The following is a 55,182-nucleotide window of genomic DNA, read 5'->3' on the forward strand; positions in this document are numbered from 1 at the left end:
CCGGACCCCTCGGCGAACGCGCCGACTGGTGGTGGTACGACCCCTTCCAACCCCAACCACCACCATCGACCAACTAGATTCGCGAACGGCACCACATCGAAGCCCAAACAGATTGCAGCACAACCAAACTCGCTCGCACTATCCGGTGCGATCGGATCTCGATGCTCGCGACCCGCCGCCAGGCCCGGCTCGATGCCCCGGGCTCTCCATCATGAGCCCCGCTGTCATGCCGTTGATTTGAGCGAAGTCGGGTCACTACAGAGTTGACCGAGCTGGTGCATCGGCGGAAAGCACCGCGCCGAACGCGGGACGCTAGCCGATTCCCAACACGTCCGGCGCTAGGTTGAGGCGGTGTAGATCTCCCCACCACGGTTAGGGGCATACGTATCAGGGAGCGTCGTACGGATCTGCCGCGGTGGGTATACGTGCCCGCCGCCGTGGGAGCCGCGTTCGTGGTGCTCCCACTGCTGGCGATCGCGATCAAGGTTGACTGGCCGAACTTCTGGTCGCTGATCACCAGCGCCTCGTCCAGGACGGCGCTGGCGCTGAGCCTGAAGACGGCCGCCGCCAGCACCGCCCTGTGTGTGCTGCTGGGAGTGCCGATGGCGCTGGTGCTGGCCCGCAGCACCGCGCGCCCGGTGCGGATGCTGCGACCGCTGATCCTGCTACCGCTGGTGCTACCGCCGGTGGTGGGCGGCATCGCGTTGCTTTACGCGTTCGGCCGGGTCGGCTTGATCGGGCGCTACCTGGAGGCGGCCGGCGTCAGCATCGCCTTCAGCACCACCGCGGTGGTGCTGGCGCAGACGTTCGTCTCGCTGCCGTTCCTGGTGATCTCCCTCGAGGGCGCCGCCCGCACCGCCGGAGCCGACTACGAGGTGGTGGCCGCGACGCTGGGCGCGCGGCCCAGCGTGGTGTGGTGGCGGGTGACAATGCCGCTGCTGCTGCCGGGGCTGACGTCGGGAGCGGTGCTGGCGTTCGCCCGCTCGCTGGGGGAGTTCGGTGCGACGTTGACGTTCGCCGGCTCCCGGCAGGGCGTCACCCGGACGCTGCCGCTGGAGATCTACCTGCAGCGGGTGACCGACGCGAACGCCGCCGTGGCGCTGTCGATTCTGTTGGTGGTCGTGGCCGCACTGGTGGTGCTGGGCCTGGGCGCACGCCGGCTGACCGAGACCGACGTCAGCCGATGAGCGAGCTGCAGCTGCGCGCCGTCGTCGCCGACCGCCGTCTGGATGTTGAGTTCTCGGTGTCGGCTGGCGAGGTGCTGGCCGTCCTGGGTCCCAACGGCGCCGGCAAGTCCACCGCGCTGCATGTCATCGCCGGCCTGGTTCGTCCCGACGAGGGGGTGGTGCGGTTCGGGGATCGGGTGCTGACCGACACCGCGGCCGGGGTGAACGTGGCAACGCACGATCGACGGGTGGGGCTGCTACTGCAGGATCCGCTGCTGTTCCCGCACCTGAGCGTGGTCGGCAACGTCGCGTTCGGGCCGCACAGCCGTCGCGGGTTGTTTCGCCCATCCGGGGCCAACGGGAGGGCGACGGCGCTGCGCTGGCTGCGCGAGGTGGACGCCGAACGCCTCGCCGACCGCAAACCGCGGCAGCTCTCCGGGGGCCAGGCGCAGCGGGTGGCGATCGCCCGCGCGCTGGCGGCCGAACCCGATGTGTTGCTGCTCGACGAGCCACTGACCGGACTCGACGTAGCCGCGGCCGCCGGCATACGTGCGGTGCTGCGCGACGTGGTCAGCCGGACCGGTTGCGCGGTCGTCCTGGTCACCCATGAACTGCTCGACGTATTCACGCTGGCCGATCGGGTGCTGGTCCTCGAATCCGGGAGGATCGCCGAAATCGGCCCGGCGTCAAGCGTTCTCACCGCCCCGCGCAGTCATTTCGGCGCCCGCATCGCGGGCATCAACATCGTCGACGGCACCGTCGGGGACGACGGGTCGTTGCGCGACCACTCCGGCGCGCACTGGCAGGCAGCCCCAGGCCAGCGGCTGGACGCCCACGTCGTCCACGCGGTCGCGGTGTTCCCACCCACGGCCGTCGCGGTGTACCGGGACCGGCCGCACGGCAGCCCACGCAATGCGGTCGAGGTGACGGTCGCCGAACTCGACGCCCGCGGGTCCGCGGTTCTGGTGCGGAGCCGGGAACAGCCGGACGGCGCACCCGGGCTGGCCGCAGAGATCACCGCGGACGCGGCCACGGAACTGCGGCTGACGCCGGGGGAGCGGGTGTGGTTCTCCGTCAAGGCCCACGAGGTGACGCTGTATCCGGCACCCCGGTGACCTGCGGGGACCGCCCAAGGTTGCACATCGGCAACATCGGCAGAACTGCCGCACGGCACCCTTGCGTCACAGCGGTAACGCGGTAGGTTCGTCGCCATGGAGCAGGTGGACGCGAACTCGACACGTCGCAAAGGATTCTGGGCGACGCTGGCGATCGCCACGGTGACCAGCGCGGGCGCGGTCGCCATCGCATTACCGGCGACGTCCAGCGCCGATCCGGAGACCCCGACCCCGGTCCCGCCGAGCACGACGGCCGCGCCCGCGCCCGCGCCGGCGACCACCACGACGCCGCCCCCGCCGGGCGCTCCCGGGGCGCCGCAGGCGCAACCGGGCGATCAGAACCCGGCGCCGCCCCCGCCACCGGTTGACCCGAACGCGCCACCGCCACCGGCCGTCGACCCCAACGCCGGCCGGATCGGCAACGCCGTCGGCGGCTTCAGCTTCGTGCTGCCCCCTGCGTGGGTCGAATCCGACGCGTCCCACCTGGACTACGGTTCGGAGTTGCTCAGCAAGACCACCGGACAGCCCCCGGCGCCCGGGCAGGCGCCGCCGGTCGCCAACGACACGCGCATCGTGATGGGCCGGCTGGACCAGAAGCTCTATGCCAGCGCCGAAGCCACCAACGCCAAAGCCGCGGTGCGGCTCGGCTCGGACATGGGTGAGTTCTTCATGCCCTATCCCGGCACCCGGATCAACCAGACGAGCGAACCGCTGACCGCCGCCAACGGGATCACCGGAAGCGCGTCGTACTACGAGGTGAAGTTCAGCGATCCGTCCAAGCCCAACGGCCAGATCTGGACGGGCGTCGTCGGCTCGCCCTCGGCCGGGAACGGGCCCCCGCAGCGCTGGTTCGTGGTGTGGCTGGGGACCTCGAACGACCCGGTGGACCAGGGCGCGGCGAAGGCTCTCGCCGAGTCCATCCAGCCGTGGACGCCGCCGGCCGCCCCGGCGCCGGCTCCCGGAGCCCCCGCGCCGGCCCCCGGTGCTCCCGCTCCCGCCCCGGCTCCGGGCCAGGCGCCCGCGGGCGAAGTCACTCCCGGTACCGCGCCGACGCCGCAGCGGAACGTGGCGAGCTGACGGGCCGCCGGACCCCCTTTCGCTGACCCTCCCCGCCGGCCCGAATCCGGCAATTTGGCGCATGTTTCATAGGGAGAAATGGGGTATTCCCTGGGCACGGCCCAGCGGTCCCGCTGGGCTTTGCCACGGATTGCAAGGAGACCCGTATGGACGTCATCGCAGCAACCGAATTTCTTGCCCGATCATCCACCCTGACCAGCGTCGGCTGGATCGGCTACATCATCATCGGCGGTCTGGCGGGCGCGCTCGCCAGCCGGATCATGAGGGGCAGCGGAGCCGGCATCCTGATGGACATCGTGATCGGCATCGTCGGCGCGTTGATCGGTGGCTTCATCCTGAGTTTCTTCCTCAACACCGCCGGCGGCGGCTACATCTTCACCTTCTTCACCGCGCTGCTCGGATCGCTGATCCTGCTCTGGGTCGTGGGCATGGTGCGGCACCGGACCTGACCGCGGCTAACCCGGCATGATGTAGGCATGGCCCGGGCGGCGACGACCACGACGATGCGCGCATGGCGGGTGCGCCGCCCGGGACCCATGGAGACCGGCCCGCTCGAGCGGGTCACCGCCGAGGTGCCGAGGCCCCAACCATCGGAGTTGCTGGTCGCGGTGCGGGCATGCGGCGTGTGCCGCACCGACCTGCACGTCGCCGAGGGCGACCTCCCGGTACACCGCGAGGGGGTGACGCCGGGCCACGAGGTGGTGGGCGAGGTCGTCGAAGTCGGCGCCGAGGCCGGTGATGAGTTCAAACCGGGGGACCGGGTGGGCATCGCCTGGCTGCGGCACACCTGTGGCGTGTGCAAGTACTGCCGGCGGGGCAACGAGAACCTCTGCCCGGACTCCCGCTACACCGGCTGGGACGCCGATGGTGGATACGCCGAATTCGCCACTGTCCCAGCAGCTTTCGCGCATCACCTGCCGAGCGGTTACAGCGACACCGAACTGGCGCCGCTGCTGTGTGCGGGCATCATCGGGTACCGCTCCCTGCTGCGCGCCGAGCTGCCGCCGGGGGGACGGCTGGGTCTGTACGGCTTCGGCGGCAGCGCCCATATCACCGCGCAGGTGGCGTTGGCTCAGGGTGCCGAAGTGCACGTGATGACCCGCGGGGCCGACGCCCGCCGGCTGGCGCTGGAGCTCGGGGCGGCGTCGGCGCAGGGCGCCGCCGACCCGCCACCCGTGCCGCTGGACGCCGCGATCCTCTTTGCGCCGGTGGGGGAGCTGGTGCTGCCGGCGCTGGAGGCGCTGGACCGCGGCGGCACGCTGGCGATCGCGGGCATTCACCTCTCCGATATCCCGCCCCTGAACTACCAGCGCCACCTGTTTCAGGAACGCCAGGTACGGTCGGTCACCTCGAACACCCGCGCCGACGCGCGGGCCTTCCTGGACTTCGCCGGACAGCACCACATCGAGGTGACCACGCCGGAGTACCCGCTCGACCGGGCCGACGAGGCCCTGGCCGATCTCAGCGCCGGGCGCATCGCGGGCGCGGCGGTGCTGCTGGTCTGATTCGACCTCAGGTCGACAGGTGCCAGACCAGCGCCGCGGCCAGGGCACCGAGGCCGTTCAGCGACCAGTGCAGCGCGATCGGCGCGATCAGGCTGCCGCTGCGCCGGCGCAGCCAGCTGAAGACGAACCCGGCCGCCCCCGTCGCCAGCACCGCAAGCGTCACCCCGGCCAGCATCCCAGCGAAGCCGCCGCCGAACAGCCGGGTGAAGCCGACGTTGTTGCTGGTGAGCCCCAGCGAGGTGGCGACGTGCCACAGGCCGAACAGCAGCGACCCGCCCAGCGCCACCCCCCGGAAACCCCAGGCCCGGTTCAGCGCGCCGTGCAGCACACCCCGGAAGGCCAGCTCCTCGGGGATCACGGTCTGCAGCGGGATGATCACCATGGAGGCGACCAGCGCGCCGGAGATCGTGGCGTAGTGGTTGTTCAGGAACATCGGCCGGGTCATGGGCAACAGGATCCCCAGCGTGATAACCGCCGCGACGACGCCGACGGCGGCCAGCGCATACCCCAACCCGGACCGCCAGTGCTGCCGGCCCAGGCCGAGGTCGGCCCAGTCCAGACCCCGGGCGCGCATCAGGATCGCCAGGCCGACGGCGGCGGCCGGGACGGTGGCGATGCTGGCCCACGGCGTCGTGAAGTGCGCGATCAGGTTGGTCAGCACCAGCACCGCGACGACCACGGCGATGTCGAGGTGGACGTGGAACCGGTGCAGCGCCGAGGGCTGTGCGGCAGCGATGGCGTCGGGCATCCGCCAAGTTTACCTGTGAGCCCCGTTTACCCGGCTCAGTCGGAGGAGGGCGCCCCGGCGGCGGCATGCTGACGGGCGCGGAACGCCTGGACCTTGGCCCGGTTGCCGCACGTGCCCATCCCACACCAATGCCGGTTGCGGGCCCGCGACGCGTCGATGTAGAGGCGGGTGCAGCGAGGAGCGGCGCATTCCTTGACGCGCTCGATGTCGGGCCCGCCGTAGAGGTCGAGCAGATCGGCGGCCAGCACCGCGAGGAGCTGCGGCGCGGTGCCGTCGCGGCGCACGGATCCGTCCGGGTGCAACACGGGGGTGAGCTGGCGCTGGGCGGCCTGCTCATTGAGCAGGTCGACGTCGGCGACCTCGGGCGCGTCGCCGCTGAGCCTTGCCGAGACGACGCGATAGATGGCTTCGCGCAGCGCGATCGCCGTGGCCAGCTCGTCGTCGGTGATCTCGATCCCCGCATCCAGCAGCCCGGCCCCGACCGCCCAGTCCGACAGCCGTTGCGGGTCAGTCAGCAGTTCCTCGCGGGCCGACGTTCGATACCTCAGCGTGCCCACGAAGTCGAGGCATCGCCGACCGCCCACGTACTGGAACTTCACGTAACCACCTTGACAGGTTTCACCGTCGGGCGCAAGATGTAACTATCCAAGATGGTTACAACGTGAAGGATCAGCTCGCACGAGAGGAGCAACCGATGGCGACAACGATTTGGACGTTGCTCTCGATATTTGTCATCGCTCCCACGGGTGCTCTTGTCTTCGACAGGCCCCTCAACGGTAATTGGATCTGGCACATCGACGCCGAGAAGCCGAGGGACTATCGCTGAGCTCGGGAGAGCCCGGCGCGCAAGATCACCCGCCCGTCACTCGCGACGTTCCTCCCAGGTCCAGGCCGAGATCGCCGGGTCGTCCTCGCCGTGCTCCCGGGTGTAGCCGCGGGCCGCCAGCCGGGCGTCGACCATACGCTGACGCAGCACCGCGGCCTGGCTGGCCAGCCCGTCGACCCGGTCGATGACGTCCATGACGAGGTGGAACCGGTCGAGGTCGTTGAGCATCACCATGTCGAACGGCGTCGTGGTGGTGCCACGCTCCTTGAACCCGCGCACATGGATGTGCGGATGGTTGGTGCGCCGATAGGTCAGCCGATGGATCAGCCACGGGTAGCCGTGGTAGGCGAAGATGACCGGCTTGTCGCGGGTGAACAGCGCGTCAAATTCCCTGTCCGGCAAGCCATGTGGGTGCTCGGATTCCGGCTGTAGGCGCATCAGGTCGACGACGTTGACCACCCGGACCGCCAGCCCGGGCAGTTCGCGGCGCAGGATGTCGGCCGCTGCCAGGGTCTCGAGCGTCGGGATGTCCCCGGCGCAGGCCAGCACCACGTCGGGTTCGGCGCTGGCGGTGCTCGCCCACGGCCAGATGCCCAGGCCGCGCGCGCAGTGGGCGATCGCCTCGTCCATGTCCAGGTAGGCCAGCGCGGGCTGCTTGCCGGCGACGATGACATTGACGTAGTTGCGGCTGCGCAGGCAGTGGTCGGCCACCGACAACAGCGTGTTGCCGTCCGGCGGCAGATACACCCGCGTCAGCTCGGCCCGCTTGTTGGCGACCAGGTCGATGAACCCGGGATCCTGGTGCGACGCACCGTTGTGGTCCTGGCGCCACACGTGCGAGGTCAGCAGGTAGTTCAGCGACGCGATCGGCCGCCGCCAAGGCAGTTCACGGCTGGTGGCAAGCCATTTCGCGTGCTGGTTGAGCATCGAGTCGACGATGTGCACGAACGCCTCGTAGCAGTTGAACAGGCCGTGCCGGCCGGTCAGCAGGTAGCCCTCCAGCCAGCCCTGGCACAGGTGCTCGGAGAGCACCTCCATCACCCGGCCGTCCGGCGCGAGGTGCTCGTCGTCGGGTGATATCTCCGACATCCACACCTTGGCCGTCGACCCGTACACGGCGTCGAGCCGATTCGAGGCGGTCTCATCGGGACCCATCAGGCGGAACCGGTCGGAGTTGCGGGCGATCACGTCGCGCAGGAAGGTGCCCAGGACCCGGGTGGCCTCGTGCGTCTGGGTGGCCGGACGCGACACCGGCACGGCGTAGTCGCGGAAGTCGGGCAGGTCGAGGTCGTGCAGCAGCAGGCCGCCGTTGGCGTGCGGGTTGGCGCTCATCCGGCGGTCGCCGCGCGGCGCCAGCGCCCGCAGCTCGGGGCGCAGCGCGCCGCCGGCGTCGAACAATTCCTCGGGCCGGTAGCTGCGCAGCCATTCCTCCAGCTGCGCGCGGTGCGTCGGGTTGTCGTGCGTCTCGGCCAGCGGCACCTGGTGCGCCCTCCAGGTGCCCTCGACCTTCTTGCCATCCACCATTTTCGGCCCGGTCCAGCCCTTGGGCGTGCGCAGCACGATCATCGGCCAGACGGGCCGCGCGACGCTGTTGCCGCCGCGCGCCGCGCTCTGGATGGCCGCGATGTCGTCGAAGGCGTCGTCCAGCGCGGCGGCCAATTGCCGGTGCACGTCGGTGGGGTCGTCACCGGCGACCGTGATCGGCCGGTAGCCGTAACCGCGCAGCAGCGCTTCCAGCTCGGGGTGGGGGATGCGCGCCAGCACGGTCGGGTTGACGATCTTGTAGCCGTTGAGCGCCAGGATGGGCAGCACCGCGCCGTCGGTGACCGGGTTGAGGAACTTGTTGGAATGCCAGCTGGCGGCCAGCGGGCCGGTCTCCGCCTCGCCGTCGCCGACCACGCAGGCCACCACCAGGTCCGGGTTGTCGAAAGCCGCGCCGTAGGCGTGCACCAGCGCGTAGCCCAGTTCGCCGCCCTCGTGGATCGACCCCGGGGTCTGGGCCGCCACGTGACTGGGGATGCCGCCGGGAAAAGAGAACTGCCGGAACAGCTTTCGCAGCCCTTCGGCGTCCTCCTCGATGCCGGTGTAGACCTCGCTGTAGGTGCCCTCGAGGTAGGCGTTCGCTACCAGCCCGGGGCCGCCGTGCCCGGGCCCCGTGACGTAGATGACGTTGGCGTCGCGGTTGCGGATGACGCGGTTCAGGTGGGCGTAGACGAGGTTGAGCCCGGGCGTGGTGCCCCAGTGCCCCAGCAGCCGGGGCTTGACGTGTTCGGGCGCCAGCGGCTCGGTCAGCAGCGGGTTGTCGAGCAGATAAATCTGCCCGACCGACAGGTAATTGGCGGCGCGCCAATACGCATTGATCAGGTTGACTTCGTCGTCGGCGAGGGAAACGGTCGTCGCGGATGCTGCGGTTTCTGCGGTCACCCGCCCGATTGTCCGCGCCCCAGTTGAACACCGCTCGTCGCGCTCGCTACTCCTGATGGCGGCGACCCGCATCGCCCGGCTCCGCCGCGCTCGCGATCGCCGACGACTCCTCGCCGCGGGCGCGCGCCTCGTAGGCCCGGCGCTTTTCCACGTCGACGTCGTCGGTGAAGACGTGGTCGCCGCCGAGCATCCGGTTGAGCCCCTCGGCGAGGCGGCGTGGCCAGAATTTCTGGGACACCACCATGGCCCCGGCGGCCTTGGTGATCCGCACCCGAGGCTTCGGGCGGGCGATCAGCCCGACGATCGCGTCGGCGATCTCGGCCGGTTCGGCGTTACGGAACCCCTTCATCCCGGGGGTCCCGGCGACGAGCTCGGTGTTGACGAACGTCGGCAACACCATGGAGAACTTCACGCCGGTCGAGTGATACTCCAGCCGGGCCGAATCGGTGAACCCGACGACCGCGTGCTTGCTGGCGCAGTAGGTGGCCAGGCCGACGACGTTGAGCTCACCGGCCAGCGAGGCGACGTTGATGACGTGGCCGGAGCCGCGCGGGACCATGCGCTGTGCGGCCAGCTTGCTGCCCAGGATCACGCCGTAGACGTTGATGTCCAGGATGCGGCGGGTGACCGCGTCCGGCTCGTCGACGATGCGGCCGACCGGCATGATGCCGGCGTTGTTGATCAGCACGTCGATCGGGCCCAGTTGGCGCTCGACCTCGTCCAGGAAGTCGGCGAACGAATGCGTGTCGGTGACGTCGAGCTTGCCGTAGACGTCCAGGCCGAGCGCGGCGCCCGACTCCTTCACCCGTACCTCGTCGACGTCGCCGATGGCGACCTTGGCGCCGAGGTTGTGCAGCGCGGTCGCGGTGGCCAGCCCGATGCCGCGCGCCCCGCCGGTGATCACGATGACCTTGCCGCGGACCTTCAGGCCGATCGATGCCGTGTCTGCCATGGCGGTCCTCCAGCGAAGTTGACGGGTGTCAGGTTTGACGATGGGCTAAGCACAGCACTCGGCGCCGCGACGCGCAAATAGCGCCGTCGCGGCCGATACTGCAACGGTGACCGAGGTGCGGGCGGCCGTCCTGGCGGACGCCGACGATGTGGCCCGGGTGCAGCTGCGGTCGTGGCGGTCGGCCTACCAGGGCCTGATCGCGCGGGACTTTCTCGACGAGCTCGAGCCTGCCTTCTTCGCCGACCGGTACACCTTCGGCCGGGTGGGGCTGCGGATGCCGTCCACGTTGGTCGCGGTCGACGGTTCGGCGATCCGCGGCCTGGTCACCACCGGCCTGTGCCGTGACGGCGACCTGCCGAATTTCGGTGAGCTGATGGCGATTTACGTCGATCCCGCGCATGTGCGCCGCGGGGTGGGTCGGTTGCTGATGGCCGCCGCCCGGGAGCGGCTCCGCCTCGTGGGCGTGGCGGGCGCCGTGTTGTGGGTGCTCGAGGGCAACGCCTCGGCCCGGAGGTTCTACGAACGCGACGGCTGGAACTTCGACGGCGGTTGCCGCACAACGCCTTTCGGCGACACGCCGGCGCGTCAGCTGCGCTACCGGTGCCAGCCGGTCTAGGAAGCATCCACGCCGATGGGCATCGCCCGTTGCCCGCGCCGCAACAACCTGGTATGTTTACGGCGATAACATGGTAAAGGAAGGCGCGCGGTTGTGAAGGTGATGTTCGACGGCGAGAAGCGGCTGCCGACCGCGCAAGGGTGCGCGGACGGCTACCCCTCCGTGTGGTTGCAACTCCAGGTGCGACGGCTGCAACACCTGCCCGCCTTCGCCGCGGCGATACCGTCGGTGATAGCGCACGCCAAAGCCTTTCCCGGCATGATCCGCTTCGGATTCGACATCGACTGGGAGCGGGGCAGATTCCGGACCTTCGGCGCGTTCGACAGCGAAACCTCGCTGCGCGACTACATCACCGACGGCGCACACGGGGTCATCTACCGGCGCCTGCGCGGCCGGCTCGGCGAGGTCTCCGTCAACTACGGCACGCTCGCCGTGACGGCATTGCCGACCACCTGGGGGGAAGTGCCGCCATCGTGCTTCACCGAAGAGCGGGCGACGCACCCCAATTGAAGTGGCAAACCTTTCCGCGTGCCGCGGTGAGTCCCGCCGGAAACCGCCGAGCGGCGATGTCACCATAGCGCTATGCCACGACCGCCAGGAGCGCATCAAACCCGGTCATCCACTGACACGTACCACCACGGGGACCTGCGCAGGGCCCTGCTGGACCACGCGGTGGAACTGGCCCGCGCCGGCGGACCCGACGCGGTGGTCATGCGTGACGTACAGCGCCGGGCGGGCGTGAGCAACGCGGCCGCCTACCGCCACTATGCGGACCGTGATGAATTGCTCGCGGGTGTCATCGCCTACGCCCTGGAACAGCTGGCCACCACGATGCAGGAGGCCCTGAACGCGGTGCCGGCACGCGGCGATCGAAAGCGCCGGGCGCTGGCACGATTCCGCGCCACCGGTCACGCGTACGTCGACTTCGCGCTCACCGAACCCGGACTGTTCCGCACCGCTTTCGCGTCTCACCCGGCCAGCCGCGAGACCGTCGAGGCCGCAGAAACGGTTGCGGGGGAACAACATCCGTTCCAGCTCCTGCGGCGCTGCGTCGACGACCTGGTAAAGACCGGAGTGGTCGCGCCCCGCCGTCGGGCCGGACTCGACGAAGCGGCGTGGGCCGCCGTCCACGGGTTGGCCACGCTGTATTTGGACGGGGCGTTGAGCGGCCTGCCGGAGGCCGACAAGCGGCGGATCACCGGCCGCCTGCTCGACGCGTTCGAGCGCGGCATCGGCTAGCGACCGTCTTATGTTGACGCCGATAACATCCATCGCTATGCTTGCGCCATGAGCGCCAATCGGTTTCGCAGCCGTTACGGACCGTGGGCCTTGGTCACCGGGGCCAGCGACGGCATCGGCCGGGCGATCGCCCACGAGCTGGCACGCCGCGGTCTCAACCTGGTGCTGGTGGCCCGAGGCAGGGCGCGGCTGGACGCGATCGCCCGGGAGGTGAACGCCGCCACGGGCGTCGAAACCCTGGTCGTCGCAGCGGATCTCGCCGACGCGAACGGCCCGGCGACGGTCGCCGAAGCGACGAGCCACCTCGACGTCGGCCTCGTGGTGCTGGCCGCGGGCTTCGGCACCGTGGGTCAGTTCCCCGACTTGGCGCTCGGGCCGGAGCTGGAGATGATCGCGGTCAACGTCACCGCGGTGACCGCGCTCGCGCACGCGTTCACACCCCGATTGGTCCGCCGCGGAAGCGGCGGCATCGTGTTGTTCGGGTCGATCGTCGGGTGGCAGGGCGTTCCGGGGCAGGCGACCTACTCGGCGACCAAGGCCTACGTCCAGGGCTTCGCCGAGGCGCTGCACGGCGAGCTGAAGCCGCGGGGCGTCGACGTCTTGTCGGTGGCACCGGGTCCCGTCCGTACCGGCTTCGGCGCGCGGGCCGGGATGACCATGAGTTCAGCGACCACGCCGGAGGTGGTCGCCGAAGCCACCCTTTCGGCGCTGGGACGCCGGACCACCGTCGTGCCCGGTCTGCAGGCGAAGTTCCTGACCGCTTCGCTCATGGCGCTGCCCCGGCGCCTTCGCAGCGCGATCCTCGGGAGCGTGATCGGCCGGATGCGGACCGCACCGGCAACGGCCTCGTGAGTGGTCACCAACCCGCGGAGCCGGGGACGCCTTTGAACGGTCCGGTGATCCAGCTCGTGATCCAACCCCCGTAGAAGCCGCCCGGTTGTGGGACCACGACCTCGCCGTTGACGGTGCAGCGGTCGACCTTCGCCGCCAGCACCGCGACCGCGCCGCGTAGCGACGCAAACCCGGGCGACGGGTGCAGGTAGCTCCACGCGGCCTTGGGGGCGACCGCGGTGGCGCTCACCAGGTCGTAGTAGGTGGCCTGCCCTTTCCACTCACACCACGAGCTTCCGGACGCCTGACGCAATGTTGCGCCGGCAAAGGCTTCCCGCGGGAGGTAATAGGTCGGCGGATGACTGGTCTCGAGCACCCTCCAGGCCTGCTCGGTCGACGCGATCACTTCGCCGCCCAGCTCCACGGTGATCCGCCCGGTGAAGGGCTCCAGGCGGGGCGGTCGTGGATAATCCCACACCGATTCCCGTTCCGGCGCGGCCCCTCGCGCTTCGGCATGGCTCATGCGCAGTCTCCGAACTCGTCGATCGACCTTCGGTCGACGATGCGACGGAAGGTGATCCCAGGTTAGGCGAAGCCGGTGCGCGCTTCAGCGCAGGCTGAGCACCACCAGGCTGATCCCGCCCGCCAGCGCGCAGTAGACGGCGAACGGCGTCAGGGTGCGGGTCTGGAAGTACCGGGTGAGGTAGCGGACGGCCAGGTAGGCGGCGACGAAGGAGGCGACGCTGCCGGCCAGCACCTGGCCGTGGATGCCCGCCCCGACCGGCCCGAAAAGATCGGGGATCTTGTAGACCCCGGCGGCCAGGATGATCGGCGTGGCCAGCAGGAAGGAGAAGCGGGCGGCGTCTTCGTGCGACAGGCCGCGCCACAGGCCGGCCACCATGGCGATGCCGGAGCGGCTGATGCCGGGGAGCAACGCCAGGATCTGGGAGGCGCCGATCACCAACCCGCGGCGCATCGACAGCTGGGCCAGCCGGTTGTCAATGGCCTCACCGCTGTGCGGCTCGTTGCGCTCGTCCACGGCACCCGCCGGCGACACGCGGCGGCGCAACACCTCACCCGCATACAGGACGATGCCGTTGAGCACCAGGAACGCCGCCGCCGGGATCGGCTTGCCCAGTGTGGTCCGGAACAGGTGCTCGAGGGCCACCCCGGCCAGCCCCACCGGTATGGTGCCGACGACGATCAGCCAGGCGAGCCGCTCGTCGGGCGTCTCGATGCGGCGATGCCGCACCGACGACACGAAGCCGGCCACGATGCGCAGCCAGTCCCGCCAGAAGAACACCAGCAGCGCGGCGGCGGTGGCGACGTGCAGGCCGACGATGAACGCCAGGTAGGGCGACTCGGGGGCCGAGACGCTGAGGTCCCGGGCCCATTGCCCACCGACCAGTGCCGGCACCACGACCGAGTGCCCCAGGCTGGAGACCGGGAACAGCTCGGTGACGCCCTGGAACGCGCCGACGATCACGGCCTCGACGTAGCTCAGGTGGGCGGTCATGCGCGGTGGGCCTCCATCCGGGGGATCGTCGACAGAACTACCGAGCGTAGCGGGTCCGGATTTCCGTTCGAACCGGCTTGGGCGGCCGGGCATTTGGGCGCCGCGCCAACGCCCGGGGTTAGCTGCGGAGGCTCGGGTACGGTGGGCGGATGGGCGACGGGTTGCTGGATGGCGTTCGCGTCCTCGACCTGTCGAACGGCGATGCCGACGCGGTGACCCGGCTGTTCGCCGATCTGGGCGCCGACGTGCTCAAGGTCGAGCCGCCCGGGGGCGACCTGGAGCGCGAGCAATTGCCGACGCTGGCCGGCACGAGCATCCCGTTCGCTGTGCACAACGCCAACAAGCGCAGTGCCGTGCTGGACCCGCTCGACGAGGACGCCTGCTACCGGTTGCTCGATCTCGCCGCCGAGGCCGACATCGTGGTGGACAGCGGCCTGGACGGGCTGGCCGCCGCATTCGGCGCGCCGGGCCCCGATTTGGCCGCCCGATACCCGCACCTGGTGGTGCTCTCGATCACCGACTTCGGCGCGACGGGCCCGCGGTCGTCGTGGCGCGCCACCGACCCGGTGTTGTACGCGATGTCCGGCTCGTTGTCGCGATCCGGGCCCACCACCGGCACCCCGGTGTTGCCGCCGGACGGCATCGCGTCGTCCACCGCAGCCGTGCAGGCGGCCTGGGCCGCGCTTGTCGCCTACTACAACCGACTACGTTGCGGCACGGGCGATTACATTGACTTCGCCCGGTTCGACGCCGTCGTGATGGCGCTCGACCCGGCGTTCGGCGCCCCCGGCCAGGCCGCCGCCGGCGCGCGTCGCAGCGGAGGGTGGCGCGGACGGCCGAAAAACCAGGACGCGTACCCGATCCTGCCGTGCAGCGACGGCTACGTCCGGTTGTGCGTGATGGCACCGCGGCAGTGGCGCGGCCTGCGGCGCTGGCTGGGGGAGCCGGAGGCCTTCCAAGACCCCGCATACGACGCCATCGGTGCCCGCTTTGCGGCCTGGCCGGAGATCAGCGTGCTGGTGCGGGCGCTGTTCGCCGAGCAGACGATGAAGGATCTGGTGGCCGCCGGGCAGGCGCACGGCGTGCCGATCGCGGCGGTGCTGCCGCCGTCCTGGGTCCTGGGCTCCGAACACTTCCAGGCGGTGGGCGCGATCACGCAGGCCGAGCTCGTCCCGGGCGTGCGCACCGCCGTGCCCACCGGTTATTTCGTCGTCGACGGGCAGCGGTCGGGTTTTCGCTCCCCGGCGCCCACCGCGGGGGCGGACGAACCGTACTGGCGCGCCAATCCCGCGGTGGTATCGGCCCCCTCGGGCAGGGTCGGCGAACAGCCGTTGGCGGGGCTGCGGATTCTCGACCTGGGCATCATCGTCGCCGGCGGAGAGCTGAGCCGGTTGTTCGGCGACCTGGGCGCCGAGATCATCAAGGTCGAAAGCGCCGACTACCCGGACGGGCTGCGGCAGGCCCGCGCCGGCGCCGCCATGAGCGAGTCGTTCGCGTGGACCCACCGCAACCAGCTCGGGCTCGGTCTGGACCTGCGCAGCCCGCGGGGCAAGGACCTCTTCGGGCGACTGGTCGCGGAGGCCGATGCGGTGTTCGCCAACTTCAAACCGGGAACCCTTGCCGCCCTTGGGTTTTCCTATGACAACCTGCGCCGGCTCAACCCGCGGATCGTGCTCGCCGGCAGCAGCGCGTTCGGCGACACCGGGCCGTGGAGCACCCGGATGGGCTACGGCCCGCTGGTGCGCGCCGCCACCGGCGTCACCCGGCTCTGGACGTCCGACGATCCGGACGGCGCCGCCGACGGCGCGCGGCATTCCTTCTACGACGCGACGACGATATTTCCCGACCACGTGGTCGGGCGGGTCACCGCGATCGCGGCGCTGGCCGCGCTGATCCGCCGCAACCGGACCGGCCACGGCGCCCACGTGCACATTTCGCAGGCCGAGGTCGTGGTCAATCAGCTCGACACGCTGTACGTCCTGGAGGCCGCGCGGGCCGCCGGCCTCGGCCCGATCCGCGACGACACCAGCCTGCACGCGGTGTATCCGTGCGCCGGCGACGACGAATGGTGCGTCATCTCGATCGGTTCGGACGACGAATGGCGCCGTATGGCAAGGCTTTTCGATCATCCGCAATGGGCCGATGACCCGCGCTTTGCTACCGGCGAGGCGCGCCTGGCCAACCGGCGCGAGCTGGTGGAGCTGGTGTCCACCCTGACCCGCACCCGCACCCCGGTGCGCGTCGCTGAACTGCTGCAGTCGGCGGGCGTTCCCGCCGGACCGATGAACCGCCCGCCCGACATCCTGGAGGACCCGCAGCTGATCGAGCGAAAGCTGTTCAGCGACATGGTTCACCCGCTGATCGAGCGACCGCTGCCGGCCGAGACCGGCCCGGCGCCGTTTCGGCACATTCCGCCCGCCCCGCACCGCCCGGCCCCACTGCCCGGCCAGGACACGCGGGAGATCTGCCGCCGTCTGCTCGGCATGAGCGCCGACGAGACCGAGCGGCTGATCGACGAGGGCGTGCTGTTCGCGAACGGCTAGTCCCCGGCCCCGGCCCGATTCATAGCCCCGCTAAATTCGTCGTATGACCGTCGATCCCAGGACACCGGTGTTGATCGGCTACGGCCAGGTCAATTGCCGCGACGACATCGACCCGGCGACGCGGTCGATCGAGCCGGTCGACCTGATGGCCGCCGCGGCCCGCCGGGCGGCCGATTCCCGGGTGCTCGAGGCCGTCGATTCCATCCGCGTGGTGAACATCCTGTCGGCGCAGTACCGCGATCCCGGGCTGCTGTTGGGCGGGCGGATCGGCGCCCGCGACTTCAACACCCTGTACAGCCCCGTCGGCGGCAACGTGCCGCAGTCGCTGGTCAACCAGGCCTGCCTGGACATCCAGCGGGGGCGGGCCGGCGTCGTGCTGCTGGCCGGCGCCGAGACCTGGCGCACCCGCAGGGGGCTCAAGGCCAGGGGCGGCAGACTCGAGTGGACCGTGCAGGACGGTTCCGTGCCGATGGCGCCGGTCGCCGGCGACGACGTCCCGATGGCCGGCGAGGCCGAGATCCGGATCGGGCTGGACCGGCCGGCCTACGTGTACCCGCTGTTCGAGCAGGCGCTTCGCATCGCCGACGGCGAGTCGATCGAGCACCACATCGAGCGCGTCGCCGACCTGTGGGCGCGGTTCAACGCCGTCGCGGTCGACAACCCGCACGCCTGGATCCGCAAACCGGTGACCGCCGAGGAAATCCGGCGACCCGCCCCACAGAACCGGATGATCAGCTGGCCGTACACCAAGTTGATGAACTCCAACAACATGGTCGACCAGGGCGCAGCGCTGGTCCTGACCTCCGTCCAGCAGGCCGAACGCCTGGGCGTGCCCACCGAGCGGTGGGTTTACCCGCACGCGGGCACCGACGCCCACGACACCCCGGCCATCGCCGAGCGCGACGAGCTGCACCGCTCGGCGGCCATCCGCATCGGCGGCGCCCGGGCGCTGGAGCTGGCGGGGCTGGGCATCGACGACGTCGACTACGTCGACCTGTACTCCTGCTTTCCCTCCGCCGTTCAGGTAGCTGCGGCCGAACTCGGGCTGGCCGTCGACGACCCCGCCCGCCCGCTCACCGTCACCGGCGGGCTGACCTTCGCCGGCGGCCCGTGGAGCAACTACGTGATGCATTCCATCGCCACGATGGCCGAGCTACTGGCGGCCAACCCCGGGCGCCGCGCCCTCATCACGGCCAACGGCGGATACCTGACCAAGCACAGCTTCGGCGTCTACGGCACCGAGCCACCGGCCGAATTCCGTTGGCAGAACGCCCAACCGGCGGTCGACCGCGAACCCACCCGCGAGGGCCTGGTCTCCTGGGAGGGCGTCGGGACCGTCGAAGCCTGGACCACCCCGTTCGACCGCGACGGCAAACCCGAGAAGGCCTTCGTCTCGGTGCGCACGCCCGACGGGGCGCGCACCCTGGCCGTCGTCGCCGACCCCGCCGCGGCCGCGGCGACCGTGCGCGAAGATATCGGTGGCGCCAAGGTTGCCGTCACCGCGGACGGCGCCGCGACGCTGCGGTAGCCGGCCAGGGCCATTAGGCCCTGGACAGAGGCCTGTTGCGTGGGTAACGGTCGCCTAAGTGCTAGCGACTTGCCTATTGTCGAGACTGGACGTTGGGAGAGGTGGACCCGGATGCACATCCTGGTTACCGACGCTACCGGCGCGGTCGGGAGGCAGGTCGCACGCCAGCTGCTGGCTGCTGGGCACACGGTCACCGGGATCGCTGAGCGTCCCCATCCCTACCTCGACCCCGGCGTCGAGTTTGTTTGCGCCCCCCTGCGCCACCCAGTCCTGCAGGAGTTGGCCGACGAAGCCGGCGCGGTGATCCACCTGGCCCCGGTCGACACCAGCGCACCCGGCAGCGCGGACGTCGACGGGGTCGCCCGAGTCACCCACGCCGCCGCCCGCGCGGGGGCGCGGATGCTGTTCGTGTCCCAGGCGGCGGGGCGGCCCGAGCTGTATCGACCGGCCGAGGAGCTGGTGTCCACCGGCTGGGCGCCCAGCCTGGTCATCCGGATCGCGCCGCCGGTCGGCCGCCAGCTCGACTGGATGGTGTGTCGCACGGTGGCCACGCTGCTGCGAACCAAGGTTTCCACGCGACCGGTGCGCGTCCTGCACCTCGACGACCTGGTGCGCTTCCTGGTGTCGTCGGTGAACACCGACCGCACCGGCACGGTGGATCTGGCCACCCCGGACACCACCAACGTGGTCACCGCGTGGCGGCTGCTGCGATCCGTTGATCCCCGCGCCCGGCTGCACGGTGTCCGCAGCTGGTCGCGGCTGACCCCGGGGATGGATATCGCTGCCGCGCAAGAGGATTGGGGCTTCGAATTCGGCTGGCAGGCGGTCGATGCCGTTGCCGACACCGCCCGCGGGCTCGTCGGCCGCCGGCTGCACGCCGCGGGCGCCGTCAGCCACGACCGCCAGCTGGCCCTCCCGGTGGAGATTCCCCCGCGTCCCGGACCGTCCGGCGAGGCGCACAGCGCGGCCCCCGACGGCATGGAGGGGGAGTTCGACGACCGGATCGATCCCCGGTTCCCGGTCTTCAGCGCGGCCAGGCTCGCCGAGGCGCTGCCGGGCCCGCTGACCCCGATGACGCTCGACGTCCAGCTCGGTGGCCTGCGCACGGCCGGCCGGGTGCTGGGTCACGTGCTCGCGCTCGGTGGCGTGGTGGACGACGAGTGGGGCAGCAGGGCCATCGCGGTCTTCGGGCACCGCGCCTACGTCGGGGTGTCGGCCAACGTCGTGGCCGCCGCCCAGCTGCCCGGCTGGGACGAGGACGCCGTCACCCGCCACGCCCTCGTCGACCAGCCGCAGATCGGAGACGTCCTGCCGTTCGGTGAGCCCAGGCTGGCCGAGGGGGCGCTCGGGTCGATGGCCAAGGCGGTCGTCGCGGCGCGTTCGCTGGCGCTGATGCGCCGTCTCAAGCCCGACACGCGGGCCTACAGCGCGGCCGCCGAGGCCGAACGCCTGGACGCCGCCCAGCTGGCCGCGCTGCCGGACGCGGCGCTCGAGGTGCGGGTCCGGCTGTTGCGCGATCGGATCAACCAGGGCTGGATCCTCACGGCGCTGTGGTTGATCGACTCCGGCGTCACCGCGGCGGCGCTGGAGCACGCTCGGACGGCGTCGAGGGTGTCGGGGCTCGACATGATCGTGGAGAGCTCCAGGGTCGCGGCCGAAACCGCCGAATTGGCGGCGGCGTTGCGCGCCGACCCGCCGCTGCGCGCGCTGGCCGCCGAGGGCAACGTCGGCAGCATCCGTGCGTTGTCTCCCGACACCGCCGGCGCGCTCGACGCCGCCGTGGCCCGGATCGGTCACCGTGGCCCCGGCGAGGCCGAGTTGGCGAGCCAGGTGTTCGGCGACAATCCGGCCGCGTTGCTCGCGGCGGCCGCCCAGGTCGCCGAAGCCGGGGAATCCACGGTGGCCGCGGCCGCGCCCGCCGCGCCGAGGACACTGGCGCGGCGGATGGCGGCCAACGCCCGCGAGTCGCGCGAGCTGGCCCACGACACCACCATCCGGTTCACCCACGAGCTCCGGATGACGCTGCGGGAGTTGGGGAGTCGACGGGTCGCGGCCGATCTGTTCGACGCCGTCGACGACGTCTACTACCTGACCTGCGACGAACTCGTCGTCATGCCCGCCGACGCGCGGTTGCGGATCAAGCGCCGACGCGCCGAACGGGACCGCTTGGCCGCGCAGCGCCCACCCGACGTCATCGACGGGGCCTGGACGCCCGTCGGGCCGATCGGCGACGCCTGACCCGGATCAGCCCAAAAGCCCCCGCAGATACAGCGCGTTGCGCACCGCGTGCCCGCCGAGGTCGTTGTTGAAGTACATCCACACGTCCTTGCCGTCGCCGTCCCACTCGGTGATCCGGTCGGCCCAGCGCCGCAGCTCGTCGTGCGAGTAGCAGCCGGCGTAGATGGCGTCCTGCTCCGGACCGTGCATCCGGACGTACACCAGGTCGGCGGTGGCCCGCGGAACGCACGCGAGTCCGGCGCCGCTCATCACCACGTAGGCGGCGCGCCACCGCTCGAGCAGCTCATACACCGCGGGGTCGTTCCACGATGGATGCCGCAGCTCGACGGCCACCCGGATCGAGTCGGGCACGAGGGCGAGGAAGGCGTCCAGCCGTGCGTCGTCGCGCTGTTGCTCGGGGTGCAGCTGAACCAGCAGCACCCCATGACGGTCCCCCAGCAGCTTCCAGCAGCGCTCGAACCGCTCGATCCATGGCTCGGGGGAGGACAGCCGACGATAGTGGGTCAGCCCCCGATGGGCCTTCACCGACATCCTGAACCCGTCGGGCAGCCGGTCGCGCCAGCCGGCGAACGTCGAATCCTTCGGCCAGCGATAGAAACTCGCGTTCAACTCGACGGTGTCGAAGACCTCGACGTAGCGCGCCAACCGGCGTGCCGAGGGGAGTCCGGGCGGGTACAACACGTCGGCCCAATGGTTGTAGGACCATCCGGAGGTGCCGATCCGGACGGTCAACCGGCCACCCGCCGGCGCACATCCTCGTCGAGTGCGGCCCGCACGAGCGCGGCCGAGAGACGCGAGTTGTCTTGTGGTGCAAGCTCTCCCAGCTTCGTAGGTTGGGTGGGCAGGCCCAGCTGCTTCGCGACCGCCGTGGCGCGGTCGTCGAAGTGGGGACGCACCCAGGGCCAGACGTCCTGCACCTCGCGCAGGAAGATGTCCGCGCCGGTGTCACCAATTCCTTTGAATTCCTTCAGCATACGTTTCGCCGCGGCCACGTCGTGCCCGCTGCGCCCGGCGATGCCGCGCAGATCGCCGGCGTAGTCGTCGCGGACGCGCCGGGCCATATCGGTCAGCCGGGTGGCAGAGCTTTCGTCGTAGCGCACGTAGTGGGCGCGGCCGAACGCGTCGATCATCGTCTGCCTGTCGGCCGTCAGCACGGACTTCGGTGTCCGCAGGCCGGCCTTGAAGAGTTCGTGCGCGGCGCGCGTCGCGATGGCCGCATCAATGGGCTTGCTGGCCAGCATGCACAGCGCAAGCAACTGGAACAGTGGCATCGGCTTGTCGTCGATCTTGATGCCGGCCTCGGCCGCATAGGTCGTCCCGGCGACCTCGAGCAGCCGTCGCACCAGTTGGCGCTGGTCCATACCGCACCGCTTACCCGGACCACGCTGGGGTCAACCGCGGCGTCACTTTGGCGGCAGGCTGCGGGCGTACCCGATCCCGCGGGTGACCCAGCCCTGCAGCAGGCGTTTGGTTCGCAGGCCGTCGGCGTGGACACGTAACCAGCCGCGGGTCTCCCGGCCGGCCATCACCATCGGGCTGACGTGATCCCGCGCCAGCAGCTTGTCGGTGTCGCCCGGTGGCACGCGCACCAGCAGGCCGCCCTGGCCGCTGGCGGCCACGGACATGTTGCCGTTGATCAAAAATGCCAGGCCGCCGAACATGCGCTTCTCCTCGACGCCGCGCTCGGAGCCGAGCAGTTCGCGGATGCGGTTGACCAAGTCCTCGTCGTAGGCCACGTCAGTCGAGGTCGACCCGGATGGTCAGCAGATCGCTGCCCATCAGACGCACCACCGCGCTGTTGAGCCGCGGCAGGTCGCCGAGCCGCCGCAGCGGGTCGTCGTCGGGCAGCAAGTGGGCCGTTCCGCTGCGCCACCGGCCGCCGATGCGCAGCCGAACCGCGGGATCAGCCTTGATGTTGCGGACATAGTCCGAATGCTCGCCGTGCTCGGAGACCATCCAGAATTGGTTGCCGACCACGCGCCCGCCGACGGCGGTGCGCCGCGCCTGGCCGCTCTTGCGGCCGGTGGTTTCCAGGATGACGCCGGGCATCTTCCGGCCAACCGGGTTGACGAGCAGCCGTTGAACACGATGAACCACTTGCCGTTTCACGCTCACGGCTCTATTCAACGCCGAACCTGCGACGGATGTCACGCGCAACGGCAACAGCCGCCCCCAATGCTGGGGGCGGCTGCCGCATTCCCGCTTTCAGGTACCGGTTTTAACGGGGGGCGCCGGTCGCTCCGACGTTGCCGCCGCCATTGACCTGGCCTCCGGCCCCGCCCGCGGGCGTGTACGCCTGGAAACCAGCAGACGTGTTGACGCCCCATTGGCCCAGGTCCGGGTCGTACACGACCGGAAGTTGAGTCCCGTCGGGGTCACCAACGGGCGGTATCCAGGTGGCCGGGAGCCCGTAGCGGCCCGGGTCGTTGTAGTGCCCCGGCGGCGGGGCGGGGATCCCGTTCCGATCCTGGCCCGGGGGAAGCGGGCTGCCCGGCCCGTTGCAGTTGACGCCCGGGCCGCCGTTACAAATAGGCTGCCCCGGAACGTACGGGCCCGGGCCCGGCTGGTCCCGGTCGCCGCCCGGCACGTTCGGCCCGGGGACGTTGGGGCCGGGACCCGGCATGTTCGGACCAGGATCGGCCTGGGCCAAACCGGCACCCATCCCGAAGGCCGCGGCCCCCAGGCCACCGGCCATCGCGGCAGTTGCTGCGATCTTGCTGAGGTTCATGTGAACTCCTTGTCGAGCTTGGCTGCGACGCACGCAGCGCAACAGCATTGACGGTGTTGTTCAGTTGTCGCCCCAGGCTCCTGGTTCGGGCCGAGGGTCAGGGGAGCTACCCCCTGGTTCCTTCGGCTACCCGGGTCGCAGGAACCGAAAACGCCTTCGCCCGGACTAATTGGCAGCAAACTTTCAGGCAGACTGCACGCGATTTGCAGGCTTCAGGCAGCCGCCTCATCCGTGTGAGCTGCAGCCTCCGCGGGCGCCAGCGCCTGCGCCACGATCTCGGCGACGTCGGTCATCGGTTTCACATCCAGCACCTCGAGCACCTCGGCGGGGACGTCGTCGAGGTCGGGTTCGTTGCGGGACGGGATGAAAACCGTGGTGAGCCCGGCACGTTGGGCCGCCAGCAGCTTCTGCTTGACGCCGCCGATCGGCAACACCCGGCCGTTCAGCGTGACCTCGCCGGTCATGCCGACGTCGGAGCGCACCTGACGCCCGGTGGCCATCGACACCAGCGCGGTGACCATGGTCACACCGGCCGACGGGCCGTCCTTGGGCACCGCACCGGCGGGCACGTGCACGTGAATGCGCCGGTCCAGCGCCTTGGGGTCTTTCACCAAATCAATGCCCAGCTCAGAGGCGTGCGAGCGCACGTAGGACAGCGCGATCTGCGCCGACTCCTTCATCACGTCGCCCAGCTGACCCGTCAGCTGCAAACCAGGCTCGCCGTCGGTGGCGCCGGCCTCGATGTAGAGCACGTCGCCGCCCAGGCCGGTCACGGCCAGGCCGGTGGCCACGCCGGGCACCGCCGTACGTTCCGCCGATTCCGGAGTGAACCGTGGACGGCCAAGGTACTCAACGAGATCCGGCTCGTCGACCGTGACCGGCTCCGGGTTCTCCGCCAGCTTGGTGGTCACCTTGCGCAGCGCCTTGGCCAGCAGCCGCTCGAACTGCCGCACGCCCGGCTCGCGGGTGTAATCGGCGGCGATCTTGCGCAGCGCGGCGTCGGTGACGGCCACTTCGTCGTCGTTCAGCGCCGCCCGCTCGCGCTGCCGTGGCAGCAGGTAGTCACGGGCGATGGCCACCTTGTCGTCTTCGGTATAGCCGTCGATCTGCACCAGCTCCATGCGGTCCAGCAGCGCCGACGGGATGTTCTCGATCACGTTGGCGGTGGCCAGGAACACCACGTCGGACAGGTCCAGGTCCAGATCCAGGTAGTGGTCGCGGAACGTGTGGTTCTGCGCCGGGTCGAGCACCTCGAGCAGCGCCGCGCTCGGGTCGCCGCGGTAATCGGAACCGACCTTGTCGATTTCGTCCAGCAGCACAACGGGATTCATCGATCCCGCCTCGCCGATCGCGCGCACGATCCGGCCCGGCAGCGCGCCCACGTAGGTGCGCCGGTGCCCGCGGATCTCGGCCTCGTCGCGCACACCGCCCAGGGCGACGCGCACGAACTTGCGGCCCAGCGCCCGGGCGACGCTCTCGCCCAGCGACGTCTTGCCGACGCCCGGGGGACCGGCCAGCACCATCACGGCGCCGGAGCCGCGGCCGCCGACGACCTGCAGCCCGCGTTGGGCCCGGCGGCTTCGCACGGCCAGGTATTCGACGATGCGGTCCTTGACGTCGTCCAACCCGTGATGGTCGGCGTCCAGGATCTCCCGCGCGGCCTTCAGGTCCGCGGAATCCTCGGTCCGTACGTTCCAGGGCAGGTCCAGCACGGTGTCCAGCCAGGTGCGAATCCAGCCGCTCTCCGGGCTCTGGTCGCTGGCGCGTTCCAGCTTGCCGACCTCGCGCAGCGCGGCCTCGCGCACCTTCTCGGGCAGGTCGGCCTCTTCGACGCGGGCCCGGTAATCATCGGATCCGTCGGGTTCGCCCTCGCCCAGCTCCTTGCGGATGGCGGCCAGTTGCTGGCGCAGCAGGAACTCCTTCTGCGTCTTCTCCATGCCCTCGCGCACGTCTTCGGCGATCTTGTCGTTGACCTCGACCTCGGCCAAATGCGAGCTGGTCCAGTCGATCAGCACGCGCAGCCGCTCGGCGACGTCAACCGTCTCGAGCAACTGCCGCTTCTGCACATCGGTCAGGTACGACGCGTACCCGGACGTGTCGGCCAGCGCCGACGGGTCGGTCAGGCTGTTGACGTAGTCGACGATCTGCCAGGCCTCGCGCCGCTGCAGCATGGCCAGCAGCAGCTTCTTGTACTCGGCGGCCAGGGCCTTGACCTCGTCGGTCGGCGCGGTCGCGGGCACCTCGGTGACCTCGACCCACAACGCGGCGCCCGGCCCGGAAGCCCCCGCGCCGATGTGGGCCCTGCGCTCACCGCGCACGACGGCGGCAGTGCCACCGCCGGCGATCCTCCCGACCTGCAGAATCTTGGCGATCACCCCGTGCGTCGCGTACCGATCGTCCAGCCGGGGCGCGATCAGCAGCTCCCCGGATTCGCTGGCCTGCGCGGCGTCGATCGCCGCCCGTGCGGCGTCGTCCAGCTCGATCGGCACCACCATTCCGGGCAACACGATCGTGCCGGTGAACAACACAGGCACTGACTTGGCTTCAGCCATCAATCCTCCAAAAGTTGAGTCTGATGCGCTTAACCCAGCTAAGTGCCGGTTTGTTCCCGGCCCTAGCCGGCTTGCGCCCACCACTCGGTGACGAGCACGGCGTATTCGCTGGGTTTCTCCTCCCAGCAGAAGTGGCCGGCGCCCGGAATCAAGTCCACGCGGCTGTGCGGGAGACGCTCGTCCAGGAATTCCGCGTTGACCGGCGGCACCACCTGGTCTTCGGCTCCGGCGACGATGCGGACCGGGGTCTGGATCTGGGGGAGCAGGTCGGCCAGCTGAGGCAGATATTCGCGGTAGCTCTGGGCGTACGGGATTGTCCTGGCGAAGCGGTCGCCCTCGTAGCCGGACATGTAGTCTTCGCGGATTTCGGCAGAGGGCTGGTATCCCGCAATGGTGCCCAGCGCGATCTCGACGATGTTGCGCCCGCCGAACTGTCGGTAGGGCTCCAGATCCGTGGCCTCGACCCAGTCTTTCAAGACGCCGGTGACTTGGATCGGCACCGCCGCGCCACCACTGCCGACGACAACGGTGCGGAACCGGCCGGGTTGCGCGGCCGCGGCAAACAGCGACGACGAGGTGCCGATGTCCGGCCCGACGAGATGGGGATTGTCCAATCCGAAGGCGTCGGCAATGCGAATAATGAAGTCGCCCATAGCCTTCGGATTCATCAGTGATTCGCGGTAGTCCGACTTGCCGAAACCGGGAGGGTCGACGGCCACCAGGTGCGTGTGCGCCGCCAACTGCTCCCAGGCGGGCTCGAAGGCGTAGACGCTCTCCGGCCATGGGCTCAGCAGAATCGCGTCGTGGTCGCCCTGGCCACCCTCGGCGTAGCGGACCGAGAGTCCGTCGATCGTGGTGAATTGGGGACGAACGGATGTACTCATCGCCACTCCTTGTGCCCGGATGCAGCCAATGATGTGCCTGCTCCGCTGATGCAACTAGCCCGGAATCGGACCGATTCCCACACAATCCGCCAGGGCTTCAGCCGGTGGCGAACATCGCGAAAAGGATGCGGCTAACCGGAAACCGGGCCGAGTCGCCTCAGCTGGGTGACATGCTTCGGCGAGAGTTCCTCGAGGCAGGTGACACCCAGCAGTCCCATCGTCCGGATCACCCCGCCCTGCAGGATTTCGATCGCGCGCGTCACGCCCGCCCGACCGCCGGCCATCAGGCCGTAGAGGTAGGCCCGGCCGATCAGCGTGCACCGGGCGCCCAGCGCGATCGCCGCCACGATGTCGGCGCCCGACATGATCCCGGTGTCCACCAGGATCTCGGTGTCCTTACCCAGCTCACGCGCGACCGTGGGCAGCAGGTGAAAGGGGACCGGCGCCCGATCCAGTTGGCGCCCACCGTGATTGGACAACACGATGCCGTCGACGCCGCGGTCGACGACGGCGCGGGCGTCCTCGAGCGTCTGGATGCCCTTGACGACCAGCTTGCCGGGCCACCGGGCCTTGATCCACTCCAGGTCGTCGAAGGTGAGGCTCGGGTCGAACATCGTGCTGAGGTACTCGCCCACGGTTCCCGGCCAGCGATCCAGCGACGCGAACGCCAGCGGCTCGGTGGTCAGCAGGTCGAACCACCACTTCGGATGGGGCACCGCGTCCAGGACGGTGCGCAGCGTCAGCGTCGGCGGGATCGTCATCCCGTTGCGGTTGTCCCGCAGCCGCGCGCCGGCGACCGGGACGTCGACGGTGGCCAGCAGCGTGTCGAAGCCGGCGGCGGCCGCGCGCTGCACCAGCGCCATCGACCGCTCGCGGTCGCGCCACATGTACAGCTGAAACCACTTGCGGCCCTGGGGGACGGCGGTGACCAGGTCCTCGATCGCGGTGGTGCCCAGCGTGGAGAGCGAGAACGGGATGCCGGCCCTGGCCGCCGCCGCCGCGCCGGCGATCTCGCCCTCGGTGTGCATCAGCCGGGTGAATCCCGTCGGCGCGATGGCGAACGGCAGGACGACTGGCTGGCCCAAGACATTCCAGCCGGCGGTGACATTGCTGACGTCACGCAGGATGGTCGGGTGAAACTCGATGTCGCGGAACGCTTGTCGGGCCCGCGCGATCGACAGCTCGTCCTCGGCCGCCCCGTCGGTGTAGTCGAACGCCGCCCTCGGCATGCGACGTTTGGCGATGCGGCGCAGGTCTTCGATGGTGAACGCGGCGTCGAGGCGGCGCTGGGTAGCGTTCCACTGCGGTCGCTTGAACTGGATCAGCGGTGCGAGGTCGCGCGCCTTGGGCACCCGCCGTTTGACGGCCTCCCGTCTTTTGGATTCCATGGTGTGCCACCGTAGTCGCATGGCGCACGACCCGTTCGACCTGAACCGCTTCGTCGAGGCGCAGGCCGCCGTTTACGACAACGTTCTCGAGGAGCTGCGCGGCGGCCGAAAGCGCAGCCACTGGATGTGGTTCGTCTTCCCGCAACTTCGCGGACTGGGCAGCAGCCCGACCGCGGTCCACTACGGCATCTCCTCGCTCGAGGAGGCTCGCGCCTACCTGCGGCACGACTTGCTCGGGCCGCGGCTGCGCGAGTGCGTTCGGCTGGTCAACGAGGTGCGGGGCCGTTCGGCCGCGGAGATCTTCGGTTCGCCCGACGACCTCAAGCTGCGTTCGTCGATGACGCTGTTCTCGCGCGCCACCGAGGACAACGGGGACTTCCTGGCGCTGCTCGACAAGTACTACGACGGCCGCCAGGACAAGCTGACGGTGGAGCGCCTAGACCGGGCTTAGGATCCGCCAGCCGTGCGGTTCGACAACGAGTGTTTCCACGACCTCCGGCGGCGGGGCCGCCGAACCGCCGAGAACCCGGCCGCGCGCCGCGCCGCACTCCGTCAGCGCCAGCCGCAGCGGCTGGTCGTCGATGTTGAGTGCGACCAGCAGCGCGTTGTCGCCGCTGCGGGTCTCGTAGAGGTAGTGGCGATTCTGCAGCAGCAATGCGGTGCTCGTCGCTCCGTGCAGCCACGGATTGCGGCGGCGCAGCCCGATGAGGAACTGGTGCAGCGCCCACATCTCGTTGCCGAACGCATCCAGTTCGACAGGGGGAGAGCCGAACTCGGGGCGCACCGCGTCGTCGCCGCCGTACCGCTCCTCCTTGACGCCGCGGAAGCCGAGCTCGTCGCCGGCATACACGCTGGGCACCCCCCCGACCGTCAACAGGATCACCAGCGCGTGGGCCACGTGCTCCGGCCGCTCCAGCCGGCTGGCGATTCGGGTGACGTCGTGATTGCCGATGAACGTCATGGGGGCGAAGCGGGCCAGAAACGCGTTGTGCCGCTGTAGCGCCCAGTCCAGTTCGAAGAAGTTGCCGTCGTTGAGGCCGCTCCAGATCGCCTTCCACAGCTCGTATTGGGTGGCCGAGTCGAACGTCGCCGCCTCCACCACCGCGGCATAGTCGCCGTGGATGAGTTCGCCGACGAACCAGGCATCGGGGAACCGGTCCCGCACCCGCGGTAACGTCGACGCCCAGAATTGTTGCGGCACAATGTAGGCCGCGTCCAGTCGCCAGCCGTCCGCACCCCGCCCCAACCAGTGCGCCATCACGTCGACGGTGTAGTCGACGACCTCGGGGTTGTCGTGATTCAGCGTGATGAGCTCGGAGTGGCCCTCGAACGTGCCTCCGCTGAACCAGCCGGGCGCCGCCTCGCGATAGCGGGCGAAGTCCACCCCGACGTGGTTGAAGACGCCGTCGAGCAGGACACGCAGGCCGCGGCGGCGCGCCTCGGACACCAGGTAATCGAAGTCGGCGTCGTCGCCGAGCCGGGGATCGATGCGGTAGTGGTCGGTGGTGTCGTAGCCGTGGGTGCGCGACGCGAAGATCGGACCGAGCGCGATCCCCGAGGCCCCCAGCGCGATGGCGTGGTCGAACCAGTCGACGAGCCGCCGCAGCCGGTGTTCATCCGGCCGCGGCGGCTCCGACGGATACGCGCCCACGAATCCGAGGGGATAGACCTGCCACCAAATGGCGTGTTCGATCCATGCTGGTGCGGTCACGTCGCCGCGATCAGCCGACGCCGGCCGGCGTCTGAGTGGTGATCATCGCTTGCGCCACACCGGAAATGATCGCGGCGGCCTTCAGCGCCTCGTGGATGGCTTCCCGGCTCACGCCCGCCTCGCGCAGCGTGTGCTCGTGAGCGGCGACGCAATCCGGGCATCCGTTGATCGATGACACCGCGAAGCACCACAGCTCGAAGTTCTCCTTCGCCACGCCCGGATTGGCGATGATGTTCATCCGCAGCCCGGCCCGCAGGTCGTCGTACGCGCCGTTGAGGAAGCCACGGCCACGGTAGAACACGTTGTTCATGGCCATGACGGACGCGGCCCCGAGCGCCGCCTGGTACGCCTCGGCGGACAGGTAGTCACCCGCCTCGGCCCCGATCTCGGCCAGCACCTGGGTGTTTCGCGTGGCCGCGGCGCTGGCCAGCAAGGTGCCCCACAGCTGCTCCTCGTCGAGCTCGGTGGTGCGGGTGATCGAACCCAGGTTGAGCTTGAGGTCCTTGGCGTACTCGGGCAGCGCGGCCTTGAGGTTTTCTACGCTCATGTCCCCTCCTACGCGGAAGCCTTGAGCAACTCGCCGGCGTCGATCGTCGGGTCGCCCTTGCGCCAGTTGCAGGCGCACAGCTCGTCGGATTGCAGCGCGTCGAGGACGCGCAGCACTTCGTCGACATTACGCCCCACGGATCCGGCCGTCGCCGAGACGAATTGGATTTCGTTATTCGGATCGACGATGAAGGTCACCCGGTCCGCAACGCCCTCGTCGTTGAGCACGCCGGTGGCCAGCGCGAGCTCACGCTTGATGTCCGACAGCATCGGGAACGGCAGCTTCTTCAGGTCCTCGTGCTGCGCGCGCCACTGGAAGTGCACGAACTCGCTGTCGATCGAGACCCCGAGGATCTGCGCGTCGCGGTCGGAGAACTCGTCGTTGAGCTTGCCGAACGCCGCGATCTCCGTCGGGCACACGAAGGTGAAGTCCTTGGGCCAGAAGAAAACCACGCGCCACTTGCCGGGGTGGTCCTCGTTGGTGATCGTGGTGAAGTAGTCGCCGGGCTGCTTGGCGTCAACCTTCGACAGGTCGCCGCCGATGAGCGCGGTGAGCTGGTAGGCGGGGAATTGGTCGCCGATGGTCAGCAGGGACATATCGCTCCTTAATTGGAATCACTCAAAATTAGCCGTCTGCCAACCATGATGCCGTCCAGGCGATTTGTAGTAAAGGTGATATATCACACTATACTTATAGCCATGACCGATAAGAGCTATCAGCCGACCGTCGCCGGTCTTCGCGCGTTCGTGGCGGTGGCAGAGAAGCAGCATTTCAGCACCGCCGCAACAACTCTCGGCGTCAGCCAGTCCACGCTGTCGCAGGCACTGGCGGCGCTGGAGGCGGGCCTTGGCACCCAGCTGATCGAGAGGTCGACACGGCGTGTCTTCTTGACGGCGGAGGGCACGCAACTGCTGCCGCGGGCGCAGGCCGTCGTCGAGGCCGTCGACGCGTTCACCGCGGCCGCCGCGGGCGCATCCGACCCGCTGCGGGCCGGCGTGCGGCTGGGGCTGATCCCCACGGTTGCGCCCTACGTGCTGCCCACGCTGCTGGCGGGGCTGGCCGAGCGACTGCCCTCGCTGACGTTGCGGGTGATCGAGGACCAAACCGAACGACTGCTGCGGCTGCTGCGCGAGGGCGCGCTGGATGCCGCACTGATCGCGCTGCCCGCCGCCGAGGCGCCGGCCGCCGGAATGACGGCGATTCCGATCTACGACGAGGATTTCGTGCTCGCGCTGCCACCCGGTCACCCGCTGTCGGGCAAACGCCGCGTGCCGGCGACGGCGTTGGCCGAGCTGCCGCTGCTGTTGCTGGACGAGGGCCACTGCCTGCGCGACCAGGCGCTCGACGTCTGCCACAAGGCGGGCGTGCGCGCCGAACTCGCCAACACCCGCGCGGCGTCGCTGGCCACCGCGGTGCAGTGCGTGACCGGTGGATTGGGGGTGACGTTGATCCCGCAGAGCGCGGTGCCGGTCGAGGCGGCCCGCAGCCGGCTCGGACTCGCGCAGTTCGCCTCCCCGCGCCCCGGGCGGCGGATCGGCCTGGTGTTTCGCAGCTCGAGCGGTCGCGACGAGTCCTACCGCCAACTGGCCGCGACGATCGGCACCTTGATCGGCCAGGAACACCGGGTGCGGCCCGTCAAATAGCCGCGCTCCGGCGGTAAGTTCGGCGCATGGAAAAGGTGATCGCGGTGCTGAGGCGCTCGGAGCCCGACGACGACTGGTGTGCCCGGCAACGGGGTCACGTCGCCGACGCGCTGTTGGAACTGGGCCTGTTCGGGCTTCAGGTGAACGTTCGTGACTCCGCGGTGCGGCACTCGCTGATGACGCTGACGACGCTGGACCCGCCGGCGGCCGCGGTGGTGAGCATGTGGACCCAGCAATGCTATGGCGACCAGATGACGGCGGCGCTCAAGTTCCTCGCCCAGGAATGCGAGCGGCTCGCCGCCTACCTGGTGACGGAGTCGGTTCCCCTCGCCGCCCCGCCGACCGAACCCGGTTGTCGGACAACGGGTCTGGCCAACATCGCATTGCTGCGCCGTCCCGCTCATCTGGACCAGGCGACCTGGCTGGCCCGATGGCAGGGTGACCACACGTCGGTGGCCATCGAGACGCAGTCGACGTTCGGCTACACCCAGAACTGGGTGGTGCGCACCCTCACCCCGGACGCGCAGGGAATCGCGGGCATCGTCGAGGAGTTGTTCCCCCGGGAGGCGATCACCGACCTGAAGGCATTCTTCGGTGCCGCCGACGACGACGACCTGCAGCACCGGCTCGGCCGGATGGTCGCCAGCACAACCGCATTCGGTGCCAACGAAAACATCGACACGGTGCCGACCAGCCGCTACGTCTTCAGGACGCCGTTCAAGGATTGAGGGACAGCCATGACCACACTGCGCGACGCCGTGGCGCTGGCCGCCGCGGACCACGGCCTGGCCGTGGTGTCCACCGTCCGCGCCGACGCGACCGTGCAGGCCTCACTGGTCAACGTCGGCCTGCTGCCGCACCCGTCGACCGGCGAGCCGGCCCTGGGGTTCACCACCTACGGCAAGGTCAAGCTGGCCAACCTGCGGGCGAGGCCGCAGCTGGCCGTCACCTTCCGCAACGGATGGCAATGGGCGACCGTCGAGGGCCGTGCCGAGCTGGCCGGACCGGACGACGCGCAGCCCTGGCTGAAGGATGCCGACCAGTTGCGGCTCCTGCTCCGCGAGGTGTTCACCGCCGCGGGCGGCAGCCACGACGACTGGGACGAATACGACCGCGTCATGGCCAAGGAGCGGCGCGCGGTGGTGCTGATCGCCCCGACCCGCGTCTACAGCAACGGCTGACCTGGACACCCCACCCATCCGCGAGCAGCCGCAAAAGCCCCCGAATTCACCCATTCTGGGGGGCTTTTGCGTCTGCTCGCCGGTAGGTTGGCAGCCGTGACTCTGCAGATCGACGACCACAACCGGGTGCGCACCCTGACGCTGAACCGGCCGGAGGCGCTCAACGCGTTCAACGAAGCCCTCTACGACGCGACGGCCGACGCGCTGCTGGCGGCGGCCGACGACCCGGACGTCGCCGTCGTCCTGCTGACCGGCGCCGGCCGCGGCTTCAGCGCCGGCACCGATCTCGCCGAGATGCAGGCCCGCATCAGCGACCCGAACTTCACGCCGGGAAAACACGGCTTCACCGGCCTGATCCACGCGCTCGGCGCCTTTCCCAAGCCGCTGATCTGCGCCGTCAACGGCGTCGGCGTGGGGATCGGCGCCACCATCCTCGGTTACGCGGATCTGGCGTTCATGTCGTCGACGGCCCGGCTGAAATGCCCCTTCACCAGCCTCGGGGTGGCGCCCGAGGCGGCCTCGTCCTACCTGCTGCCGCAGCTGGTGGGCCGGCAGAACGCCGCGTGGCTGTTGATGTCCTCGGAATGGGTCGACGCCGGCGAGGCGTTGCGGATGGGTCTGGTGTGGCGGGTCTGCGACCCGGACGATCTGCTTCCCGAGGCCCGTCGGCACGCGGAACTCCTTGCCGCCCGGCCGATTTCGAGTCTGATGGCGGTCAAACACACCATGATGGAGCCGATCCGCCCCGAGATCGCCGCGGCGAGCGCGCGGGAGAACGCCCATTTCGCCGAACTGATGGGCGCCCAGGCCAACGCCGCGGCCCTGGCGGACTTCAACCGGCGCTAACCGGCTACTGGGCGGGTTCGAATTGGCGCGAGGCCGCAATGATCGCGCGCAGCGTGCGCCTGCACCGCCCGCAGTCCCCGCCGGCGCCGCACGCCTCGGCCACCTCTTTGGACGTCGACGCGCCCCGCGCGACGGCATCGCACACGGTTTGATTCGTCGCCCCGACGCAGAGGCAGACGTACATCAGCGCACCTCCCGGGGGCGGACGTAAGCCGAGCGAACCAGTCGCATGTTAGTGAAGTCTAGCCTAAGTAGGTTAGCGACGCCTAACACCAGATGCGTGACTCGCGCGACACGCTGAGCACAGCCATACCTTGCTGGCAGATTCGAAATCGGCGTGGCAAAGTGCCAGGGAGCCCAGCAGCCTTCACATCGTAGGGAGCGAGCATGCAAGGTGACCCGGACGTTCTGCGCCTGCTCAACGAGCAGCTGACCAGCGAGCTCACCGCGATCAACCAGTACTTCCTGCATTCCAAGATGCAGGAGAACTGGGGCTTCACCGAGCTGGCCCAGAAGACCCGCGAAGAGTCCTTCGACGAGATGCGGCACGCCGAGGAGATCACCGACCGCATCTTGCTGCTCGACGGGTTGCCCAACTATCAGCGCCTGTTCTCGTTGCGCATCGGCCAGACCCTCCGCGAGCAGTTCGAGGCCGACCTGGCGATCGAATACGAGGTGCTGGACCGGCTCAAGCCGGGCATCATCATGTGCCGGGAGAAGCAGGACAGCACCAGCGCGATCATCCTGGAGAAGATCGTCGCCGACGAGGAAAAGCACGTCGACTACCTGGAGACCCAGCTGGAGCTGATGGAAAAACTGGGCGAGGAGCTGTACTCGGCGCAATGCGTGTCGCGGCCACCGAGCTGACCCCACCGGGGTAACGCTTGGTTGCCATCGGTTAACCCTGGGCATCCATAGGCATCGATTGCCCAGGGAAGGCAGGCATGACCAGCACGACACCAGCGGCGGTTCCGACGCGCCAGGCTGCCGAGTCCGCGCCCGGCGGCGTCGCGGTCAACCCGCAGCGGCGCAATTTCATTTTCGTGGCCGTGTTGCTCGGCATGCTCATGGCCGCTCTGGACCAGACGATCGTGGCGACCGCGCTGCCGACCATCGTCGCCAATCTCGGTGGCGCGGGCCATCAATCGTGGGTGGTCACCAGCTACCTCCTGGCGTCGACGGTCATCACCGCCCTGGTCGGCAAGTTCGGCGACCTGTTCGGCCGCAAAAGGGTGTTCCAGGCGGCTGTGTTGTTCTTCGTGGCCGGCTCCGTCCTCTGCGGGCTGTCGACCTCGATGGGCATGTTGGTGGCGTCGCGCGCGCTGCAGGGCATCGGTGGCGGCGGGCTCATGGTGACCGCCATGGCGTTGATCGGTGAGGTGATCCCGCTGCGCGACCGCGGACGCTACCAGGGGGCGATGGGCGCGGTGTTCGGCGTGACCACGGTGATCGGGCCGTTGCTCGGCGGCTATTTCACCGATCACTTCACGTGGCGCTGGGCGTTCTGGATCAACGTCCCGATTTCGGTCGTGGTCTTCTTCGTGGCGGCCGCGGCCATACCGGCGCTCAGCGAGCGCAGTAAACCGGTCATCGACTACACCGGGATCCTGTTCGTCGGCCTGGGTGCCGCCGGCCTGACGCTGGCCACCAGCTGGGGCGGGACGACGTATCCCTGGGGTTCGCCGACGATCATCGGGCTCTTCGTCGCCTCCGTGGTCGCGCTGGCCCTCTTCGCCTGGGTGGAAAGCCGCGCCGCGGCGCCGATCCTGCCGACCCGGCTGTTCGCCAGCCCGGTCTTCACCGTGTGCTGCGTGCTGTCCTTCGTCGTGGGATTCGCAATGCTGGGCGCGCTGACGTTCCTGCCCACCTACATGCAGTTCGTCGACGGCGTCTCGGCGACGACGTCGGGCCTGCGCACCCTGCCGATGGTGCTGGGGATGCTGACGACGTCGATGGGCAGCGGCGTCCTGGTCGGCCGCACGGGCAGGTACAAGGCCTTTCCCGTCGCCGGCACCGCGGTGATGGCGGTGGCGTTTTTCCTGATGTCGCGAATGGACCCGTCGACGTCGGCGCTGCTGCAGTCGCTGTTCCTGGTCATCCTCGGCGCGGGGATCGGGATGTGCATGCAGACGTTGGTCCTCATCGTCCAGAACACCTCGAGCTTCGACGACCTCGGCGTCGCCACCTCGGGGGTCACCTTCTTCCGCACGATCGGCAGCTCGTTCGGCGCGGCGATATTCGGCTCGCTGTTCACCAACTTCCTGCACAGCCGGATCGGTCCGGCGATGGTCGCCGGCCGCGCTCCGGCGGCGGCCGCCGCATCCCCGGAGGCCCTGCACCGGCTGCCGCATCCGATGGCCGCCCCGATCGTGGCGGCCTACGCCGACTCGCTGACTCAGGTCTTCCTCTGGGCCGTCCCGGTCGCGCTGGTCGGATTTCTCGTGTCGCTCTTTCTGCGCGAGGTGCCGCTGCGCGACATTCACGACAGCACGGTCGATCTCGGCGACGCGTTCGGGATGCCGAACAGCGAGACACCCGACCAGATGCTGGAGGCGGCCATCGCCCGCATGCTGCGCAGCGAGCCCGGCATGCGCCTGCGCAGCATCGCCATGCGACCCGACTGCCGCCTCGACGTCGCCGGGTTGTGGGGTGTGTTGCGCATCAACCGCTACCGCCAGATGTACGGGGCTGCCCGGCTCACCGACATGGGCGAGTACTTGCGCATCCCCTTCGAGGTGCTGGAGCCCACCTTCTCCCGGCTGGTCGCCGCCGGGTACGCCCAGCGCGACGGTGACGAATTGTGGCTGACCCCCGCCGGAATGCAGCAGGTCGACTACGTGCATTCGCTGCTGCTGGCCTGGCTCGCCGACAAGCTGGCCCGGTCGCCCTCCTTCGAGGGCCGGCCCGACCTGCGCCAGGTGCAGGCCGCCCTGGAACGCGTCGCGCATCGGGTGCTGGCCCAACGCGATTGGCACGACGAACATCCGACCGTGGCCATCAAGACGGCGGTCCCGACGGCGGGGCGTACCATCACGCCATGAGCCGAATCGGAACATTCGCTGACGACGACATCTACAGCTGGGCCGCGAAGTCGCCCGACCTCGGCGGCGCGATCGCCAACTTCAGCCAGGCCGTCTACACCAAGAACCGGCTGCCGATGCGCACCCGCGAGCTGGCCCGGACGGTCATCGCCCATGACAACGAATGCACCGTGTGCATGAACACCCGCGACGCCGACGGACCCGCCGCCGGCGTCGACGAAGAGCTCTACCAACACGCGCTGGAGTGGCGCACCTGGCCCGGGTACAGCGAACAAGAGCGCCTGGCCGCCGAATTCGCGCACCGCTTCGGCACCGAGCACACCAAGCTGCGCGACGACGAAGACTTCTGGAGCCGGTGCAACGAGCACTTCTCCGAAGAGCTGCTCGCCGACCTCGCCATGTCCTGCGCCCTGTGGGTCGGGATGGGCCGCATGCTCCGGACCCTCGACATCGGCCAGGCCTGCAAGCTGACGCTGCCCAGCCGCGCCTGATCGCCGGCACGCCAGACCACATCGCCACTGCGCCGCGACACAAAAACGTCTGCGACGACACGCCGAAAGATGTCGCAGCCCTTTATATTTCGCGGGCACGGAGGACATTGTGAAGATTCGCTTCGGCATCGGGCTGGGCGCCGACACTGCCCCGGATCAACTGGCCGGCATCGTCGATCACCTGGAGAGCAGCGGGGTCGACTCGCTGTGGTTCTCCGAGCTGGTCTACTCCCCGGCGGTCGACCCGGTCGTCGGCATGGCCTACGCGCTGGCGCGGACGACCCGGCTGAAGGCGGGCACGTCGGTGGCCGTGCTGCCGGGCCGGCATCCGGTGCTGGTGGCCAAACAACTGGCGTCGCTGGCCGCCGTCGCACCGAAGCGGGTGCTTCCCGTGTTCGGTTTGCGCTCGGCGATCCCGGCCGAGCGCGAGGTGTTCGTGGTCCCCGAGGGGGAGCGGGCCGCGGTGTTCGACGAGTCGCTGCGGGTGCTGCGCACGGCGTTGGTCGACGACGCGGCCACCTACCGCGGGCGGTATTTCACCGTCAACGGGGCGGCGGTCGCGCCGCGGCCGGTGCCCCCGCTGGACATCTGGCTGGGCGGCTCGGCGCCCGCGGCGTTTCGGCGCATCGGCGCGCTGGCCGACGGCTGGCTGGGCAGCTTCCTCACGCCGCCCGAGGCGAAGGCCGGGCGCGAGGCGATCGAGCGGGCCGCCGAGCAGGCCGGCCGCCGGATCGAGCCGGATCACTTCGGCATCTCGCTCGCGGTCGGGGACGGCGAGTTGTCCCCCGAACTCGTCGCGGCGGCCCGGCGCCGCCGTCCCGAAGTCGATCCCGGTGAGCTCATCGCCGCCGGCTGGGATCGGCTGCACCGGCAGCTCGACGCCTACCTCGCCGCGGGACTGACGAAGTTCGTCATCCGCCCGGCGGGCAAAGCGCCGCTGGACGACTTCATCGACCGGTTCGTCACCGAGCTGACGGTGCGCCAGAACTGATCGAGTTGCCACAATGGCAGCCATGACAGCCACGCCCCTCGCCGCCGCCGCGATCGCCCAGCTGGAGGGGGAAGGCGTCGACACGGTCATCGGCACCGTCGTGAACCCCGCCGGTCTTACGCACGCCAAGACGGTCCCCATCCGGCGCACCAACACCTTCGCCGACCCCGGCCTCGGCGCCAGCCCGTCATGGCATGCCTTCGCCATCGACCAGAGCGGCATCGCCTTCACCGACGACGTCGGCGTGGTCGGCGACCAGCGCCTGCGCATCGACCTGTCGGCCATGCGAATCGTCGGCGACGGACTGGCCTGGGCGCCGGCCTCGTTCTTCGAGCAGGACGGCACACCCGTCCCGGCGTGCGCCCGCGGAACACTGGGCCGCGTCGAGGCCGCGCTCGCAGAAGCCGGCCTCGAGGCGGCGATCGGCCACGAGATCGAGTTCCTCCTGGTCGAAGCCGACGGCGGCCGGCTGCCCGCCGCGCTGTGGGCGCAATACGGCCTCGCCGGCGTGCTCGAACACGAGGCGTTCATTCGCGACGTCAACGCCGCGGCCACGACGGCGGGTGTGGCTGTCGAGCAGTTCCATCCCGAGTACGGGGCCAACCAGTTCGAGATCTCGTTGTCGCCGTTGCCGCCGGTCGCCGCCGCCGATCAGCTGGCCGTGACCCGGCTCATCATCGGCCGGGCCGCCCGCCGGCAGGGGTTGCGCGTCAGCCTGTCGCCGGCGCCGTTCGCCGGCAGCGTCGGATCCGGTGCGCACCAGCATTTTTCGCTGACGGGTGCCGACGGTCCGCTGTTCTCCGACGGACCCGGCCCGGCGGGCATGACGGCGGCGGGGGAGAGCGCCGTCGCGGGAGTGATCGGCGGGCTGCCCGAAGCCCAGGGCGTCCTGTGCGGATCGATCGTGTCCGGTCTGCGGATGCGGCCCGGCAACTGGGCCGGCGCCTACGCGTGCTGGGGCACCGAGAACCGGGAGGCGGCGGTGCGTTTCGTCAAGGGCGGGCCCGCGAATCCACGCGGCGCCAATGTCGAAGTCAAGATCGTCGACCCGTCGGCCAACCCCTACCTGGCGACGGCGGCGATCCTCGGCCTCGCGCTGGACGGGATCAAGCGCCAGGCGACGCTGCCGCCCGAGATCACGATGGACCCGGCGAAGCTCTCCGATTCGGAGCGCGGCGACGCGGGCATCGTGTGCCTGCCCGAGTCGCAATCGGAAGCCATTGCCGCCCTTGATGGTTCGTCCCTACTGCGCGGTATCCTGGGCGACTCGGCGGTCGACATGGTGGTCGCGGTCCGCCGCCTCGAGCAGGAGCGCTACGGCGACCTCGATCCGGAGCAACTGGCGGACAAATTCCGCATGGCGTGGAGCCTGTGAGCTTCCCGACTCTGGAGGAGCACATCGATCAGGTGCGGCTGATCGATCAGCACGCGCACGGCTGCTGGTTGGCGTCGGGGGACCGGCAGCGGTTCGAGAACGCCCTCAACGAGGCCGACACCGAACCGCTGCTGCACTCGGGTTTCGACTCCCAGCTCGGTTTCGCCGTGCGCGCCCACTGCGCACCCATACTGGGACTCCCCGAACACGTTGAACCGCAAGCATACTGGGAACGGCGTCGGCAACTCGACGAGACCGAGCTGGCGCGGCTGTTCCTGCCGGCCGCCAAGGTGAGCGACTGGCTGGTCGACACCGGAATCGGCGAACAGATTGCGGGCACCGACGAGATGGCCGAGCTGTCCGGCAACCGCGCCCGCGAGATCGTCCGGCTCGAACAGGTGGCCGAGCAGGCCGCGCAGGCGCCGGGCGATTACGCCTCGGCATTCGAGGAGATCCTGCACCGGCGCGCGGCCACCGCGGTCGGCACCAAGTCCATCCTGGCCTACCGCGGCGGGTTCGACGGAGACCTGAGCGAGCCGTCGGCGCCGCAGGTCGCCGAGGCCGCGGCGCGGTGGCGCGACCGCGGTGGCACCCGGCTGCAGGACCGGGTCCTACTGCGCTTCGGGCTGCATCAGGCGCTGCGGCTCGGCAAGCCACTGCAATTCCACGTCGGCTTCGGCGACCGCGACTGCGACCTGCACAAGGCCAACCCGCTGTTGCTGCTCGACTTCCTGCGGCGGTCCGGCGCCACGCCCGTCGTGCTGCTGCACTGCTATCCCTACGAGCGCGAGGCCGGATACCTGGCGCAGGCCTTCAACAACGTCTACCTCGACGGCGGGCTGAGCGTGAACCATCTGGGCGCGCGCGCCCCGGCGTTCATCGCCCGACTCCTCGAGATGGCGCCCTTCCCCAAGATCCTGTATTCGTCGGACGGGTACGGCCCGCCGGAGTTGCACTATCTTGGAGCGGCCCTGTGGCGCAACGGTATTCGCCGCGTGCTGCGCGGCTTCGTCGCCGACGGGGAGTGGAGCGAGAACGACGCCATCCGGGTGGTCGACCTGATCGCCCACCGGAATGCCGCCCGCATCTACGGCGTTTGACGACGGGCGACACCGGGGTATACCCGCGGTTATGGCGACCATGGGGGACGTCTTGGCGTGGGCCCGCAACCAGGTGGTGTCGCGGGTTCCCAAGGCCGACCTCGATCAGCGCGATCCCGACTACATCCGCGACCAGCTCCCGGGAACGTGGCTGTTGGCGTCTCTGTACTTCCGGGCCGACGTCCGCGGCCTCGACCGCATTCCGGCGGAGGGCCCGGTGCTGCTGGTCGGCAACCACAGCGGCGGCAACGTGCCGCCGGACACGTTCGTCTTCACGCTCGCGTTCTGCTCCTACTTCGGCGTCGAGCGGCCCTTCTACCAGCTGGCTCACAACCTCGTCGTCTCCGCGCCCCCGCTGGGCTGGTTGCGCAAGTTCGGCACCGTCGCCGCCAACCCCGAAAACGCCCGGCTCGCATTGGATTCCGGGGCGGCGCTGCTGGTCTATCCGGGCGGCGACTACGAGGTCTTCCGCCCGTCATGGGAACGCCACAAGGTCGACTTCGGCGGGCGGATGGGTTACGTGCGGTTGGCCCGGGAGGCCGGTGTGCCCATCGTGCCCGTCGCCAGTGTCGGCGGCCAGGAAAGCGCGCTGTTCCTCAACCGCGGTCAGTGGCTGGCCAAGCTGTTGATGGCGGACAAGTTGCTGCGGCTCAAAAGCATTCCGATCTCGCTGGCGCTGCCGTGGGGCCTCAACATCAGCGACCTGGCGGGGCACATCCCGCTGCCGACGAAGATCGTCATCGAGGTGCAGGAGCCGATCGAGGTCGACGGGGACGACCAGGCCGTGCACGACAAGGTGATGGCCAGCCTGCAGGGCGGCGTCGATGCGCTGGCCGCCGAAAGAAGATTCCCGGTGATCGGCTGATGCGCGTCGAACGCCGCTGCGTGATCGACGCCGACCGCGACGCCGTCTGGAAGATCGTCAGCGACCCCGACTGCTACCCGTCGTTCATGACGAGCCTCGAGCGATGGGAGCCGTCGAACGACAAACCGCCCGGCGTGGGCGCGCGCTACACCGTGCACTGGAAGATCGGCTCGGTGCCGGTCGGCGGCCTGATCGAGGTGGTCGAATTCGATGACCGCCGCGACCTGGCGTGGGTGGGCATCACCGGCGTGACCCTGCGTGGGCGGATCCGGTTGCGCGATGCCACGGAAGGCAAGACGAAAGTGACGTTCCGGCTGTCCTATCAGGCGCCCGGCGGGCTGATCGGCTACATCGCCGACCGCATCGCGGTGCGCCAGGTGGGCCGGAACCTGTCGGAAACCCTGAAGTGCCTCAAGAGGCTGGCCGAGTCTTAGCCGGCCGGACGGCGACACCGCGGGCCGAAACTTGCAACGAGTGTTTTCACAATTCCTATTGTGAGTACGCCGTGGCAGCATTTACGCTCGTATCGGACGAATCGGGCCACGTCATGAAGCACGACCGTCACGAACCGGGGAGATTTTGGACATTTTGTCCCGTGGAACGTTATTTGTAGTAGTCGCCTCATGACCGTTGCGTCACTGAGCCGGAATTTGTACGAGTTCGCCGTCGAGCTGCGCCGGTTGGCCTACACCATGCCGGGGGGGCATGAGGACCCGCTCATCCACCTGAGCGAACGGATGCTCTGCTGCGCCAGGGAGCAGGCCGCCGAGCAGCCGCAGGCGCCCAGGGACTGGCTCGCCGAGTAGCAGCCGTCCGCGGCGTCAAAGCGGCACGAAGCGCCGCAACTTCCCGCCGGCCCGGTGGCCATCGACCGTCCTGCACGGCAACGGCAACACTGTATCGGTTGACCCCACGGGCCGGAGCAAGATGTATGGCGTGAGTTGGACGAGGCACCGGGGAAAAGCGCTCGCGGAGGTAGCCCTCACCGGCGACGCACTGCTCGCCGAACTCGAGGACTACATCCGCCTGGAGAACCCGAACCTGACGGATGTTCGCCTGGAGCGGGCAACCGCGACCGACGGGTACGACGCGGGCGCCCGATCACCCAGGCGGTGGTACGAAGTCACCTACCTGGCCGACGACGGCCAGGGCTTTTGACCGGCGTTGCCGACCCACCGAGGCTTGTCTAACATGTGTCTAATAGCCGTGACTTCCGGTAGGAGCCACCACAGATCTGAAGGCATCCGCCATGTTGCACCTGCTGCCCAAATTTCACTCACTGCGCGATCAAGCAACGCCCCGTGCTGAGCCGGCCCAGTCCGCGGCTGCGCATCACCCGTGGCCGGGCGGATCGTTCATGACGGCGATCGCGCATATCCACTTCGGGCCGTCCGAGCCGCCGCGGCTGTACCCGCTCCACGAGGCCGGCTATCTGGAGGCGGAGCTGATGTCCCGCCTGATGGAGCGCCTCTGATCGGCTCGGCGGCGCCGCAGGGATCCGTCAGACCAACTCGGACGCGTCAAACACCCAGCTGGTGTCGGCCGTCGCAAGAGCCTCGAAGTGGTTCGGCGGCGCGAAGCTGACGAGGCTTTGCATGTCCCAATAGTCTTTCCAGACGGCGATTTTCGGCTCCCCGTCTCGTTCGACGACCTTGTGCACCGTGACGAATCTCAGCACGCCCTGCTCACCAGACGCGAAAGTCCAAGTCTCCGAGTGCTCGTAGATGACGTCCGAGCCGTTGGACACCAGCACGCCGTCGTGGTTCTCGTAGGCCGCCAGCGGCTCGAGGCCCATCTTGAGCCGCTTCACGATGTCTTCGGGACCGCGCGCCGACAATGCGGGGACCGGCATGTCGACGTAGAGGCAGTCGTCGGCCAAGAACGTCTTGACCGCATCCCAGTCCCGCCGCGAAAGCGCTTGCCACATCCCGACGACGACGTCCTCGACAGCGACCGGGGAAACCGCAGAGACTTCAGTCATAGCGGCAAATAAACCCGGTTGCTCAACGCGTGTCAACCACAGCTCGGCGGCGGATACTGCTGAGGGTGACCGCGCTGAACCGCTACCTCGCCGAAGAAATCGCGACCGACCACGTCGACGGACTGCTCACCCGGCGCGAAGCGGTGCGACGGCTCGCCCTGCTCGGGGTCGGCGCCGCGGCCGCCGGCGAGCTCATCGTGGCCTGCTCCAAGCCGGACGGGGCGGCCGAGCACGCCAAACCGACCGTCGTCGAAAGTCCAACTGGCGCAACGCAACCGCCCGGCGCGGCCAATGCGCTGCCGACCGCGCCGATTACCTGGGCCGGGCCACAGGGCCCGCTGCAGGGCGCCTGGGCCCAGGCGCCCGATTCGAAGGGATGCGTGCTCGTCGTTCACGAGAACAGGGGATTGACCGATTGGGTGCTGTCGGTGGCGGGCCGGCTGGCCGGGGCGGGCCACTCCGCGCTGGCGATCGACCTGTTGTCCGAGGAAGGCGGGACGGCCACCTTCGCCGACCCGGCGCAGGCGACCGCCGCATTGGGCAAGATCCCGCCGGAACGGTTCACCCATGACCTGAATTCCGGCGTCGCGCAACTGAAGCTGCGCGCGCCGGGGCAGAAGGTCGCGGTGGTCGGCTTTTGCTTCGGCGGGGGACTGGTGTGGCAACTGCTGGCCTCCGGCGCGCCGGGCGTCTCGGCCGCGGTGCCGTTCTACGGTCCGTTGCCGGCCAACCCGGACTTCACCGGATCCAAGGCCGCGGTGCTGGCGATCTATGCCGCGCAGGACTCCCGGGTCACAAGTTCGCAACCTGCCGCCAAGGCGGCCCTCGACCGCGCCGGGCTGGTCAACGAGATCGTGGTCGAGCCGGGCGCCGACCACGCGTTCTTCAACGACACCGGCCCGCGCTACAACGCCACCGCGTCGGCCGACGCGTGGCGGCGGTTGCTGGATTGGCTCGGCCGCTACCTGGCCGGGCAATGGTGAGCCCGCGCGTCCGGGTTCTGATCGCCGTTGCACTCCTCGGCGTCGTGGCCGGCGGTTGCGGAGCGCTCGCCTTCGGCTACTGGGAGACCAGCCGGGACTGCAGCGGCTGGGTCGACGCCCACGGGTACCAGTTGGTGCGCGACGAGTGGTGGGCCAAGACCCGCGGCTGCGTCGCCCTAACGCCCGCGCGCGAGGAGGTTTACCACGACGAAGAGTTTCGCAGCAAAGCGATCGGGTGGGCCTGGCAATTCGCGATTTTCGGGGCCGGTACGTTGCCCGCCGTGATCATCGTCGCGTCGGGCACGCTGCGGTGGCGACGCAGTTCCTTTCGCGAGGATCCCTAGGCGTCGACCATGCGGTCGGAAATCACGGTGCTGACCACGACTTTGCCGCATACTTGGCGACGTGACCGTGCAGCGCGATACCCCCGAGGAGGCCGGGGACCATCAGGTCGACCGCCTGCTGACCCGGCGCGAGGCCATCCGAAGGCTGGCCCTCGTCGGGGTGACCGCGAGCCCCGCCGCGCTGATTGCGGCCTGTTCCGGCAACCGAACCTGGCCCACCAGGCGACGGCGCCGCCGCCGCTGAGCGTCAACGGTGGCAACCCGCCGCGCCCGGCTGCGCCGCGCTTGCGGTCGCCGCTAAGCCTCGACCCGAGCCATCGACCGCGCCGGCCCCAGGGTCACCGGCAGCGTCGACCAACCCCGCAGCACCCGGGTCTCGCGCCTGCTTCCGCTGCCGGCCACCCGCGCCTGCGGAAAACGGTCGAAGAACGTTCGCAGCCCGACTTCTCCCTCCGCGCGCGCCAGCGCGGCCCCGAGGCAGAAGTGACGGCCGCCGGAGAACGCGAGATGCCTTCCCGCGTTTGACCTTTCGATGTCGAAGCGGTGCGGGTCGGGAAAGACCGACGGATCCCGGTTGGCCGCGGCCAGGTAGATCACCACCAGATCGCCGCCCGCGACCCGCATGCCCGCCACCTCGACATCCCGGAGCGCGACGCGAGCGGTGAGCTGCACCGGCGACTCGAGCCGCAGGATCTCCTCAACGGCGTTGGGCCACAGTTCGGGACGTCGGCGCAGGGTGTCGAGATGCTCGGGCGCGTCCAGCAGCATCCGGATCCCGTTGCCCAGCAGGTTCACCGTGGTCTCGAACCCGGCGGCCAACACCAGGCCGGCGATCCCCTGCAGTTCGGCCCGGTCGAGACGCGTTTCGGGAGAACCCCTTTCGGCCGTCCGGATCAACTGGCTCATCAGGTCGTCGCCCGGCGCACGCCGCAACGCATCGAGGTGGTTGGCGAGCCAGGCGTTGAACCCGGCGATGCCCTTCTGCACCGTTTGGTACTGCCACCACGGCAATCCGATGTCCAAACTCGGCGCGGCGAGCTCGCCGAACTCCAGCACGCGCGAGCGGTCCCGTTCGGGCACGCCCAGGATGTCGCTGATGATCGCCACCGGAAGCTGCGAGCAGTACCGTCCGACGACGTCGACGACGCCGGATCCGCCCTCCAGCTGGTCCAGGAGTTTCGTCGCGGTCTGCTCGACGCCGTCACGCAGCGCCGCGACCGCCCTGGGCGTGAACACGGCCGACACCGTCTTGCGATATCGGGTGTGGTCCGGCGGTTCGACCGCCAGCAGCGACGGCGCCCGCAACGGGTGCAACAGGCGGTCGCTGGTGCGGCGTTCCAGCCAGCGCAGGGGCGCCGGCAGGTTCGAGCCCATGTTCACCACGCGGAAGTCGTCGCATCGCAGCAACTCGTGCGCCAGGGCGTGGTCGGTCGTGAGGTAGTTGACGCGGCCCTTCACCAGCGGGCCCAGGGCGCGCATCTGCTCGTAGAACGGCGCCGGATTCCTGGCCACCGTCGGGTCGGCGATCAACCGCGCCTGCGGGTCGCCCCGCCGCACACCGATCGCGGCGACACCCCGCACGAAGCCATGCATCGCAAACCAGTGCAATCTGTCCTTCACCGGTCCTCCCTCACCGTGGTCTTCGACCAGCCTAGGCCGCAACCCTCGGAGGGCTCAGCACTCGGCCGTGATCTTGAAGTCCGTGGTCACCGTTTTGTCGGGATTGCTGCTGCTGATTCCGTAGGCGCTGCCGGTGATGGTGTAGGCCCTGTTGGTGACGTCGGCGTGCGCATCTCCCACCCCGCCCAGCCAGTAGCTGCCGGTGAACCCGTCGACGTTGCGGATCTTGACCCACTGCGGGATGACGCGGTAGCCGCTGAGCACGACGACCGCTTCGACGTGGCCGTTCTCGTCGCCGATGTCGATGGTGCGATACGACTGGATCTGGCTGCACGCCGCCGGCCGCGCCGTGCGGGTGGTGCCGTCGATGGTGACACGGGCCGCCTTGCGGGGCATCGTCTGCGCCTGCCCGCATCCCGCGACGCCGGCGGCGGCGATCAGGATGAAAACAGCTGCGAGCCAACGGTTTTGCATCAGGCGATCTCCTTCACTGCCGCTTGGGCATCAGCGCCGGCAGGGACTTGGCGATGCGGCCCCGCACGAACTCCGGGCTCAGCCCCTTCAGCAGGTCGATGAGCCGAATGCTTTTGGGCACGTACCAGTGCAATCGCTTCGGGTCGTGGTAGGCCTGCCACGCCGCCTCCGCAACGCTGCTCGCCGGCATCAGGCGCATCATGCCCTTCTTGGGTGCCCGCGCGCGAAGTTCCTCGCCGGACACCGCCCCACCGCCGTCGTCGGAGTGGTTCGTGGTGGTGGTGAGGATCGCCGTGTCGATCAGACCCGGCAGCACGTCGGCGACCCGCACGCCGTGTCGCTGCCACTCCACGCTCAGCGCCTCGGTCAGCCCCTTGACCGCGTGCTTGGTCGACGAGTAGACCGCGATGCGCGGCATGCCGTAGGTGCCCGAGGACGAAGACGTCGAGAACATCAGGCTGCCCGGCCTCTTCTTCAGGTAGGGCAGCGAGGCGTAGGCGCCCGTGAGCACCGCCTTGAAGTTGACCTCGACCACGCGCATCGCGGCGTCGTAGGGCACGTCCTCGAACCAGCCCGATTCGCCGATGCCGGCGTTGTTCCACATCATGTCGAGCCCGCCACCGGCGTTGCCCGCGCAGAAGTCGGCCAGGGCGCCGTCCAGGGCGGCCTTGTCCGTCACGTCGACCGCGCGCGTCCACAGCCGATCTTCACCCAACTCCGCGCCCAGCGTCGCCAGGCCGTCTTCGTTGCGGTCCACCGCGCCGACCCGCCAGCCCTTGGCGTGGAAGAGCTTCGCACCCTCGCGGCCCATGCCGCTGCCCGCGCCCGTGATGAAGACCGATTGCACGACGCGTCAGCCCGCCTCGACCACGTCTTTGATGCGGTTCAGGGTTTTGGTCATGTCACGGACGTTGCGTCGCCTGCGCAGGAATCCGCCCAACAACCAGTAGAGGCCGAGCCAGGGCGCGGGGGTGAGCCGGAAGGACTCCGTCACGTCGGTGCCGCCGCCGCTGGGCGCCAACCGGTAGTGCCAGTTGTTGACCGGCCTGTCGCCCAGCATCACCGCGAACCCGAATTCGCGGCCGGGCTCGCACGCGGTCACCTCGCACGTCGTCCAGTACACCGGTCCCAACTCGTTTCGCCGGACGTGCCCGCGAAATTTCGCGCCGAGCGCGGGGCCGGTCGCGCCGCCCACCCACTCGGCCTCGAAGACTTCGGGGGAGAACCGTCCGGTGTTGCGAACGTCCGCGATGAGATCCCAGATTTTGTCCGCCGGCGCGGCCATGTGAACAGTCGCCGAACCTTCCATGGCCTGATCCAAACACAGCTTGGCGCCGGGTCAAAAGAGCGCGGCCCGAACCGATCAGTGCGGCACCGCCGCCTGAATCAGGCCGTTGATGATCTGCTTGATGCCCTGTGCGGGGTGCGAATACCACGCGATGGGAAGGCCCGAGGCGCTGCCGCATTTCGGCCACGGCTCCAGCCCGTCCTGGGAGAAGACCCGGTTGGCCACGGCGATCTGTTGCTCCCTGGACGCGGCCGCCGGGTTACCGACACCGCCGTACTGGGTCCAGGTACCCGGCTTGAATTGCAGCCCACCGTATTCGCCGTTGCCGGTGTTGGCCTGCCAGTTGCCACCGGACTCGCATTGCGCGATCGCGTCCCAGTTGGGGGTCGTGGGGACGGCGTTGGGGACGGCGTTGGCCACACCGGTGGAGGAAGTCAGCGACGCTGCAACCAACCCACCGACCATCGCGGACTTGACGAGAGGCTTGCAGAGTTTTCTCATGCCAGGCATTTCGCGGGGCGTGTCCAAAGCGTTACCGATTCGAAAATGTCGCGAGATAGGCCCTCTAGCAGCGAAATCGGCTCCGTGAGCAGCGGATTTGCAGCTTTAGAAAACGGTGAGAATTAAATAAGTCAGCCCTGGCAATACGACTGAGTCGCCAGCGAAAGCGCTTGTTGATAAAGGTCATCCAGGCCTCGGGCGCGTATCACGTGGCCCCTGGCGGCGTCGATTTCCGGGCCGCAGTCCGGCGAGCGCAACAGGTCCCGGTGCGCCACGATCTGGGCCAGCATCGTCCGGTTGAAGCCGTCGATGGCCGACCGCGACGCCGACAGGTCCGGCGCGGCGGTCGGCGCGCCGGCCGGATGCAGCTTTCATCCCGCGAACCGGCTGTATTCGATTGCCTCCGTGGCGTTGATCTGATCGCCGAACACCCGGGCGACGTACTCGGGGTCGACGCGGGCGGCTTCGGCCTCGGCGCGCTCCTGCGCGAGCTCCTCCCGGACGCGGTCCGGGTCCTCGATGGCGCCGTGCGTATTCCACTTGAACGCCGCCACCGGCTCGGCGATCTGTAGCCGTTGTGCGGCCGTGTCGACCAGCTCGGTCAGCGCGCCGGTGGGATCGGCCCGCGCAGGCGTCGCGAGCAGGATCGCCGCCACCACACAGCCGACCAGGCCGACAGCGCAACGCATGACCATGATTCTGACCCGACGCCCCCGTTGTGCGGGGTTAGCCTGGCCGCTGATGCCACTGATGTCCTCGGCCGCCGAGAACCGCCGCCCCCGTGAGGATGGGGACAAACGCGTCGAATGGTTGCGTTCGGCGCAGGTTCGCGCGCTGATCGGCGCCGCGCTGACGGCCTCGCTACTGCTCGGGGGAGCTTTCCTGGCGGTGGACCGGCTGCACACGACCCCCTCCGACGTCCTGGACCATCCCGCCCAGCCGGTCAGCGACGACCAGTCCCGGGCTCAGGTGGTCGAGTCGGCCCAACAGATCGTGGCGCTGACCGGACTGCAGACGGCGTCGGCGGGCTACACGCTGATGTCGTGCAAAGACCGGGACGACCCGCCGTATCAGGGCGCGATCTATCTGACCTTCGCGCTGCCCGCCGCCGCCCGGCCCGACGCCTACTTCCCGAAGATCGCGGCCACACTGGCCGACCACGGTTGGGCCCACGGCCTGCCGCCGAACGATCATCCGTTCGCCGAGTCCCTCACCAAGGACGAGGTCACGATGATCGTCTATCTGCAGAGCGAAGAGCCGAGCCTCGGCGTCCTGCGCGTCTACGGCCAGTGCCGGAACATGAACGACCACCGCAGCGACTCCACGGCGTGGGCCGACGTCACCGACCGGCTCAGGGCCCCTTGACGCGCTGCTGCGCCCGACGTGGTCGTCGGGCGCAGCAGCGACCTCAGGTTGGGGCGGGTGGTTATCCGCCGCCGCCGGGAGTGGCGCCCAGGCTGCCCTGCAGGTCGGGCTTCATGGCGTTGAGCTGCGCTCCCCAGTACTCCCAGCTGTGGGTTCCGTTGGCGTCGAAGTTGAACACGGCGTTGTGGCCGCCGGCCGCGTTGTACGCGTCGCGGAACTTCAGGTTGCTGCTGCGCACGAAGTTCTCCAGGAACTCGGCGGGCATGTTGGCCCCGCCCAGCTCCGACGGCGTGCCGTTGCCGCAGTAGATCCACAGGCGGGTGTTGTTGCCGACCAGCTTGGGGATCTGAATCGTCGGGTCGTTGCGCTGCCAGGCGGGGTCGCTCGACGGACCCCACATTGCGTCCGGCTTGTAGCCGCCGGCGTCACCCATGGCGAGACCGATCAGGCTGGGCCCCATCCCCGAGGACGGGTCCATCAGGGCCGACAGCGAGCCCGCGTAGACGAACTGTCCGGGGTGGTAGGCGGCCAGGATCAGCGCCGACGAGCCGGACATGGAGATGCCGACCGCGGCACTGCCGTTGGGCTTGACGCTGCGGTTGGCGTTCAGCCATTGCGGCAGCTCGCTGGTGAGGAAGGTCTCCCACTTGTAGGTCGAGCACCCGGCCTTACCGCACGCCGGACCGTACCAGTCGGCGTAGAAGCTGGACTGCCCGCCGACCGGCATGATGATGGAGAGGCCCGACTTGTAGTACCACTCGAACGCCGGGGTGTTGATGTCCCAGCCGTTGTAGTCGTCCTGCGCACGCAGCCCGTCCAGCAGGTACACCGCCGGGGAGCCGTTGCCGCCGCTTTGGAACTGGACCTTGATGTTGCGGCCCATCGCCCCGGACGGCACCTGTAGGTACTCGACCGGCAAACCCGGGCGCGAGAACGCCCCCGCGGTCGGCGCGCCGCCGGCAAGACCGATCAGGCCCGGCAGGGTGACAGCCGCAGCTGCTCCGACCAAAAGCCGGCGCCCCCAGGCCCGGATCTTCTCGCTCACGTCTGTCATACCAGCCCCTTGTCCTTATGTGATGGCGGTCTCAGCTGGAATTTACCGGGTAATTCGGCGAAATGTCGATTGGGACGCGGTGGTGTCTCGCTTTCATATCGGTTTCCGACCGAATTTCGCATTGTGGCCAACGGGGTGGACGACGCAAGCGCGGGAGCGGGCACGGCCTCGCGCCGGCCCCTCGTGGTGCCACACCGGGCCGCTTCCGGGCGCGTGGCCTGCGCGTTCAACGTGGATTCAATACCGGGGCAGCCGAACTTGCGCGGAACGCGTAGGCTCTGACGAAGCAAGCCGATGGAGACCACACATTCCGGTCCGTTCCGGCCCTCACGAACTGCCGTGCCAGCGAGCTTTTGGTGCGCAAACGCGGGTGAGGGCGACGGAGGTCCGGGCCGAGAGGTGCAAGTTTGGACACGGTACTGGGGCTATCGCTGACGCCGACGACCCTCGGTTGGGTTCTCGCCGAGGGACACCGGGCAGACGGCACGATCCTCGACCACCGGGAATTGGTTCTGCGGGCCGGTCGTGGGGTGCGCGCCCTGGGCACCGCCGAACTGGTGGCAGACGAGGTACTGCGGGTCGACGAGTCGGCAGCCGCGAGCGAGCGTCGGGTCCGTGTCATCGGGCTGACCTGGAGCGACGATGCGTCCGCTCAGGCGGCACTGGTGCTCGAGGCGCTGACCGACGCCGGCCTGGACAACGTCGTGCCGGTCCGGTTGCTCGAGGCTGTCGAGACCCTCGCGCGCGCGATCGCGCCGGTCATCGGTTACGAGCAGACGGCCGTCTGCATCGTCGAGCACGAGTCCGCGACGGTCGTCATGGTCGACACCCACGACGGCGAGACGCAAACCGCCGTCAAGCACGTGCGCGGCGGCTTCGACGGGCTGACGTCGTGGCTGGGCGGCATGTTCGACCGACCGAGTGGCTGGCGCCCCGGCGGAGTGGTGATCGTCGGCGCGGACGCCGACATCAACGGGTTCTCCTGGCAGCTCGAAAAGGCTTTGCCCGTACCGGTTTTCGCTCAGACGATGGCCCAGGTGACCATCGCGCGGGGCGCGGCGCTGGCCGCGGCCGACAGCACCGAGTTCACCGACGAACAGCTGGTCGTGGCACACGTCGGCGAGCCCTCCGCCGCCCCCGCGGCCCGGCCCCGGCGGTTGTCCTACACCGGCGCCGCGACGGCCTTGGCCGCCGGCGCAATCACTTTCGTGTCCTCGCTGTCGCTGGCGTTGGGCATTCAGCTCGCCCCGACCAGCGAGTCGGCGCCGGCGAAACGCGTCGTACACGCGCCGCCCCCGCAGATCGCCGAGGCCGTCGCGCCGTCCGTCGCGCCACCCCCGGAGGCGAATCCGCTCGCGCCGCAGCCCAAGGCGCCCGCGGGCGAGCCCGTCCCCGAGTCGGTCGGCCAGGGGCGGCAGGAGAACGCGCCGGCCGATCCGCAGCCGGACGCGAGCGCCCGCCAGCCCTACTTGACCCGGGTGCTCGATCACATCCCCGGCGACGCCGGTGATCCGGCGCCGCCCCAGCCTTAAGGCATTTCACTCCGCGACACATAACCAGTCGAGAAGAAACGCCGCGCGCGAATCGCAACGGCTCATGTCTCGGCGCAGCGCTCAGGCCTTGGGGTGCACCGCGGTGAAGGACACCGACACCTCGTCGGCCACCTTCACCGAACCCATCAGCAGCGAGTAGGGCTTGACGCCGTAATCAGTTTGCCGAACGGTGGATTCGACCGACATTCGCCACGCGTCGCCGAGATCCTCTGTGCGCATCTCGATGACGTGCTTTCGCGATGTGCCGTGGACGTGCAGCTTTCCGGTCAGGCGATAGCCGTCGTCAGTCCTGTCGATGGCGTCCGCCGCGAAGCGGATCTCGGGATAGCGGTTGGCGTCCAACGACTTCAGCGCGTTCGACTTCACCAACATCTTCTCCGGCCCGGACAGGCCTTTGACCCCACCCTCGCCGCGCAGCACCTCGAACGAATCGACCTCGACCGTCAGTTCCGCGGTAACCGGCTCCGCGCCGGCCCACGCCACGGTGGCCTCCCAGCGCGTCATCGCGACGGTGAGCCGATGGCCCATCCGCGCCGCCCGGCCGGTGACGCCGGTGCGGATCAACAATTCACCGTCAGCCGGGGTGAGGGTCCAGAGGTCGGTCACAGACCGACTGTAGTCACATCGTCAAAACGGTGCGGTAGTGCGCTCTGCCCTGCTCCAGCGCCGCGTAGCCCTCGGCGGCCCGCGACAGCGGCAACTCCTCGACCCACGCCCGGACACCGGACAGGACCGCGAAATGCATGGTGTCCTCGACGTCCTTGGCCGTGCCGGAGGGGTGGCCCACGATGCTGAGCCCCGGCGTGATCAGCTGAACGGGACTGATGGGCAGCGGGTCCGGGGTCACCCCGATGGTCACCAGCTCGCCTTGCGGCGCCAGCCCGCCGACCGTGTCGGCCATGGCCTGGGAGTTGCCGGCGGTGCCCAGGACGACCGTCGCCCCGCCCAGTGCCTGCAGCGCCTCGGCGACGTCACGGCCGGTGGAGTCGATGTAGTGATGGGCGCCCAATTTCTTTGCGTCCTCGGCCTTACCGGTGCCGCGCGCGATCGCGATGGTTTCGAACCCCATCGCGCGGGCGAACTGCACGCCGAGGTGGCCGAGCCCGCCGACGCCGAGGATCGCCACCCGGTCACCGGGCAACGCCTTGGTGTGGCGTAGCGCGTTGTAGGTCGTGACGCCGGCGCAACCCATGGGGGCGGCTTCCGCGTCGGTGAGCTCCGACGGGATCCGGGCCAGCGCGTTGGCCGGCACGGTCACCGATTCCGCGTAGCCGCCGGGGTAGTGCCAGCTCGGCACCTTGCCGTTGACGCAGTGGATGAAAATGCCCTTGCGGCACGGGTCGCAGTGGTAGCAGCAGCCGCCGAACCAGCCGACCGCGACGCGATCGCCCACCGCGAAATCGTCGACCCCCTCGCCGAGTTCGGCGACGGTTCCGGCGATTTCGTGTCCCGGGGTCAGCGGCCACGACATGTTCGGGAAGCCGCCGTGCACGAAGGCGCGGTCGGTTCCGCACACGCCGCAGGCGGTGACGGCTATCCGCACTTCGTCGCGCCCCGGCGCCCGAGTGTCTGCTTCGGCAAGCTCCAGCGGCCCGCCCACGGACTGAATTTGGACGGCTCGATGTGTCGGCATCCGCTTAGCCTAGTGCGCGACAGGTCATTTCGTCGCGTCGGCGGTGTGGTAGTCGACCTGCCAGTGCTTGATCCCGTTGAGCCAGCCCGACCGCAGCCGTTCGGGCTTTCCGATCGACTCCAGGTTGGGGATGCCGTCGGCGATCGCGTTGAACATCAGGTCGATCGTCATCCGCGCCAGGTTTGCCCCGATGCAGTAATGCGCACCCGTGCCGCCGAATCCCACGTGCGGGTTGGGGTCCCGCAGGATGTTGAAGGTGAACGGGTCGTCGAACACTTCCTCGTCGAAATTGGCGGAGCGGTAGACCATCACCACCCGCTGCCCCTTCTTGATCTGCACGCCGGAAAGTTCGTAGTCCTCCAGCGCGGTGCGCTGGAACGAGGTGACCGGGGTGGCCCACCGGACGATCTCGTCGGCCGCGGTGGCGGGACGCTCCTTCTTGAACAGCTCCCACTGATCGGGAAAGTCGGTGAAGGCCATCATGCCCTGGGTGATGGAGTTACGGGTGGTCTCGTTGCCGGCCACCGCCAGCAGGATGACGAAGAAGCCGAACTCGTCATCGGACAGCTTGTGGCCGTCGATGTCGGCCTGGACCAGCTTGGTGACGAGGTCTTCCCCCGGGTTCTTCGCCCGGTCGGCGGCCATCTGCATGCCGTACATGATCAGTTCGACGGAGGCGGTGATGGCGTCGTTGTTGGCGAATTCGGGGTCCTGGTCGC

Annotated in this window: 62 protein-coding genes and 1 pseudogene (1 of these 63 only partly in view); 34 read left to right on the forward strand and 29 right to left on the reverse strand. The window is 69.3% G+C overall.

Annotated features, from left to right (window positions below; translation table 11 throughout):
- The 6 genes from A5705_RS28785 to A5705_RS23485 form a co-directional block, all read left to right on the forward strand.
- Nucleotides 1-77 (forward strand): hypothetical protein (locus A5705_RS28785; protein WP_231982335.1); only part of this gene is annotated, 77 nt, incomplete at its 5' end.
- A gap of 309 nt (nt 78-386) precedes the next feature.
- Nucleotides 387-1,187 carry an ABC transporter permease gene (locus A5705_RS23465; RefSeq protein ID WP_082956660.1) on the forward strand — a complete coding sequence of 267 codons (801 nt, stop codon included), beginning with the start codon at nt 387-389 and terminating at the stop codon, nt 1,185-1,187.
- Nucleotides 1,184-2,281: a sulfate/molybdate ABC transporter ATP-binding protein gene (locus A5705_RS23470; RefSeq protein WP_068280382.1), complete on the forward strand. Its 1,098-nt coding sequence runs from the start codon at nt 1,184-1,186 to the stop codon at nt 2,279-2,281. The genes A5705_RS23465 and A5705_RS23470 overlap by 4 nt, the downstream gene beginning before the upstream one ends.
- 96 nt (nt 2,282-2,377) lie before the next feature.
- On the forward strand, nt 2,378-3,358 hold the full coding sequence (locus A5705_RS23475) for an alanine and proline-rich secreted protein Apa (protein WP_067876839.1): 981 nt from the start codon (nt 2,378-2,380) through the stop codon (nt 3,356-3,358).
- Between the two features lie 146 nt (nt 3,359-3,504).
- Nucleotides 3,505-3,807: a GlsB/YeaQ/YmgE family stress response membrane protein gene (locus tag A5705_RS23480; RefSeq protein WP_067876837.1), complete on the forward strand. Its 303-nt coding sequence runs from the start codon at nt 3,505-3,507 to the stop codon at nt 3,805-3,807.
- 27 nt (nt 3,808-3,834) lie between these two features.
- A complete protein-coding gene (locus A5705_RS23485; RefSeq protein WP_067876834.1) occupies nt 3,835-4,863 on the forward strand; it encodes a zinc-binding alcohol dehydrogenase family protein in 1,029 nt (342 codons plus the stop codon).
- Nucleotides 4,864-4,870: 7 nt separating this feature from the next.
- On the opposite strand, the gene A5705_RS23490 is transcribed toward A5705_RS23485, so the two are convergent.
- From A5705_RS23490 to A5705_RS23505, 4 genes are all read right to left on the reverse strand, one after another.
- Nucleotides 4,871-5,611 carry a CPBP family intramembrane glutamic endopeptidase gene (locus A5705_RS23490; RefSeq protein WP_067876831.1) on the reverse strand — a complete coding sequence of 247 codons (741 nt, stop codon included), beginning with the start codon at nt 5,609-5,611 and terminating at the stop codon, nt 4,871-4,873.
- 35 nt (nt 5,612-5,646) lie between these two features.
- The gene (locus A5705_RS23495) at nt 5,647-6,210 is read right to left on the reverse strand and encodes an ABATE domain-containing protein (RefSeq protein WP_067876828.1); all 564 of its coding nucleotides are present in this window, start codon (nt 6,208-6,210) and stop codon (nt 5,647-5,649) included.
- A gap of 263 nt (nt 6,211-6,473) precedes the next feature.
- The gene (locus A5705_RS23500; protein WP_369829621.1) at nt 6,474-8,933 is read right to left on the reverse strand and encodes a phosphoketolase; all 2,460 of its coding nucleotides are present in this window, start codon (nt 8,931-8,933) and stop codon (nt 6,474-6,476) included.
- Nucleotides 8,908-9,813, reverse strand: coding sequence for an SDR family oxidoreductase (locus A5705_RS23505; protein WP_067876822.1), 906 nt, complete (start codon nt 9,811-9,813; stop codon nt 8,908-8,910). The genes A5705_RS23500 and A5705_RS23505 overlap by 26 nt, the downstream gene beginning before the upstream one ends.
- Before the next feature lie 106 nt (nt 9,814-9,919).
- Between A5705_RS23505 and A5705_RS23510 the strand changes: the two genes are divergently transcribed.
- From A5705_RS23510 to A5705_RS23525, 4 genes are all read left to right on the forward strand, one after another.
- Complete coding sequence (locus A5705_RS23510) at nt 9,920-10,429, forward strand: GNAT family N-acetyltransferase (protein ID WP_067876818.1); 510 nt, start codon at nt 9,920-9,922, stop codon at nt 10,427-10,429.
- Between the two features lie 93 nt (nt 10,430-10,522).
- Nucleotides 10,523-10,939 carry a hypothetical protein gene (locus A5705_RS23515; RefSeq protein ID WP_067876814.1) on the forward strand — a complete coding sequence of 139 codons (417 nt, stop codon included), beginning with the start codon at nt 10,523-10,525 and terminating at the stop codon, nt 10,937-10,939.
- A gap of 72 nt (nt 10,940-11,011) precedes the next feature.
- Entirely contained in the window at nt 11,012-11,668 is a 657-nt protein-coding gene (locus A5705_RS23520) for a TetR/AcrR family transcriptional regulator (protein ID WP_067876810.1), read from the forward strand.
- A 48-nt stretch (nt 11,669-11,716) separates the two neighbouring features.
- Complete coding sequence (locus A5705_RS23525; protein ID WP_067876807.1) at nt 11,717-12,520, forward strand: SDR family oxidoreductase; 804 nt, start codon at nt 11,717-11,719, stop codon at nt 12,518-12,520.
- 4 nt (nt 12,521-12,524) lie between these two features.
- Here the strand turns inward: A5705_RS23525 and A5705_RS23530 are convergent, their stop codons facing one another.
- Nucleotides 12,525-13,022, reverse strand: a complete 498-nt coding sequence (locus tag A5705_RS23530; RefSeq protein WP_067876804.1) for a DUF427 domain-containing protein — start codon at nt 13,020-13,022, stop codon at nt 12,525-12,527.
- Between the two features lie 84 nt (nt 13,023-13,106).
- Complete coding sequence (locus A5705_RS23535) at nt 13,107-14,015, reverse strand: undecaprenyl-diphosphate phosphatase (RefSeq protein ID WP_067876801.1); 909 nt, start codon at nt 14,013-14,015, stop codon at nt 13,107-13,109.
- 149 nt (nt 14,016-14,164) lie between these two features.
- On the opposite strand from A5705_RS23535, the gene A5705_RS23540 reads away from it, so the two are divergent.
- From A5705_RS23540 to A5705_RS23550, 3 genes are all read left to right on the forward strand, one after another.
- The gene (locus A5705_RS23540; protein ID WP_068280388.1) at nt 14,165-16,558 is read left to right on the forward strand and encodes a CoA transferase; all 2,394 of its coding nucleotides are present in this window, start codon (nt 14,165-14,167) and stop codon (nt 16,556-16,558) included.
- Between the two features lie 43 nt (nt 16,559-16,601).
- Entirely contained in the window at nt 16,602-18,086 is a 1,485-nt protein-coding gene (locus tag A5705_RS23545; RefSeq protein WP_067876795.1) for an acetyl-CoA acetyltransferase, read from the forward strand.
- 111 nt (nt 18,087-18,197) lie between these two features.
- Nucleotides 18,198-20,324: an NAD-dependent epimerase/dehydratase family protein gene (locus A5705_RS23550; protein WP_067876791.1), complete on the forward strand. Its 2,127-nt coding sequence runs from the start codon at nt 18,198-18,200 to the stop codon at nt 20,322-20,324.
- Nucleotides 20,325-20,330: 6 nt separating this feature from the next.
- Here A5705_RS23550 and A5705_RS23555 read toward each other — a convergent pair whose 3' ends face one another.
- From A5705_RS23555 to A5705_RS23590, 8 genes are all read right to left on the reverse strand, one after another.
- Nucleotides 20,331-21,056, reverse strand: coding sequence for a DUF72 domain-containing protein (locus A5705_RS23555; RefSeq protein WP_067876788.1), 726 nt, complete (start codon nt 21,054-21,056; stop codon nt 20,331-20,333).
- Nucleotides 21,053-21,685 (reverse strand): endonuclease, encoded by a 633-nt coding sequence (locus A5705_RS23560; RefSeq protein ID WP_067876785.1) that lies wholly within the window; start codon nt 21,683-21,685, stop codon nt 21,053-21,055. Before A5705_RS23560 ends, A5705_RS23555 begins: the two co-directional genes overlap by 4 nt.
- A gap of 42 nt (nt 21,686-21,727) precedes the next feature.
- Nucleotides 21,728-22,060, reverse strand: coding sequence for a TfoX/Sxy family protein (locus A5705_RS23565; protein ID WP_067876782.1), 333 nt, complete (start codon nt 22,058-22,060; stop codon nt 21,728-21,730).
- A gap of 1 nt (nt 22,061) precedes the next feature.
- Nucleotides 22,062-22,439, reverse strand: coding sequence for a nitroreductase family deazaflavin-dependent oxidoreductase (locus A5705_RS23570; RefSeq protein ID WP_067876779.1), 378 nt, complete (start codon nt 22,437-22,439; stop codon nt 22,062-22,064).
- A 103-nt stretch (nt 22,440-22,542) separates the two neighbouring features.
- The gene (locus A5705_RS28265) at nt 22,543-23,052 is read right to left on the reverse strand and encodes a hypothetical protein (protein ID WP_067876775.1); all 510 of its coding nucleotides are present in this window, start codon (nt 23,050-23,052) and stop codon (nt 22,543-22,545) included.
- A 212-nt stretch (nt 23,053-23,264) separates the two neighbouring features.
- On the reverse strand, nt 23,265-25,604 hold the full coding sequence (lon, locus tag A5705_RS23580) for an endopeptidase La (RefSeq protein WP_067876773.1): 2,340 nt from the start codon (nt 25,602-25,604) through the stop codon (nt 23,265-23,267).
- Nucleotides 25,605-25,666: 62 nt separating this feature from the next.
- Nucleotides 25,667-26,488 (reverse strand): alpha/beta fold hydrolase, encoded by an 822-nt coding sequence (locus A5705_RS23585; protein ID WP_067876771.1) that lies wholly within the window; start codon nt 26,486-26,488, stop codon nt 25,667-25,669.
- A gap of 131 nt (nt 26,489-26,619) precedes the next feature.
- On the reverse strand, nt 26,620-27,876 hold the full coding sequence (locus tag A5705_RS23590) for an alpha-hydroxy acid oxidase (RefSeq protein WP_068280391.1): 1,257 nt from the start codon (nt 27,874-27,876) through the stop codon (nt 26,620-26,622).
- Between the two features lie 19 nt (nt 27,877-27,895).
- Here A5705_RS23590 and A5705_RS23595 point away from each other — a divergent pair, with 19 nt between their 5' ends.
- Nucleotides 27,896-28,327: a DUF1810 domain-containing protein gene (locus tag A5705_RS23595; RefSeq protein WP_067876766.1), complete on the forward strand. Its 432-nt coding sequence runs from the start codon at nt 27,896-27,898 to the stop codon at nt 28,325-28,327.
- Here the strand turns inward: A5705_RS23595 and A5705_RS23600 are convergent.
- Genes A5705_RS23600 through A5705_RS23610 form a run of 3 tightly spaced genes read right to left on the reverse strand, consistent with a single transcriptional unit; the run spans nt 28,313 to nt 30,730 of the window.
- Nucleotides 28,313-29,587, reverse strand: coding sequence for an alpha-amylase family glycosyl hydrolase (locus A5705_RS23600; RefSeq protein ID WP_067876763.1), 1,275 nt, complete (start codon nt 29,585-29,587; stop codon nt 28,313-28,315). The genes A5705_RS23595 and A5705_RS23600 overlap by 15 nt on opposite strands.
- Before the next feature lie 10 nt (nt 29,588-29,597).
- A complete protein-coding gene (locus A5705_RS23605; RefSeq protein ID WP_067876760.1) occupies nt 29,598-30,134 on the reverse strand; it encodes an alkyl hydroperoxide reductase in 537 nt (178 codons plus the stop codon).
- Between the two features lie 8 nt (nt 30,135-30,142).
- Nucleotides 30,143-30,730, reverse strand: a complete 588-nt coding sequence (locus A5705_RS23610; protein ID WP_067876757.1) for a peroxiredoxin — start codon at nt 30,728-30,730, stop codon at nt 30,143-30,145.
- 102 nt (nt 30,731-30,832) lie between these two features.
- Here A5705_RS23610 and A5705_RS23615 point away from each other — a divergent pair, with 102 nt between their 5' ends.
- From A5705_RS23615 to A5705_RS23630, 4 genes are all read left to right on the forward strand, one after another.
- Entirely contained in the window at nt 30,833-31,777 is a 945-nt protein-coding gene (locus A5705_RS23615) for a hydrogen peroxide-inducible genes activator (protein WP_067876754.1), read from the forward strand.
- Between the two features lie 26 nt (nt 31,778-31,803).
- Nucleotides 31,804-32,505 carry a hypothetical protein gene (locus A5705_RS23620; RefSeq protein ID WP_067876752.1) on the forward strand — a complete coding sequence of 234 codons (702 nt, stop codon included), beginning with the start codon at nt 31,804-31,806 and terminating at the stop codon, nt 32,503-32,505.
- A 9-nt stretch (nt 32,506-32,514) separates the two neighbouring features.
- Entirely contained in the window at nt 32,515-32,958 is a 444-nt protein-coding gene (locus tag A5705_RS23625; protein WP_067876750.1) for a TIGR03618 family F420-dependent PPOX class oxidoreductase, read from the forward strand.
- Nucleotides 32,959-33,054: 96 nt separating this feature from the next.
- Nucleotides 33,055-33,804, forward strand: coding sequence for an enoyl-CoA hydratase/isomerase family protein (locus tag A5705_RS23630; protein ID WP_067876748.1), 750 nt, complete (start codon nt 33,055-33,057; stop codon nt 33,802-33,804).
- Between the two features lie 4 nt (nt 33,805-33,808).
- Here A5705_RS23630 and A5705_RS23635 read toward each other — a convergent pair whose 3' ends face one another.
- Nucleotides 33,809-33,988, reverse strand: coding sequence for a bacterioferritin-associated ferredoxin (locus tag A5705_RS23635; RefSeq protein WP_066912704.1), 180 nt, complete (start codon nt 33,986-33,988; stop codon nt 33,809-33,811).
- A 203-nt stretch (nt 33,989-34,191) separates the two neighbouring features.
- On the opposite strand from A5705_RS23635, the gene bfr reads away from it, so the two are divergent.
- The 11 genes from bfr to A5705_RS27975 all read left to right on the forward strand — a co-directional run bounded on the left by bfr (nt 34,192) and on the right by A5705_RS27975 (nt 43,141).
- Nucleotides 34,192-34,671: a bacterioferritin gene (bfr, locus tag A5705_RS23640; RefSeq protein ID WP_067876745.1), complete on the forward strand. Its 480-nt coding sequence runs from the start codon at nt 34,192-34,194 to the stop codon at nt 34,669-34,671.
- A 77-nt stretch (nt 34,672-34,748) separates the two neighbouring features.
- Nucleotides 34,749-36,845, forward strand: a complete 2,097-nt coding sequence (locus A5705_RS23645) for an MDR family MFS transporter (protein ID WP_068280394.1) — start codon at nt 34,749-34,751, stop codon at nt 36,843-36,845.
- Nucleotides 36,842-37,336: a carboxymuconolactone decarboxylase family protein gene (locus A5705_RS23650; RefSeq protein ID WP_067876739.1), complete on the forward strand. Its 495-nt coding sequence runs from the start codon at nt 36,842-36,844 to the stop codon at nt 37,334-37,336. The genes A5705_RS23645 and A5705_RS23650 overlap by 4 nt, the downstream gene beginning before the upstream one ends.
- 109 nt (nt 37,337-37,445) lie before the next feature.
- Nucleotides 37,446-38,327, forward strand: a complete 882-nt coding sequence (locus A5705_RS23655) for a TIGR03854 family LLM class F420-dependent oxidoreductase (RefSeq protein WP_068280397.1) — start codon at nt 37,446-37,448, stop codon at nt 38,325-38,327.
- A gap of 22 nt (nt 38,328-38,349) precedes the next feature.
- A complete protein-coding gene (locus A5705_RS23660) occupies nt 38,350-39,702 on the forward strand; it encodes a glutamine synthetase family protein (RefSeq protein WP_067876733.1) in 1,353 nt (450 codons plus the stop codon).
- Nucleotides 39,699-40,802 carry an amidohydrolase family protein gene (locus tag A5705_RS23665; protein WP_067876731.1) on the forward strand — a complete coding sequence of 368 codons (1,104 nt, stop codon included), beginning with the start codon at nt 39,699-39,701 and terminating at the stop codon, nt 40,800-40,802. Before A5705_RS23660 ends, A5705_RS23665 begins: the two co-directional genes overlap by 4 nt.
- A 31-nt stretch (nt 40,803-40,833) precedes the next feature.
- Nucleotides 40,834-41,667: a lysophospholipid acyltransferase family protein gene (locus A5705_RS23670; RefSeq protein WP_067876729.1), complete on the forward strand. Its 834-nt coding sequence runs from the start codon at nt 40,834-40,836 to the stop codon at nt 41,665-41,667.
- Complete coding sequence (locus A5705_RS23675; protein ID WP_067876727.1) at nt 41,667-42,101, forward strand: SRPBCC family protein; 435 nt, start codon at nt 41,667-41,669, stop codon at nt 42,099-42,101. Before A5705_RS23670 ends, A5705_RS23675 begins: the two co-directional genes overlap by 1 nt.
- Nucleotides 42,102-42,290: 189 nt before the next feature.
- The gene (locus tag A5705_RS23680; protein ID WP_067876725.1) at nt 42,291-42,473 is read left to right on the forward strand and encodes a hypothetical protein; all 183 of its coding nucleotides are present in this window, start codon (nt 42,291-42,293) and stop codon (nt 42,471-42,473) included.
- 130 nt (nt 42,474-42,603) lie between these two features.
- Nucleotides 42,604-42,825, forward strand: coding sequence for a hypothetical protein (locus A5705_RS23685; RefSeq protein WP_067876851.1), 222 nt, complete (start codon nt 42,604-42,606; stop codon nt 42,823-42,825).
- 91 nt (nt 42,826-42,916) lie between these two features.
- On the forward strand, nt 42,917-43,141 hold the full coding sequence (locus A5705_RS27975) for a hypothetical protein (RefSeq protein ID WP_156738309.1): 225 nt from the start codon (nt 42,917-42,919) through the stop codon (nt 43,139-43,141).
- 27 nt (nt 43,142-43,168) lie between these two features.
- On the opposite strand, the gene A5705_RS23690 is transcribed toward A5705_RS27975, so the two are convergent.
- Nucleotides 43,169-43,648 (reverse strand): nuclear transport factor 2 family protein, encoded by a 480-nt coding sequence (locus A5705_RS23690; RefSeq protein WP_067876724.1) that lies wholly within the window; start codon nt 43,646-43,648, stop codon nt 43,169-43,171.
- A gap of 65 nt (nt 43,649-43,713) precedes the next feature.
- Between A5705_RS23690 and A5705_RS23695 the strand changes: the two genes are divergently transcribed.
- From A5705_RS23695 to A5705_RS23705, 3 genes are all read left to right on the forward strand, one after another.
- Entirely contained in the window at nt 43,714-44,631 is a 918-nt protein-coding gene (locus A5705_RS23695) for a dienelactone hydrolase family protein (protein WP_067876721.1), read from the forward strand.
- Entirely contained in the window at nt 44,628-44,975 is a 348-nt protein-coding gene (locus tag A5705_RS23700) for a hypothetical protein (protein ID WP_197516928.1), read from the forward strand. The genes A5705_RS23695 and A5705_RS23700 overlap by 4 nt, the downstream gene beginning before the upstream one ends.
- A gap of 61 nt (nt 44,976-45,036) precedes the next feature.
- Complete coding sequence (locus A5705_RS23705; protein WP_067876717.1) at nt 45,037-45,219, forward strand: hypothetical protein; 183 nt, start codon at nt 45,037-45,039, stop codon at nt 45,217-45,219.
- Nucleotides 45,220-45,272: 53 nt separating this feature from the next.
- On the opposite strand, the gene A5705_RS23710 is transcribed toward A5705_RS23705, so the two are convergent.
- From A5705_RS23710 to A5705_RS23735, 6 genes and pseudogenes are all read right to left on the reverse strand, one after another.
- Entirely contained in the window at nt 45,273-46,595 is a 1,323-nt protein-coding gene (locus A5705_RS23710; protein WP_067876714.1) for a cytochrome P450, read from the reverse strand.
- A gap of 54 nt (nt 46,596-46,649) precedes the next feature.
- Nucleotides 46,650-47,069 (reverse strand): lipoprotein LpqH, encoded by a 420-nt coding sequence (locus tag A5705_RS23715; RefSeq protein WP_067876711.1) that lies wholly within the window; start codon nt 47,067-47,069, stop codon nt 46,650-46,652.
- Nucleotides 47,070-47,082: 13 nt separating this feature from the next.
- A complete protein-coding gene (locus A5705_RS23720; protein WP_067876708.1) occupies nt 47,083-47,916 on the reverse strand; it encodes an SDR family oxidoreductase in 834 nt (277 codons plus the stop codon).
- A 6-nt stretch (nt 47,917-47,922) separates the two neighbouring features.
- Nucleotides 47,923-48,396: an SRPBCC family protein gene (locus A5705_RS23725; RefSeq protein WP_156763213.1), complete on the reverse strand. Its 474-nt coding sequence runs from the start codon at nt 48,394-48,396 to the stop codon at nt 47,923-47,925.
- 36 nt (nt 48,397-48,432) lie between these two features.
- Nucleotides 48,433-48,858, reverse strand: coding sequence for a resuscitation-promoting factor RpfC (rpfC, locus tag A5705_RS23730; protein WP_067876705.1), 426 nt, complete (start codon nt 48,856-48,858; stop codon nt 48,433-48,435).
- Nucleotides 48,859-48,989: 131 nt separating this feature from the next.
- Nucleotides 48,990-49,553 (reverse strand): annotated as a pseudogene (locus A5705_RS23735) (chorismate mutase).
- Between the two features lie 46 nt (nt 49,554-49,599).
- Here A5705_RS23735 and A5705_RS23740 point away from each other — a divergent pair.
- The gene (locus tag A5705_RS23740; protein WP_231964270.1) at nt 49,600-50,223 is read left to right on the forward strand and encodes a hypothetical protein; all 624 of its coding nucleotides are present in this window, start codon (nt 49,600-49,602) and stop codon (nt 50,221-50,223) included.
- A gap of 61 nt (nt 50,224-50,284) precedes the next feature.
- Here the strand turns inward: A5705_RS23740 and ag85B are convergent, their stop codons facing one another.
- Nucleotides 50,285-51,277 (reverse strand): diacylglycerol acyltransferase/mycolyltransferase Ag85B, encoded by a 993-nt coding sequence (ag85B, locus tag A5705_RS23745; RefSeq protein WP_067876703.1) that lies wholly within the window; start codon nt 51,275-51,277, stop codon nt 50,285-50,287.
- A gap of 407 nt (nt 51,278-51,684) precedes the next feature.
- Between ag85B and A5705_RS23750 the strand changes: the two genes are divergently transcribed.
- The gene (locus A5705_RS23750) at nt 51,685-52,809 is read left to right on the forward strand and encodes a hypothetical protein (protein ID WP_067876701.1); all 1,125 of its coding nucleotides are present in this window, start codon (nt 51,685-51,687) and stop codon (nt 52,807-52,809) included.
- Between the two features lie 81 nt (nt 52,810-52,890).
- Here A5705_RS23750 and A5705_RS23755 read toward each other — a convergent pair whose 3' ends face one another.
- The 3 genes in view from A5705_RS23755 to A5705_RS23765 are tightly spaced (at most 24 nt apart) and all read right to left on the reverse strand, a layout consistent with a single transcriptional unit that may run on beyond the window.
- Nucleotides 52,891-53,436 (reverse strand): YceI family protein, encoded by a 546-nt coding sequence (locus tag A5705_RS23755; RefSeq protein ID WP_067876697.1) that lies wholly within the window; start codon nt 53,434-53,436, stop codon nt 52,891-52,893.
- A 13-nt stretch (nt 53,437-53,449) separates the two neighbouring features.
- Complete coding sequence (locus tag A5705_RS23760) at nt 53,450-54,463, reverse strand: alcohol dehydrogenase (RefSeq protein WP_067876694.1); 1,014 nt, start codon at nt 54,461-54,463, stop codon at nt 53,450-53,452.
- Between the two features lie 24 nt (nt 54,464-54,487).
- Nucleotides 54,488-55,182, reverse strand: partial view of a cytochrome P450 gene (locus tag A5705_RS23765; protein ID WP_067876691.1) — the 3' portion only. 571 nt of this gene lie beyond the right edge of the window; 695 of the gene's 1,266 nt are visible here — the last part of the coding sequence; its start codon lies beyond the right edge, outside the window; it ends in the stop codon at nt 54,488-54,490.

This window comes from Mycobacterium sp. E787, assembly GCF_001668725.1.
GTDB lineage: Bacteria > Actinomycetota > Actinomycetes > Mycobacteriales > Mycobacteriaceae > Mycobacterium.

Bases quoted from the DNA above. Each gene is read 5' to 3' on its own strand.
- A5705_RS23715 (WP_067876711.1), bottom strand. From the start codon at position 47,069: ATGCAAAACCGTTGGCTCGCAGCTGTTTTCATCCTGATCGCCGCCGCC.
- A5705_RS23545 (WP_067876795.1), top strand. From the start codon at position 16,602: ATGACCGTCGATCCCAGGACACCGGTGTTGATCGGCTACGGCCAGGTC.
- A5705_RS23550 (WP_067876791.1), top strand. From the start codon at position 18,198: ATGCACATCCTGGTTACCGACGCTACCGGCGCGGTCGGGAGGCAGGTC.
- A5705_RS23585 (WP_067876771.1), bottom strand. From the start codon at position 26,488: ATGAGTACATCCGTTCGTCCCCAATTCACCACGATCGACGGACTCTCG.
- A5705_RS23505 (WP_067876822.1), bottom strand. From the start codon at position 9,813: ATGGCAGACACGGCATCGATCGGCCTGAAGGTCCGCGGCAAGGTCATC.
- A5705_RS23500 (WP_369829621.1), bottom strand. From the start codon at position 8,933: ATGCGGGTCGCCGCCATCAGGAGTAGCGAGCGCGACGAGCGGTGTTCA.
- A5705_RS23485 (WP_067876834.1), top strand. From the start codon at position 3,835: ATGGCCCGGGCGGCGACGACCACGACGATGCGCGCATGGCGGGTGCGC.
- A5705_RS23520 (WP_067876810.1), top strand. From the start codon at position 11,012: ATGCCACGACCGCCAGGAGCGCATCAAACCCGGTCATCCACTGACACG.
- A5705_RS23680 (WP_067876725.1), top strand. From the start codon at position 42,291: ATGACCGTTGCGTCACTGAGCCGGAATTTGTACGAGTTCGCCGTCGAG.
- A5705_RS23490 (WP_067876831.1), bottom strand. From the start codon at position 5,611: ATGCCCGACGCCATCGCTGCCGCACAGCCCTCGGCGCTGCACCGGTTC.
- ag85B (WP_067876703.1), bottom strand. From the start codon at position 51,277: ATGACAGACGTGAGCGAGAAGATCCGGGCCTGGGGGCGCCGGCTTTTG.
- A5705_RS23535 (WP_067876801.1), bottom strand. From the start codon at position 14,015: ATGACCGCCCACCTGAGCTACGTCGAGGCCGTGATCGTCGGCGCGTTC.
- A5705_RS23615 (WP_067876754.1), top strand. From the start codon at position 30,833: ATGACCGATAAGAGCTATCAGCCGACCGTCGCCGGTCTTCGCGCGTTC.
- A5705_RS23635 (WP_066912704.1), bottom strand. From the start codon at position 33,988: ATGTACGTCTGCCTCTGCGTCGGGGCGACGAATCAAACCGTGTGCGAT.
- rpfC (WP_067876705.1), bottom strand. From the start codon at position 48,858: ATGAGAAAACTCTGCAAGCCTCTCGTCAAGTCCGCGATGGTCGGTGGG.
- A5705_RS23480 (WP_067876837.1), top strand. From the start codon at position 3,505: ATGGACGTCATCGCAGCAACCGAATTTCTTGCCCGATCATCCACCCTG.
- A5705_RS27975 (WP_156738309.1), top strand. From the start codon at position 42,917: ATGTTGCACCTGCTGCCCAAATTTCACTCACTGCGCGATCAAGCAACG.
- A5705_RS23690 (WP_067876724.1), bottom strand. From the start codon at position 43,648: ATGACTGAAGTCTCTGCGGTTTCCCCGGTCGCTGTCGAGGACGTCGTC.
- A5705_RS23675 (WP_067876727.1), top strand. From the start codon at position 41,667: ATGCGCGTCGAACGCCGCTGCGTGATCGACGCCGACCGCGACGCCGTC.
- bfr (WP_067876745.1), top strand. From the start codon at position 34,192: ATGCAAGGTGACCCGGACGTTCTGCGCCTGCTCAACGAGCAGCTGACC.
- A5705_RS23670 (WP_067876729.1), top strand. From the start codon at position 40,834: ATGGCGACCATGGGGGACGTCTTGGCGTGGGCCCGCAACCAGGTGGTG.
- A5705_RS23645 (WP_068280394.1), top strand. From the start codon at position 34,749: ATGACCAGCACGACACCAGCGGCGGTTCCGACGCGCCAGGCTGCCGAG.
- A5705_RS23650 (WP_067876739.1), top strand. From the start codon at position 36,842: ATGAGCCGAATCGGAACATTCGCTGACGACGACATCTACAGCTGGGCC.
- A5705_RS23525 (WP_067876807.1), top strand. From the start codon at position 11,717: ATGAGCGCCAATCGGTTTCGCAGCCGTTACGGACCGTGGGCCTTGGTC.
- A5705_RS23620 (WP_067876752.1), top strand. From the start codon at position 31,804: ATGGAAAAGGTGATCGCGGTGCTGAGGCGCTCGGAGCCCGACGACGAC.
- A5705_RS28265 (WP_067876775.1), bottom strand. From the start codon at position 23,052: ATGAACCTCAGCAAGATCGCAGCAACTGCCGCGATGGCCGGTGGCCTG.
- A5705_RS23530 (WP_067876804.1), bottom strand. From the start codon at position 13,022: ATGAGCCATGCCGAAGCGCGAGGGGCCGCGCCGGAACGGGAATCGGTG.
- lon (WP_067876773.1), bottom strand. From the start codon at position 25,604: ATGGCTGAAGCCAAGTCAGTGCCTGTGTTGTTCACCGGCACGATCGTG.
- A5705_RS23610 (WP_067876757.1), bottom strand. From the start codon at position 30,730: ATGTCCCTGCTGACCATCGGCGACCAATTCCCCGCCTACCAGCTCACC.
- A5705_RS23605 (WP_067876760.1), bottom strand. From the start codon at position 30,134: ATGAGCGTAGAAAACCTCAAGGCCGCGCTGCCCGAGTACGCCAAGGAC.
- A5705_RS23595 (WP_067876766.1), top strand. From the start codon at position 27,896: ATGGCGCACGACCCGTTCGACCTGAACCGCTTCGTCGAGGCGCAGGCC.
- A5705_RS23560 (WP_067876785.1), bottom strand. From the start codon at position 21,685: ATGGACCAGCGCCAACTGGTGCGACGGCTGCTCGAGGTCGCCGGGACG.
- A5705_RS23760 (WP_067876694.1), bottom strand. From the start codon at position 54,463: ATGCCGACACATCGAGCCGTCCAAATTCAGTCCGTGGGCGGGCCGCTG.
- A5705_RS23625 (WP_067876750.1), top strand. From the start codon at position 32,515: ATGACCACACTGCGCGACGCCGTGGCGCTGGCCGCCGCGGACCACGGC.
- A5705_RS23590 (WP_068280391.1), bottom strand. From the start codon at position 27,876: ATGGAATCCAAAAGACGGGAGGCCGTCAAACGGCGGGTGCCCAAGGCG.
- A5705_RS23740 (WP_231964270.1), top strand. From the start codon at position 49,600: ATGCCACTGATGTCCTCGGCCGCCGAGAACCGCCGCCCCCGTGAGGAT.
- A5705_RS23660 (WP_067876733.1), top strand. From the start codon at position 38,350: ATGACAGCCACGCCCCTCGCCGCCGCCGCGATCGCCCAGCTGGAGGGG.
- A5705_RS23470 (WP_068280382.1), top strand. From the start codon at position 1,184: ATGAGCGAGCTGCAGCTGCGCGCCGTCGTCGCCGACCGCCGTCTGGAT.
- A5705_RS23475 (WP_067876839.1), top strand. From the start codon at position 2,378: ATGGAGCAGGTGGACGCGAACTCGACACGTCGCAAAGGATTCTGGGCG.
- A5705_RS23540 (WP_068280388.1), top strand. From the start codon at position 14,165: ATGGGCGACGGGTTGCTGGATGGCGTTCGCGTCCTCGACCTGTCGAAC.